Below are 55,420 nucleotides of genomic sequence, written 5' to 3' on the forward strand. Positions count from 1 at the left end.
AGTGGACAAGAGTTCATTGAAATTATCACAGGCGCAATAGCTGAATCTAAGATACTCATATTCATATCCTCCAAACATTCGAACGAATCGATGTGGACTGCAGGAGAAATATTCGAAGCCTTGGACGGAGAAAAAGCAATTATCCCTGTAAAAATTGATAATAGCCAGTATAATAAGAAGTTTAAACTTCTGATACGACCATTAGATTATATTGATTATCTGGAAAATCCCAAAAACGCATTAAAAGATCTACTCCGTGCCATTAATAAAGTCAAAGAAGATATTGCTCAAAAACAGCGGGAAGAAGAAAAGCTTAGAGAAGAGAGAGAGGCGGAAGCAAAGAAAGAAAAAATAAAAAAAGAAATCAGTGTTTTGGCAAAAGACTGCCAACGTTTGACTTTGCAACAAATAGATGTAGTCAACCAAATATTTGAAAAACAAATATATATAGGAAATACAACCAAGATATGTCCTATATGTGACAAGGAAGTATCAATATCTTCTAATTTTTGTAACAGATGTGGTTGGACTTTCCCTATATTATACTGTATTGATGAAAACAACACTTATCCTTTGGATGAAGAACAATTATCCATAGCTCGAACTAATTGGTGTAGTATAATAAAAAACAGTTTAGAGCCCGAAAAACAACCTCTGAAGAGTTCCCCCTTACAAGCTACCGAAGAACATAAAAGTATGACCGATAATAAATATGCTCTACAAAATGCTATGGATGAAATAGAGACATTACGAAAATATCTCCTTGATGAGCGAACTAAAGTTAAGGAAATACAAGAAGAATATGAAAACCTTTTGAAAGTTCAAAAGAATATAGAATTGAAGCAGGAAGTTCCTTCTGCAAGAGAAATAGGAAATATAATATTAGACAAATTCTCTACAACAAATTCAAAGAAATATCAATCATTCAAGAACAAAAATGATGTATTCAATTTTGTTCGTTCCTTTTGCAAAGCAAGGTTTTTAACACTTAATCCTAGCTGTTACGTTGCAGATATTCAATATACAGATCTAAAAGATGCATTATACGAAAAATATAACATCCATATTGGTGAGCATACTCTAAAATGCCACTCTACATTATATAAACTTGTTGATTCTATTTGGAATGAATATACCAAACACAGTAATTCTGACGCCAGTAGATAAATATTAGGTTGAACCAATGAAATATAATATAACATGAAATACAAATACGATGTTTTTATAAGCTATTCACGCAGAGATTACGTTGATGAAAGCTACAATGTAATACCTGGTAATGCCATAGCGGAAATCCAAAATGTATTCGATGAAAATGGTATTACCTACTGGTTCGATAAAGACGGAATTTACAGTGGACAAGAGTTCATTGAAATTATCACAGGCGCAATAGCTGAATCTAAGATGCTCATATTCATATCCTCCAAACATTCGAACGAATCGATGTGGACCGCAGGCGAAATATTTGAAGCTTTGGATGGAGAAAAAGCAATCATTCCTGTAAAAATAGATAATAGCCAGTACAACAAGAAATTTAAACTTCTGATACGTCCATTAGATTATATCGATTATCAAGAAAATCCCCAAAATGCATTAAAAGATTTGCTCCGTGCCATTAATAAAGTCAAAGAAGATATTGCCCAAAAACAACGGGAAGAAGAAAAGCTTAGACAAGAGAAAGAGGCTGAAGCAAAGAAGGAAAAGATAAAAGAAGAAATCAGCGTTTTGGCAAAAGACTGTCAACGTTTGACTTTACAACAAATAGATGTAGTCAAGCAAATATTTGAAAAACAAACATATATAGGAAATACAACCAAGATATGCCCTATATGTGATAAAGAAGTGTCAATATCTTCTGATTTTTGCAACAGATGTGGTTGGACTTTTCCTATATTATACTACATTGATGGAAATAACACTTATCAATTGGATGAGAAACAATTGTCTGTAGCGCGAACCAATTGGCGTAGTATAAATATGGTGAGTGAACTGCAGACCATAAAAAGTAATTTAGAAATCGAAAATCAACGATTGCAACGTTCTCTTTTGCAGGCTACTGAAGATTGCAAGAGTATGACTGAAAATTAAAAAAAGAATGAATCTGCCATACAAAAAGCTAAGATTGAAATCAAGCAGATGCAAATCCTAAATAAAGAATCAGATTCTCGAATCAAAGAATTAGAGTTTTCCATAATAGAAAGCAAAAAAGAAAATGAAAAAATAAAAAATGATTTACTCGATAAAGAGAAGCGTTTATTGTATTCTATAGAGGAAAACAAACAACTACAAAAACGTCTGTCCGATGAACAAACTAAAGCTAGAAAAGTACAGAAAGAATATGAGAATCTTTTAGCAGAGCAAAAAGTTAAAACACAATCTCAATCAAAACCTATCGTACCCAAACAAGAAGTGTCTTATGTCAACAGATCTACAAATATGGCATCAGGAAATTCGTCTGTAGTAAATTCAGTATAAAGTATTTACAACCGATTATTACTCAATATTTTGCAACTAATAAGTCAGAAATATGGTCGTAACTTTTAATGGTATATTCTAAAGGGTGAAGATTTAACGCTTTTATTGATTTTTAACTTTAATATAAGTTGCTTTTTTTGTGTAATTTGTCTTTTACATTCCACATCTATTTAGGTTCATTTTACAAGCCACTATGAAGTTACTACATTTTATTTGATATGTTCCTTGTTTTCGTAGATGACTTTTATTAGACAGATATTCATTATCTCCACAAAGGTTCTTGCTCCCAATGACAAGGAAATCCTAACAAATGGGGGCTTACTGATGGGTGATTTGCCAGAAGTCGTTTGAAACTGGCTACGAAGGTGTTATCAGGAGAGATGGAGTTGAGCCAATACACTACATAGCATAATTGCGGATAAAGAGTTTGCTCACGAAACGTGAAATCTGCAATCCATGTATTCGGCATACGCTCAGGCATCATTGGTTTTACAGGAAAGACACGGTTTGACAGCCTTGAATGATGGGCACAGCAATTACGAAGCACGGCAAGACACTCCAACCAGCTTCGCAAGAATTTGTGATGATTCAAGCCGAACTCTCTCGCTACGGCATGTTTAGCGGTAGCATCCGAAAAGTTAGAATAAAGTTTGGATAGTGTACCCATTGAGATAACTTCCAACGTTTTCCAAACAGGAGGTAAGTCTGGCTCACTATACTTGCGAAAATGCTTTGTAATAAAATCATCATGAGAGCGAGATACTTCCTTACGGATAACAGCCAAGTTCGCTGCGAAACGCATCCCATTGGTCGCATAATTTTCGTCCATAAACCAAAATGCACCAAATTGAAGAGCAAAGTACTTGATTATTTTTGTGCGAACGGAAACTTCTATCGTTTGAATGGCGGTAAACAATAAAACTCTGAGTTCTTTGTCAAAAGAATAAAGGTCTATAATATCAGCAAAACTACTGCCTTCTCTGAATTGATGAGTAAAACGGTCGGCTTCAAAGTGTCTCCAATAACCAGCAAGGCGAAAATAGCTGATGGTGTCAAGCACCTTAATAGTTTGCTCAACATCATCAATAAGCAAACCTCTCTCTTTGAGAATATCAATTTGCTGCTCTGTGGTTATGGCTTGATGTGTATATCTAACTCCCATAAATAAAAATGTCCCGCTGGGTACGCTAATCTTACGGGAAGCGAGCGGGATTTGTTGATGCAAAGGTAATCTTTTATTTTTTATCTGCAAAAAAACAGCACCAGATATACAATTAAATGTGTATTTAGTTGCTTTTTACAAAGTAATCTTATAATTTTGCGATTAGTCAAGTCCGATGTTTTATTTTTCTCTTCCTCTTCCTACAATAAAACATCATGGTAAGATTGGAAAACATGTCTTACTATAATGTTTGGATAAGTGGAAATGTTTTCTAATGCCAATTTACAGACGACAATGTGCGAGTGTAAAATTAAAAGTTCAACGTAAATCAACAAGCCATGGCATTGGGATTAATATTGGAAATCAATGGATATAAGTATAAGTTATTAAAGTATAATCGCCGCTTTAATCAGAAAAGGCATTGTATAGTTCTACCTTTTCTCTCTGATATGAAAGAAATATCTGAATCCATGTTTCACTAAACTTATAAATACACAATGACCGATAAAAGCTATTTTGACTATCTCATAGAGATAGCAAGTATTATGGAAATAAATCATCAGTGTATTTATGATGAGAAGACATGCCAAAAATGGCGAGTATGCAATTACATTGATAAGAGTCTGATTCATAATATAGAAATTGATATTATTGAATATCCACAAAGTAATGCGCCAGAGGTATATCCAACATACAAGTTGTTACAACAACTCAATCCCATATCGCAACATATACATCTTCATCTGGATAAAATGGGAAAGATTATTTCAGTCGTAAACAATCAAGAAATTGAGGATAGGTGGACTGAAATAAAGGATACGCTTGTTTCTGAATACGGAGATGTAAAACAGGGAAGGAAGATGATTGAGAATTTGAGTATCACTTACTACAATTTCATTGAATCCATTAAGAAATCTCTATTGCATCAGATTTTTCTTATGCGATTTAGAAAAGAGGATAAATTTAGAGTAGAACTACCATCCGTTCTGAACGAGGGGGCTATGATTGATGTTGATATGAAGCGTGTCATATCAGGTGGCGGGCAACAATGTCTGCAAGGACAAGGTTATGTCCAGCATAGAACCTCGATGATGGGAAAATATGACAAACAGATAAGACCTTTGACACAATGTCGTTTTGATTACAACTTCGATATTGAGGCTGTTTATGAATTCAATACTGATCGTATTCTTCAGAATATAGAGGTTCTGATGCAGGAACAGTCTTGCGAGAACTTTATACACAAAAAGAAAATTACATTCACTAATCTCATAATCAACTAAAAATATGGCACGTAAATTTTTGATTGATGGGAATTGGCTGATTTGTTCCGAGGGAACTTGTATGCAACGCATACAGGTAAACAGCCAAAGTACAATATATGCGCATGGTAAACTTGTAGCAACCATGAATGACCGCATGGACGGGAATTTCTATTGTTTGAAGATGGTTACAGCAGGGGCGCTCGTTGGAGCTCTTGTTGGAGCTGTTATAGCAGCCGGAGCTATTCTCACCGGAGGTGCTGCCATTGGCGGAATCGTAGCAGCTATAGGTTCAGGGGCACTTGTAGGTTCAATTAGCGGGAAATTGCTATCGTTGATGCCATGTATCTGCGCTTGTCTAACGAAACCGAATAGGTGGACAATGGTAAAAGACACTGTTCTACTACAGAATCAAAAGGCATTGATGCCTGATGCAAAATTGAATTGTCTTTTGGGTGGTATGGTATCTATCATCTTACCCCAAATTGAAATTGTTTTGGATGCTCTCGCTTTGTCAAATTGCGCTTATAATGTAGATGATGAGAACTCTCCAAGATATAAAGACAATGCAGAAATTCCTAATGGTTGGACTGAGATTAAAGATTTAGAAAAAGAATTTGGAACTAAAATAGAAACCCCTCTAACTAACTCTCTAAATGGCTTTAAGGCTAAGCTATTCAAAAATGGAGATATGTATATTTTGGCTTTTGCCGGAACAGAGCTACGAGATGATGAAGGGAACTTCAATCAGAAGGATGCTGTTACAGATGGAAGACAGGCTTTTGGATTGGATGATAAGGAGGATGGTCAATATGCGAATGCTGTATCATTGTCAAATGAAATAAGTTCAAAGATCGAAGAAGAGAATGAAAAAGGAGATAATAAAAAACTCATAATCACAGGACATTCTTTAGGTGGAGGATTAGCTACCATTGGAGGTTCGGTAACAGGTGCAAACACATACACCTTTAATGCGGCAGGTGTGCATGAACAGACTTTTAAAGACCAAGAAGTTGATATTGAAAACACACAACATATACAAGCGTATTACTCAGATAAAGATCCGCTCAACATAGTACAGAATCATCGAAGTATATTGATGGCTTTGTTAGCATCATCCAAATGTGGATTCCTATCTTTTTTAGGTAGCGGAATTTTCTTAACTAATAGCTTGCCACAGGTATCGGGACAAAAAATAGGAATTGAGACGGACTGCTCCTTGCTTTCCGGGCATTCATTAATGGAGTCCAAATTAAAAGAAACTCTTATGGCGGAACAAAAAAACACTCCTGATGTAAAAGTTTATACTGAATATGAATAAGTTTTGTTGTCTGTTATCAAGCATCGTTTTGTTAATCATTTTTAATTGCTGTAATATGAGAGTAGATAAATTTAAGCCAGAAACATATTTTAGTCGTACAGACTATTTGGAGTTTTCAATGGCGAAAGCAATATATCATGAAAACAAGAAACAAATTAAAGAGAATGTCAGTTCTGGTAAAGTAGATATAAACAAACCGGGAGTATCTGGTTTTACATATCTTTTATATGCGATTTTTTTAGAGAGATACGATATTGTAAAGGTTCTATTGGAACTTGGAGCCGACCCAAATCAATTATCAATAATAAAACACCCTGATGGAAGTATCGAGAAATTAACTCCTTTAGGATGCGTATGCAGAAATCATTGGTATCCTATAAAGTATATAAAATTATTAGTTGAAAAAGGGGCAAACGTAAATGACACTAATATAACACCTTTACATGCTTGCGTCGGTAATCCCGGAAAAGATCAGAAAAGAGTCCGTTATTTAATAGAAAATGGAGCGAATATCAATCAAGTTTTTGGAGATTATACTCCAATGCAACGAGCAGTATTAGGTCGAAGGTTAGACTTGGTGGATTTATTGTGGGATTATGGAGCAAATCCATTATATATCGGTAAAAAAGGAAATAGCTTGGCATATATGGTGCAAAATATAGTCAATAAAAACTTGGGAACTCCTAAATATGTTAACCACGCACGTGAGATAATGGAAAGGCTTAAGGAATTGGGCGTTCAATTTCCTGTTTCATTGAATCCGACAAAAAATGTAGAAGAGAAAACAGATTCTACAACTACTGATCCCTGTCAAAATCAAACTGATACGAACAAAGTAGAATGGAATTGGATGTAAATGTGTGTCAGTAGATTTCGGTTGATTGATATAAATTCAACCGAAATCTACTGGATTATCTTTTATCTTCCCATCGAACGCCCCATCTTTTGCTGTTGGTCATAATGTCCCTCCAGTATGTTATCGACTTCCCGTCTGGCTTTGATTTGCTGCTGGCTGTCAAAATCACCTTTCCGCTTTGCCGTGAAATACAGAAAATCACCGGCGGCTCTGTGTGACTGTTTGTCTTCACCGAACAGGTTAAGTGCACCCTTGATGTCCGCTACCTGCTCCGTATCAAAACGTGGCTTGTAATAATCCCTTGCCAAACGGATGATACTGTGTACCGCCTTGCGAAAAATCTCGCTTATCTTGAGCAAAAGGAAGCCGAGACTCTCAATAATCAGATTCTGCCATGCAATCCGGTTTTTAAGTTTCATAGTTTCCTCTGAATGCACGGCATCCCTGCGGCTTAATTCAGACTGATGTTCAGTTTTCAACTTCATCAATTCACGGTGGTGGCTGTTCTGCATGGTCCGGATTGTGCCTTGTAACTGCCCGATGGTTTCCTCATGTGTGGAAATCTCATGACGCAAATCCTCTATTTCGCCTTTTAGAGCCTTTGACCTGCCTGTAGCCCAGCCGACAGCGGCATTGAGCAGTTCACTGCCTTTCTCCTTATTCAGCCTGGAACGTTTCTCGCTGATAGCTCTGTCAAGCTCTTCATTCTGCCGTTCCTTTTGAATAGCTATTTCATTTAGAGTGTTGGTGATTATTTCAGCCTCGTGCATCTTTTGGTTGGCTTTTTCCAGTTGATGCTCCCGATACTGCCTCGTAGCGTCAAGACGCTTCATCTCCTCTTTCTGCTTCTCAATGATGAAGTCATTACGCTCCAGATGTTTCTTTCCCGTAACGGCTTTTGATTGTCCCCGCTCCATTGAGAGAATATCGGATGCTAGGTTTTGCATCGTTGTCATATCGTCATCATTGAGTTTTATGCTCTTGCCTGTATCGTGGTTCATCCAGTCGAATACAATGTGCGCATGGTAATTCGGCTTGAACCATCTGTCACCCACCTTGAAACTCTCCCTGTCCTCCGGCGATGGTTGTCCGGACAGCCAATGTCCCTCGTCCTTGTGCAGATAAATCTGGAGCGGTGTGATACCCCAGCGTCTTTGGCACTCATTACCAAATTCACGCACGTCCGCCAGTGTCGTGTCCGGTCGGATGAGCATCACTCCTTCACGTATGGGAGAGCATCCTGCCACCTTGATGATTTTGCCGTTCTTGCCTTTACGCTCACGTTCTTTCTCCTGCATGGCACGGCCGGTCTTCTCCTTTACCATCCGCTTTATGTTGTCGTAGTGCTTTTGCAGATCGGGGCTGCCGAAGTTCCGGTTTACCCACTGCTCGTTACCGGCGGAGAGTTCGGGAACGATATAGATTCTGGACTTGGCAATATTGCGCATGTACTCGCGTGTCCTCCGGTTATGAGGCATGCTGGAAGCAACATTGCAAGGCTTGATATGTATGCTTGATTTTGTAGCCATTTTCTTGAAAATTGATTGGGGTTGTTGGATAATGTTGATTGCTTCTGTCCGCTTATAACCGCATGGGGTTCTTAGGGGTGTTACCCATAAGCGGAGTTTCCAAAGAGAGGGTCACTCTTTGGTCAGGTTGCATAGGGCTGACAGCCCTTGCCGGGTTCTCAGGGCAGCGTCCTGAGTGGGACGGGGCAACGCCCAGCCCCTCGGGAGAGCCCACAACTACGAAAGCGGAGCGTGTAGTTATAGTGGGCTATAAGAGTGCAAGCACTTCTTCCCGCATCCCGTGTCACCGGCTTCCGTTCTCCTCCGTCATGGAGGGTCTTCGCTACCGTTGCATATTGGGGCTGTACCGACCAATACAAGGTCAAGTTCATTGATTAGTTTTTGCAGAACGGGGTTCTTATCAATCATCCGCCCGAGGATTCTTTCCGCCTCTACAAGATGGCTGGCTGTACACATTATTTTACTTTCCCGTATCTGAAAAACAATCCAGTCGGCTATGTCAATATGGGCTGCTTTCTGCTCCGGTGTGGCGTTCTTTTCTATAAGGTCAGACACTATCACTTTACAGAAACTTATGCACTCGGCACGCTGCTTCCATTCGGCATAAGCATCGGCATCGGGAAAGAGGAGTACGGTTCGTCCGGCCAGCACACGGAGTTTTTCCTCTCTCATCTGACTCTTGCCTCCTGCCGCCAGCCATACATAACCGGGAAATATGGCAGAGCCGATAACTGCACTTTTCTCGGATTCCACCAAGACAGCTACCTTATCGGGATAGACATTCAGCAGGTGTTCCCCGAAGAGGCACTGGGATAGCTGCCACTCTTCCGGCAATACCCGTTGCCTTTTCAGTTTGCTGTGTATCCAGTCCACTGCCAATGCTTCTCCTCCCTTGATACGGTGTCCGTTCTCTGGATTGTACTGCATCACCTTGCCTGTATGTACCTTGTTTTCCCGGTCAATCTGCCAGAAAATGACAGCACCGTCCCGAGTAGCTCCAAGGCGGTACTCTTCCAGCAACCGCCTCAATACTTCCTTTGCCTTGCTGCCATAATAAGAGCCAAGGAGAGAGGAAATGAAGCGGAAGAAGTTACTATGCACGCTTTGCGACCTTTCCACATACTGTGGCGATATGTAACCTGTAACCGTCTGCCGGGATGCCTGTCCGGTTTTCCTTTCTGTTTTATTCTTGTCAAAAGAAAAACTCTTGGCGGTACGACATTCAGGGCGGTCGTGGAAATACTCTTTGGGAGTATAATGATAACCGCAACTGCTTTCATGGTTGCACCTGCCTACGGACGGATGCAACGGTACACCGCTATCGTCCACATAGTAGGCGAAAGAATGTCTGTCACCGCAATTCGGGCAGGTATGCCGTGTTGCAGTCCCTTTGTATTTCTGTAACGAATAGTTTACCATACCTAATGTCAATTCTGTTGGTTGATTTTTATTGCTGCCACGTCTTGTCCCGCTGTCCCACGTCCCGTCCTTCCAAGGATTGGGACGATGGGACACTTCGGGACACTTGGGACAATCTCTGCTCTCACAGTCCTTTTGTTTTGGAATTGTCAAGTGAAAGGCAGGTAACTTGCTATTTTCATCTGTAGCCACTCTGCTGACTGTCATTACTTTATATAAAATCCTTTTGGAGTTCTTTACAAAATCACCTTTGATGGTTTTCCGAAACCTGCTTGGTCGGGTACCGTCCGTCCCATGCTGTCCCACTGTCCCGTGTATGAAGACCGGGACAGCGGGACACTTTGAAACAGAACAGTAAAACCGGCTTCTGCTTGTACGATCATTTATCCGGCAAGCGGAATCATTTCTCTTTAAACAGGTATGTGCAGGCCACTTGTTCATGCCTTGTCCTCCCCGTTTCCTTGTCCGGCAAACAGTTCCGTCTGTCTTGCTTCGTTGGCTGTCCCATTGTCCCTTTTCCCTATGGGACGGGACGGTGGAACACTCGGTCCATCCGTATGGCTACCATTTTTGCTGCGCTGGATTATCCGGCTGACGGTTGATTTGCCACAGTTCACTTGCGAGGCTATCTCCCGTACAGATTTTCCGGATTGGGCAAGGTGCAGAATCTGGAAGTCCCTTTGGCTTGATTCGTTGTCGCCAAGCCGTTTCAAATGTTCCTTTTCTGTAGAAAAGCCCCTGGGAACAAATTGCAGGAAAGCATCCACCTTTTCAATCTCATAGATAATCACATTGTCCGCATCATGGGAGAAGGTGCCATAACGCACCTTGAGCTGCTTCACATAGCGAAGTCCCCCGTCAAGGGCACTCTTTCCGATGGCGAATACGCTGTCAAAGAAATTGTAGAGCCGCTTGCTTCCTGCAAGGTCGTTGGATGTGATGGGGCACTCCATGGAACGTTTGGGAGTGTGTGCCAGTACAAGGATTGACAGCCCGTACCTCTTTTTGAGATTATTTAGGTGTATCATCAGCCGTCCCGCCGCATCACCTTTCTCAATGGCACAGCACAGGTAGGTAAGATTATCTACAATGAAAATCCTACATTCGGTTTGCAATGCCATCTGTTCGATGCTGCCAATAATGGCTTCCTCAAAGTTGACATCCAACAGGGAGTTGCAGTCTATTGATACCCGGTACAGTTTGTCGGGAAAGGTATGCAGCCTGCCATGTCCGTCGGTATAGCGAAGCTGGAACTGTTTTTCGGACAGTTCAAAATCCAGATACAGGACAATGTCTGTCCGGGCGATACGGTCGGCTATCTGCACGGCAAGTATGGACTTACCCACATTGGAGTCCGCAAAGAGGCAGGACAATTCGCCCTCATACCAGAAACTCTTCCACAGTGCACGGGGTGCAGGTTGCTGTGACGCTTCAAGAATAGTTAGGTTGGCTGTCTTGATGGTCATCATGCCTACACTTTCCGGCATGCCGGTCTGCACCTGGGAAGCCCTTGCAAGGTCGCCCTGTATCAGACTGATATAATTCTTGTCCTCTTCCATAACGCTTACCAGTTACGTTGGGTGGGTTTACGGCGGTGTGAAGAGGAAATGGATTCATTCAGTTCCTCGTCGGACAATGGTACCGGATTCTTCCGAGAGGATTCCAGCCACTTGTCAAGTTCGTCCCGGTAAAGACAATAGCGCTTGCCGGGTTTAGTGGCAGGAATACTTCCATCCGAAAGCTTCATGTAGAGCGTTCCTTTGGGTATTCCCAAGTACTCTGCCGCTTCATCTACCGACATGGGGACATGGGTGTCCACCGCCTTGGCATGGTTCACACTGTGCTGCTCGGTAAGCAGGCTTTTCAGGCTCATGACTTCGTCCAGAAGCCGAGCCACAACCTCTGGAAGGTCGTTGAAAGTCAGATTGGTTCTTTCCATATTGCGATTCGTCTCTTTTGTAAGACTTGCCGCAAAGGACTGCAATGATAGGGTCGTGAATACCTCCACGAAAAAATAATTCCCGAATAACGATGCCCAACCGTGAACGATGGGTAATGTTATTCGGGAAATGCTATTAAACAGGCTGTTAAGTAGTGTCGGCTACTTGTCGTTATTGCTCAAAGACGGGATGATTCTTACTCTTTTCGCAAGTAACCATTCGGATAATGGAAATCCGGTTTACCGTCTTCGGGTTCGTCAATGGGAATCGGGGACTTTAACGGGTCAACCTTGAAGTTCTTGATGGTCGCTATATCCGTTTCGGCAAACTCGCGTGGGAAAAGTTCTTTGACGAAACGGGCACGGTTATCCCCATTATAATATCTCTTGTACATGCAACGCTCCGCTATGTTCCATATGAAATGACGGAGCGGAATATTGGAGATGTCCTGTGTCAGCCGCCTTTTTATCGGCTTCGGCTTGTAGTTGTTCTTGTTCATCCAGTTGCTCACCTCATTGCAGACATGGTTCACTGTCTCCTCGTCTGCGATACGAGGCATGTAGAAATGTATATACTCCACTACCATGCGGATGCGTCTTTCATTTTCCTTGTCCTGCTCATCTTTATAACTTGAACGGATTTCTTCGTGACGCTTCGGGTCGATATTCAGCTCTATGGGGTGTGCATCGGGGCTTGCCTCTTCCGCTATCTGCGCTACTGGTTCTATTGTATTCTGCGGTTCTTCTTCCTGCAAGGCTACGGTTTCCGTAGTAATCTCTTTCATCTCCTTTTTGCCGAACTTGATTCTGTAGATTTCGTATGTATCGAAGATAACTGTCTGAAAAGAGAGATACAGCAGCCATCCGAGAAGGTTACTGCACACGAAGACTATCAGCCTTACAAAATTGTCCTGGTTGAAACTTGCTGCGATGATTATCGTGATAAAAAAAGAAATCATACAGATGGCTACGAAGATGAAGCCTAAAATGATATATTTGTCTTTGATGGACGGTTCCATATTCATGTCTTTGTTTCTGGTTATTACTCGATTCTGTTCTCCTTCCTTGCAAAAATAATAGTATTCTTCCGAATATTTTCCATTCCTTGCGGCTGGAGGGCTTTTTTTCATCGTTTTTCACCAAAAATCCTAAATCATATCCGGTTTTCATATTCCAGAGTTAGTATTAGCGGAATACTGGAAAAATGGAGGGTACGGTTGTCGTCTTTACGCTTGACCGTACCCTCCATCAATGAACCGGAGACTATTTAATATGCCTTAAACCTCCTTGCGTTTCAAGGTTATCTTGTCAACAACTTCACACATCTGCTGCGCAGCCATCTTGGAATAAATCTGTGTGGTAGTTATGTTCTTATGTCCCAGACAGGCTTGGATAACAGTCATGTCCGTACCCATTTCCACATGCAGACTTCCAAATGAATGTCGGGTGCAGTGGAAGGTTATCTTCTTGGTTATGCCTGCCGCAAGGAGCCACCGTTTCAACGGTCCTTGCAGCATTTTGTCCTTGAATCCGTCAAAGATAAGTCCGTCATGCCGCTCTCCAAGCAGCCTGTAGGCTTCGTCGCTGATGGGGTTGTGTACAATCTGCTTTGTTTTCTGCATACGGGTGGTAACGAACATCTTGCCGTTGGTGTACGGCTGTATCTGCTGCCAGGTAAGTTGTTTGATGTCGCTTTTCCTCAGTCCGGTCAGGCAGCCGAAAAGGAACGCCCTTTTCAAAACTTCCTCTTCACAGGGAGTTTCGGCAAGCCGTATCAGTTCCTCCTGACTCAAATGCTCCCTCATGGTTGGGATGCTCTCTATGCGGTCTAAGAATCCGTTTGGGTTCTCCTTGATCTTCCTGTCACGGTAAGCGGTATGGAGAACGGCACGAAAAGCAGACCAGTAACCCGCAGCAGAATTGACATGCAACTTCTGTCCGGTATGAACGGATTGTGGGGCATCAAGCAGATACTCCATGAACTTGCGACACAAGTCCACATCCACTTCTTCGAAGGTGCATTTGCCGTTAACGAAACGTTCGAAATGTTTATATACATGCTGCCACTTGGTGTTTTTCCTGTCTGCCAGTTCTTTGAAGTAGGCGAGGAAATTGCCTTTCATTTTAGCTTTGTCAAAGAAGCCGTTGTTCTCGTTGAAGATAGCTTCATAACGTCGGTTGCGCAGTATTTCCGCCTTTTTCATCATGCGTGTATTGAAATCACGCTCCTGCTGGTTGGCGGGTCTGGCGAAGATGTAAATCCCGAGGGCTTCACGGGTAATCACCTTCATGGTGGTATTGTCACGGTAGCCGGGATAATAGTCCAGACATAGTGAATACTGTGTTCCGTTCTTAATCTTGCGCTTGCGCAAGGTAACTGTCTTGCATTTGCTCATATGGGTGATGGTTTTAATTGGTTGTACATTTTCGGGAATGTCCCGTGTTTTCAGTGCAAAGGAATAACGTGAAACAATCGTGAGTATTCTCACGACAATCATTTTTAAATAATTTTCCGATAATACGGAGTGTTCACGGTTGGTTGTTCCTCTCTGCCATGACACGTTCTACATCAGAACGCAGGAGCAGGTTCTTCACACCCACCTTTATCTTTTCAATGTGCTTTGTTTTGACTATGTGGCAGATGTTGGCGGATGAAAGCCCGTAAATTTGCTGAACCTGCTCTACCGTACAATAGCGTTCATCGTTCACAAGGTCGGTTCTACGGAGTTCGTCCAAATGAGATTTGGAATAATAGGTATGTCCGTATTCTCTTTTAGTGGGTATCTTGTGGCGGTAAACGTATGCCCGGAGTGCAGAGGGCTTCATTCCAAACAGGTTTTCCGCTTCCTCCGTCAGGAGCCAGTCTGTTATCCTGCTTATATCGACAGACACACCAAAGAAGTCGTCAATATGCTTCTTGCTGTAATAGTTCTTCCCAGCTATGCGACAAATGGGGATATGATTACGCTTTGCGGAAGTGTACAGCCATGACCGCTTTACCTTAAAAAGGGACATCACTTCCTCGCCCGAATAGAAGTCAAGCACTTCATCAGCCTTATGTTCCCTCTTTTCTTTTTTGGCAAGCAAGAAAGATGAAGTGGATTGCTTCGGTCTGGAAGTGCTGCCCGGGAGAATACGGTGATAGGGATTGCCTTCCAACATCCGCTCAATGTCAGCCTTACGGATGAATGACATGCGATTGCTGATGCGTGAGGCTTTCAACTTGCCGGTGGCTACCAGTTTGTAAATGTATTGCCGGGAACAGCCCATGAGGATGGCTGCTTTGGAAAAGGTGAGATACTCCTGATGCTGTATCTCCATAATAGGACTGGCAATTTTGAAGAGGTTGTTCTTCTGCGCTGTTCTGGCTCGCTTGGCTTCCGTCTGGCAGGCCTCGCTGCAATACCTTTGCATCCCGCTCCGGGTTGCAAACGGCTTGCCACAAAAAATGCATTTCTTCGTTGTTTTCATACTGCTCTATCGTTTACTTGTTAGCTTCATTATTAATATATTCATGAAGTGATAAACGGATGTAAACGGAAGTCAACCGTTGTCGCATTTCTACACGATATGACTGTTGCTACATATCGGGAAGGAAATTGTCACTCATTGTAAATGGTTGTAAACCCTTGACAACTCACTGCACGGTATGACAAAAAATAAACTCCGCAAATTCTCCACGTCAGAAATATGGCTCAAAAATAAGTGGAAATTTGGGAAGCATCAAAAAGCAGTCGAAAACTGTTAATTTTTAGAACATATTGAATATTAAAGATTTATGCTTAGATATATCTGGTTATTTTTGGTTATTATGAGGTTCTAAATACAAATAAAAACAAAACATTCAAGAACAAGAATGATGTATTTGGATTGGTTCGAAGTTTATGTACAGGATCTTTAATAACTCTTGACACCAATATTATCACTGCAGGTTTACGTATATATCCTTTAATTCAAATCTTAGCTAAAGATTATGAATTAACATATAGTGAGAAAGCAATCAGTAATCTATTTACCATAGGAAATCTTGTTAATGCAATATGGGAAAGAAAGACTTCTACAATTCCCAATACACTTCCACCAGCTCAAAAGAAGAGAAAATTCAGTTCTAAAAATGATGTATTCAATTTCGTTCGCCCTTTCTGCAAGGGAAAACTAATAACACTTAATACAGGTTTCTATGTTGCAGAAATTCAGTATGCTGATTTAAGAAAAGCATTGCTTGAAAAGTACAATATAAACATCAGTGAATATAGTTTGAGGTGTCATGCCACAGTTGGAAAACTGATTGATTCAATCTGGAGTGAACATATAAAATATGCATTATAATCTTGGCTTTACACGCATAGTCGTATTATAATCGAAAGTTTACCCTGGAATTTACCTGACTGTTTTTCTAGGCTGTACCAAAAAAAAGCTGTACTTTTGCAGCCGTATACAAAATAATTCTATAACTCATGAGTAATCAACGATACATGATGCGTGGAGTAAGCGCATCAAAAGAAGATGTGCACAACGCCATCAAGAACATCGACAAAGGAATCTTTCCAAAAGCGTTTTGCAAAATTATCCCGGACATATTGGGAGGTGACCCGGAATATTGCAATATTATGCATGCCGATGGTGCCGGAACCAAATCATCTCTCGCTTATATGTACTGGAAAGAAACGGGTGATTTGTCCGTTTGGAAAGGTATTGCGCAGGATGCATTGATTATGAATATCGACGACCTGCTTTGTGTAGGTGCCGTAGACAATATTCTTGTCTCTTCTACCATTGGACGTAATAAACTGTTGATTCCCGGAGAAGTAATCTCCGCCATCATCAATGGAACAGATGAATTGCTGGCCGAACTCCGTGAAATGGGTGTAGGGGTATACGCAACCGGTGGTGAAACTGCTGATGTCGGCGACTTGGTTCGTACGATCATCGTTGACTCTACCGTAACTTGTCGCATGAAACGTTCAGACGTTATCGACAATGCCAATATTCGTCCGGGTGACGTGATCGTTGGTTTGGCTTCTTACGGACAAGCTACTTACGAAAAAGAATACAATGGCGGTATGGGCAGCAATGGTTTGACAAGTGCCCGTCACGATGTATTCGGAAAATATCTTGCTGAAAAATATCCGGAAAGCTATGATGCCGCAGTTCCTGAAGAATTAGTTTACTCCGGCAAGTTAAAATTGATAGACAGTGTAGAAGACTCTCCAATTGATGCAGGCAAGTTAGTGCTCTCCCCTACTCGTACATACGCACCAGTAGTGAAGAAATTACTCGATGCACTGCGCCCGGAAATCCACGGAATGGTGCACTGCTCCGGTGGTGCACAAACCAAAGTTTTACACTTTGTTGAAAACGTTCGTGTAGTAAAGGATAATCTTTTCCCTGTTCCTCCTTTATTCAAAACTATTCAAGAACAAAGTGGTACGGACTGGGCAGAAATGTACAAGGTATTCAATATGGGACATCGCCTCGAAGTTTATTTGTCACCGGAACATGCAGAAGAAGTAATTGCTATTTCCGAGTCATTCGGTATTCCGGCACAGATTGTAGGACGTGTTGAAGCATGTGAGCAAACAGAATTAATCATTAAGAGCGAATTCGGAGAATTTAGATACTAAAGAATGGCAGATAACAGTACCATATTAGAAAAATTAGACGGACTCGTAGCCCGTTTTGAAGAAATATCTACCCTTATCACAGACCCGGCAGTGATTGCCGATCAGAAACGTTATGTCAAGTTGACTAAAGAATATAAGGAATTAGACGACTTGATGAAAGCAAGGAAAGAATATATCCAATTACTGGGTAATATTGAAGAAGCTAAAAATATCCTTGCTAATGAATCGGATGCTGAAATGCGCGAGATGGCGAAAGAAGAAATGGACAATAGTCAAGAGCGCCTTCCGGTATTGGAAGAAGAAATCAAACTGATGCTTGTCCCTGCCGATCCGCAAGACAGCAAGAACGCAATTCTTGAAATCCGTGGCGGTGCAGGAGGTGATGAAGCAGCTATCTTTGCCGGTGACCTCTTTCGTATGTATGCCAAATTCTGTGAAACCAAAGGTTGGAAGATGGAAGTCTCCAATGCAAACGAAGGAACAGCAGGAGGATTCAAAGAAGTTGTTTGTAGTGTCACGGGCGATAATGTATATGGAACTTTAAAATATGAATCGGGAGTACACCGCGTACAGCGCGTTCCTGCTACCGAAACACAAGGACGTGTTCATACTTCTGCCGCATCAGTGGCGGTACTTCCCGAAGCTGAAGAATTCGATGTAGTCATCAACGAAGGAGAAATCAAATGGGATACTTTCCGAAGTGGTGGTGCCGGTGGACAGAATGTAAATAAGGTAGAATCCGGAGTACGTCTGCGTTATATCTGGAAGAACCCGAATACAGGCATTGCCGAAGAAATACTTATTGAATGTACCGAAACACGTGACCAACCGAAAAATAAGGAACGTGCCTTGGCCCGTCTCCGTACATTTATCTATGACAAGGAACATCAGAAATACATCGATGACATTGCCTCCAAGCGCAAAACAATGGTATCGACCGGAGACCGTTCTGCTAAAATCCGCACCTACAACTATCCTCAGGGACGAATCACCGACCATCGCATCAATTACACGATTTATAATCTTGCTGCATTCATGGACGGGGATATTCAAGACTGTATCGACCACCTGATCGTAGCAGAAAACGCGGAACGCTTGAAAGAAAGCGAACTTTAGAAAAATGAAGAGTTGATAGTTGAAAATGATTTCTTAGAAATAGTCAATAATAAATTGTATAATAGTAAATAATAAGATGGATAAGCAACAATTATTTGAAAACATAAAGCGCAAAAAATCATTCCTTTGTGTAGGACTTGATACTGACATCAAGAAAATCCCGGAGCATCTGTTGAAAGAAGAAGATCCGATCTTTGCATTCAACAAAGCCATCATTGACGCGACAGCTGATTTGTGCATCGCCTATAAGCCCAATCTGGCTTTCTATGAAAGCATGGGCGTAAAAGGATGGATCGCATTTGAAAAGACAGTAAAATACATCAAAGATAACTATCCCAATCAATTCATCATCGCTGATGCAAAGCGTGGTGACATCGGAAATACTTCTGCAATGTACGCCCGCACCTTCTTTGAAGAACTTAATATCGACTCTGTAACGGTAGCTCCTTATATGGGCGAAGACAGCGTTACTCCGTTCCTTACCTATGAAGGTAAATGGGTGATTCTGTTGGCATTGACTTCCAACAAAGGTTCACATGACTTCCAACTAACAGAAGATGTAAACGGTGAACGTCTGTTCGAGAAAGTATTACGTAAATCACAAGAATGGGCTAGTGACGACCGTATGATGTATGTGGTAGGTGCCACTCAAGGACGTGCTTTCGAAGATATTCGTAAAATTGTTCCGAACCATTTCCTTCTCGTACCAGGTGTAGGAGCACAAGGCGGCTCGCTCGAAGAAGTTTGTAAATACGGAATGAACAGCACATGCGGATTAATTGTTAATTCCTCACGTGGTATCATCTACGTAGATAAAACAGAGAAATTTGCAGAAGCTGCCCGCACCGCCGCACAAGAAGTACAGGCGCAAATGGCTGAACAACTCAAAGCAATTCTCTGAAAAGAGAAAAAGGATCTCTAAAGAAAACGAATGCCTTACGAAAGAAAGATAATTAACGACCCCGTATTCGGGTTCATCAATATTCCAAAGGGGTTACTGTACGATATAGTACGGCATCCCCTTTTGCAGCGTCTTACCCGCATCAAGCAGGTAGGATTATCATCTGTTGTATACCCCGGTGCGCAACACACCCGCTTCCAACACTCTTTAGGTGCTTTTCACCTGATGAGTGAAGCTATCACCCAACTGGCTTCTAAAGGTAATTTTATTTTTGACAGCGAAGCGGAAGCTGTACAGGCGGCCATCCTGTTACATGATATAGGACATGGTCCCTTCTCACATGTACTGGAAGATACTATAGTAAAAGGAGTCTCCCACGAAGAGATTTCCCTCATGCTGATGGAACGGATGAACAAAGAGATGAACGGTCAGCTTAGTCTTGCCATCCAAATCTTCAAGGACGAATATCCGAAACGCTTTCTGCATCAACTCGTAAGCGGTCAGTTGGATATGGACAGACTTGATTATCTTCGCCGTGACAGCTTTTATACAGGCGTGACAGAAGGAAACATCGGTTCCGCCCGAATTATCAAAATGCTTGATGTAGCGGATGACCGACTCGTTATCGAATCCAAAGGGATCTATTCTATCGAGAATTTCCTCACGGCACGTCGCTTGATGTACTGGCAAGTATACCTGCATAAGACATCCGTCGCATACGAAAAGATGCTGATTAGTACTCTATTACGTGCCAAAGAACTGGCATCACAAGGAGTGGAACTGTTTGCATCACCCGCATTGCGTTTTTTCCTTTACAATGATATCAATCCTACGGAGTTTTATAACAATCCCGACTGTCTGGAGAATTTTATCCAGCTAGACGACAATGATATATGGACAGCCTTGAAAGTGTGGAGCACCCATACAGACAAGGTACTTTCTACTTTAAGCACGGGAATGATAAACCGAAATATCTTTAAAGTGGAAATTTCATCGGAACCGATTAGTGAGGACAGAAAAAAAGAATTAACTTTGCACATCAGCCAGCAATTAGGTATAACCCTTTCCGAAGCGAACTATTTTGTCTCTACCCCCAGCATCGAAAAGAATATGTATGACCCGGCAGATGACAGTATTGACATTATCTACAAAGACGGCACTATCAAAAATATTGCCGAAGCATCGGACATGCTGAACATCTCATTATTGTCCAAAAAGGTAAAGAAATACTATCTCTGCTATCAGAGATTACACAGATAAGTATAAAATATTCATGCAATAACACGGAAATCTGAAAAAAAAATCCGTTATTTGTGAACTAATTAAATTTTAAATTAAAGACATGGAGTTCTCGGCTAAGCAAATTGCAGCATTTATCCAAGGGGAAATCATTGGAGACGAAAACGCTACGGTACACACATTCGCTAAAATTGAAGAGGGAATGCCCGGAGCAATTTCTTTCCTGTCAAATCCCAAATATACACCTTACATCTACGAGACACAATCAAGCATTGTCCTGGTTAATAAGGACTTCACTCCCGAGCACGAAATTAAAACTACTCTGATAAAAGTAGACAATGCATATGAAAGTCTGGCTAAATTACTCAATCTTTATGAGATGAGCAAGCCTAAGAAACAAGGTATAGATTCATTAGCTTTCGTTGCACCCAGCGCCAAAATTGGTGAGAACGTATACATCGGTGCATTTGCCTATATTGGTGAAAATACCGTGATTGGAGATAATACCCAAATTTATCCACACACTTTTGTTGGAGACGGCGTGAAGATAGGCAACAGTTGCTTGCTGTACTCCAATGTAAATGTTTATCATGATTGCCGCATAGGTAACGAATGTATCCTGCACTCGGGTGCAGTGATTGGAGCTGACGGATTTGGTTTTGCTCCCACTCCGAATGGATACGATAAGATTCCGCAAATCGGAATTGTTATTCTGGAAGATAAAGTAGATATAGGTGCTAATACTTGTGTAGACCGTGCTACAATGGGAGCTACGGTAGTGCATAGTGGTGTCAAATTAGACAATCTGATACAAATAGCACATAATGATGAAATAGGTTCACATACCGTAATGGCTGCACAAGCCGGAATTGCCGGTTCTACCAAAATTGGTGAATGGTGTATGATCGGAGGTCAGGTAGGTATTGCAGGACATTCCAAAATAGGAGACAAAGTTGGTTTAGGTGCACAGTCAGGTGTACCCGGAGACATTAAATCCGGTAGCCAGCTTATCGGAACTCCTCCTATGGAACTGAAGCAATACTTCAAAGCATCCGTCGCACAAAGAAGCTTACCGGATATGCAGAAAGAATTGCGTAATTTGCGCAAAGAAATAGAAGAATTAAAACAACTATTAAATAAGTAAATAAGTAACCAATGCTGAAACAAAAAACGCTGAAAGATAGCTTTTCACTGAGCGGGAAAGGTCTTCACACTGGACTTGATCTCACTGTAACATTTAATCCTGCTCCGGACAATCATGGATATAAAATCCAGCGCATTGACGTAGAAGGACAACCAACTATCGATGCAGTAGCCGACAATGTGACAGAAACCACTCGTGGTACTGTATTGTCGAAGAATGGAGTCAAAGTAAGCACCGTTGAACATGGTATGGCAGCCCTCTACGCATTGGGCATTGATAACTGCCTTATTCAGGTTAACGGACCGGAATTTCCTATTTTAGATGGTAGTGCACAATATTATGTACAAGAAATAGAACGTGTAGGAACAGTAGAACAAAATGCCGTCAAAGACTTTTATATTATCAAGTCTAAAATTGAGTTCCGGGATGAAACGACTGGTTCTTCTATCATCGTACTTCCTGACGAGAATTTCAGTCTGAATGTACTGGTTTCTTACGATTCAACCATTATCCCGAATCAGTTTGCTACACTTGAGGATATGCATAATTTCAAAGACGAAGTGGCCGCCAGCCGTACTTTCGTCTTTGTTCGCGAAATAGAACCGCTGCTCTCCGCTGGATTGATTAAAGGGGGTGACCTGGACAATGCAATCGTAATCTACGAGCGTAAGATGTCACAGGAAAGTTTCGACAAGTTGGCAGATGTGATGAGAGTACCTCACATGGACGCTGAACAATTAGGCTATATCAATCACAAACCGTTGGTTTGGGCAAACGAATGTGCCCGCCACAAATTGTTGGATGTGATCGGTGACCTTGCTTTAATCGGTAAACCGATAAAAGGCCGGATCATTGCTACCCGTCCCGGACATACTATCAATAATAAGTTTGCACGCCAAATGCGGAAAGAAATCCGTTTGCACGAAATACAGGCGCCAAGTTACGACTGTAACCGTGAGCCGGTAATGGATGTAAACCGTATCCGCGAATTATTGCCACACCGCTATCCTTTCCAACTGGTTGACAAAGTGATTGAGATTGGTGCTAACTACATTGTAGGTATCAAAAATATCACAGCTAACGAACCTTTCTTTCAGGGACATTTCCCACAAGAACCTGTTATGCCGGGAGTACTTCAAGTAGAAGCAATGGCACAAGTCGGTGGTTTACTCGTTTTGAATTCAGTAGACGAACCAGAACGTTATTCTACCTATTTCATGAAAATAGATGGAGTAAAATTTCGCCAGAAAGTAGTGCCGGGAGATACTATTATCTTCCGTGTAGAAATGCTGGCACCTATCCGCCGTGGCATCTCTACTATGAAAGGATATGCATTTGTTGGCGAGAAAGTTGTTTGCGAAGCAGAGTTCATGGCACAAATAGTGAAAAATAAGTAATAATTGATATATTAAAAGCATGATAAGTCCTTTAGCGTATATTCATCCCGAAGCTAAAATTGGGGAAAATGTAGAAATTGCGCCTTTCGTATTTATAGATAAGAACGTAGTTATCGGCGACAACAATAAAATTATGGCTAACGCCAATATTTTATATGGTTCACGTATTGGTAACAGAAACACTATTTTTCCGGGTGCCGTAATCGGAGCCATCCCGCAGGACCTTAAGTTTCGCGGTGAGGAATCGACAGCCGAAATCGGGGATAATAATCTGATTCGTGAAAATGTAACAATCAACCGTGGTACAGCAGCTAAAGGGCGCACGATTGTAGGAAATAACAATTTACTGATGGAGGGTGTACACGTAGCACACGACGCATTGGTTGGTAACGGATGTATCATCGGTAACTCTACCAAAATGGCAGGTGAAATCATCATTGATGATAATGCGATTGTCAGCGCTAATGTATTAATGCACCAATTCTGTCATGTAGGGAGTCATGTTATGATTCAGGGCGGATGCCGCTTCAGTAAAGATATTCCTCCTTACATCATCGCAGGACGCGAACCGATTGCTTTTAGTGGAATCAACATCATCGGCCTGCGCCGTCGTGGTTTTGCCAATGAAGTGATCGAAAGTATTCACAATGCATATCGTATCATTTATCAAAGTGGTTTAAACACGACAGAAGCATTGAAGAAAATAGAAGATGAATTTGAAAAAAGTCCGGAAATTGACTATATTATCGATTTCATCCGTAATTCAGAACGTGGTATCATTAAATAAACAGTTCAAAATAGTCATATTATGATATACAGATTTACTATCATATCTGATGAAGTTGACGATTTTGTCAGAGAAATACAAATTGATCCGGAAGCTACTTTTTATGACTTCCATGAAGCAATACTGAAATCAGTAGGGTACACAAACGACCAGATGACTTCTTTCTTTATCTGCGATGACGATTGGGAAAAAGGAAAAGAAGTAACCTTGGAAGAAATGGACGACAATCCGGAAATGGATAGCTGGGTAATGAAAGACACTACTATCAGTGAACTGGTAGAAGATGAAAAACAGAAACTGCTATATGTATTCGATTACATAACAGAACGTTGTTTCTTCATCGAACTATCCGAAATCATCACCGGAAAAGATATGAATGGCGCCAAATGTACCAAGAAATCAGGAGATGCTCCTAAACAAACGGTAGATTTTGAAGAAATGGCCGCTGCCAGCGGTTCTCTTGATTTGGATGAAAACTTCTATGGAGACCAAGATTTCGACATGGAAGACTTCGATCAGGAAGGATTCGACATAGGTGGCGACGCAAGTACTCCATACGAAGAAGAAAAATTCTAAGTATTAAGTACCAGGTATTAGGTATTAATTGCCATGCAGCGCCAGGCAGTTAATACCTAATATTTTTTAGTTCCGCACACATCTTAATACTCAATACTTAATACTTAAAAGCCCAATGCCTACTCTCATCGTTCTTATAGGTCCTACAGGTGTAGGGAAAACGGAATTGAGCCTGCGCTTAGCAGAAACTTTTCAGACAAGTATTGTATCTGCCGATTCGAGACAGCTTTATGCCGAATTAAAAATAGGCACGGCAGCTCCTACTCCCGATCAACTTAAACGTGTCCCTCATCAATTGGTTGGTACACTCCACCTTACAGACTATTACAGCGCCGCCCAATATGAAATAGAAGCGTTGGAAATTCTCGAGAAATTATTTACGCAACACGAGGTCGTGATTCTCACAGGTGGCTCAATGATGTATGTAGATGCTATCTGTAAAGGTATCGACGATATTCCTACCGTTGATGCGGAAACCCGTCAACTCATGCTACAGAAATATGAGGAGGAAGGACTTGAACAACTCTGTGCAGAACTTCGCCTGCTAGATCCGGAATATTATCGGATAGTGGATCTAAAGAATCCCAAACGGGTAATTCATGCATTGGAAATTTGCTATATGACCGGACGCACTTATACCTCTTTCCGCACCCAACAAAAAAAGCAACGTCCTTTCCGCATTCTAAAAATCGGTCTGACTCGCGACCGGGAAGAGTTGTATGACCGTATCAACCGTCGGGTAGATCAAATGATGGAGGAAGGATTACTGGAAGAAGTACGCTCGGTACTTCCCTATCGCCACCTCAATTCGCTCAATACAGTAGGTTATAAAGAACTGTTCAAGTATCTGGATGGAGAATGGGAACTCCCCTTTGCCATAGATAAAATCAAGCAAAACTCCCGCATTTATTCGCGTAAACAGATGACTTGGTTCAAAAGAGATGAAGAAATACAATGGTTCCATCCGGAACAAGAAACGGAGATACTAGCGTACCTCCGTCAACAAATCAATGCATGATTTCTTCTATTTCTTGTTCTGACGGGTCTGATATTCATCATCCGTCAACATTTCTACAATAATCACCCCATTCTTTCCTTTGTCTCCGTAGACAACCTGTGCTGATTTATTTTTCAGCACAGAAATACTTTTTATATGGTCCGGCGCAAGCTTAGACAACGCATCTTTCTCCATAGCTTCTTTCCCGTCTATAATGACTAAAGGCTCTTCGCCTTTTATCCCATGCACAGTTACACCATTATTCACCTTAAACCCTGTATTTCCATTTTTCACACTGCCTGAAAGTTCAGGAAACAGGTCAACCACTTCCTGCTCCATTCGTATATTCATCGTAGAAGATACAGAAGCTTTTACTGGCTTATATCCAATAAATGAGAACCACAGATTGCCGTCTTTCATTGCTTTCAGACTAAAATGACCATTTATATCCGTTATCGTACCATGATTTGTATTAGGCACAATAATGCTGACTCCAGCCTTCGGACGCCCCTGCTCGTCAACAACAGTTCCACTAACCGGAAAATCGGGAACAGCATCTGTACTGGTTGTTTTTTGTGAAAAACTGATTTCCTTATTCTGTATTTTAGTCTTACTGCCTCGTTGAGTATTCACAAGTATCACCCCGTTCGCACCACGTTTACCATACACTTTTATCGAAGTAGAATCTTTCAACACAGATATACTTTCTATTGTTGACGGGTCCAGCTTTTCCATAGCATCCATACTAATCTCCTTGCCATCAGCAAAAATCAAAGGCTGCTTATTCTCTGCAAATCTGATATTCCCAAATCTTATAGGGACAGTATATTTCACTGGTACAGGTCTGCCTCGTTGCTTTCCGGGAATCCAATCCGGCATTTCACTGACAATTCTTTCGGCTTCCTGATTTAATGACGCTTCATCCGACTGAAGTACACGTACATCTTTTATCTTCCCGGTTTCAGCCACAGTGAAACCTACCATCACTCTACCGCCCACTTTACCTTTTATTGGAGAACCAGCTATTTTCTCCGACAGATATTTTTGCAGTGCACTCATACCACCAGGATATTCCGGCATCTGCTCTACAACCTCAAAAATAACAATTTCTTCCTCCTCTTTCGATTTCACGCCAGTCACTACCAAAGCATCTTTCTTCTCGTCTTTAGATACTTTTACTGTATCTTGCAGCACCTTTTCTTGCACAATTTCCGCCAAATCATTAACTTTGACAGCAGAAATTTCTTCCATTTTTTCAGAGATTTCAGGACGGGCAAAAGCAGTTACTGCAATAGCTGCCAACGGAAGTACATACAAATACTTCAACCGTGCCCACGGATTCGATTTTTCTTTTAACATCATAGTGATACGTTTTTTAAGTTTACTGTGATTAAAGCTGTTGGCCATAGAGTAGAGCCTTGTGCCAACGGCTTTTTTTATTAATAATAGTTGATATTCTTTCGCGTTTACACCCTCATTAATGACGGTCTCGTCCGCTTCATATTCGTGAATGTTCTGCAACTCCTGTTTCAACAACCATGCACCAGGATTGAACCATTGGAAAAAGATGCAAATATCCGCCACCAATAAATCTACTGAATGACGATGGTGGATATGAGCCATTTCATGAATAAGGATTTCCCTCCCGTTTTCCTCCAGGTCTTTCCGGCTGATGACAATATACTTCATCCAACTGAACGGAGCTATCTCCTGATTGTGCACCACAAGTGTAACCCCTTTCTCCAACTTCTCATGTTTGCCGGAATGTACCAACCGGAAGAGACAAATCAAAGAATAGATATTGCGACAGACAAGAAACAGAATACCCGCCAGATAGACCAGCAGAACAATCTGTACCCAAGATATAGTCGGCGTCTCCTGCACTGCACCGACATTGGCAGGAGTAGCCTCCAACTCTGCCATCAATAGCAATTGCTCAATGGAGAGCACAGCCTGATGCACTTCAACCTGATGCCGGGTAGTTACTTCGATACAAGGAATGAGTAATGAAAAGAACAACACTCCCAATAAAGCCATACGATTGAAACGATGAAAGGTTTCCTTGCTAAGTAATAACCGGAAAAACAGGTAAAACAGAATAAGACAAACAGATGATTTTAATATATAAATGAAGAAAACTCCCATAGCATAGATTTTCGTTTAATAGATTAGTGTTTTTTGTCAGCCTGTTCCACTTCCTCGATGAGCTGTTTCAATTCATCCAAGGAAATATCTTCCTCTTTAACTAAAGAAGAAACGGCATTCAGGTAAGAATTATTAAAATACTTACTAATCACATTCCGCAGCGTTCCTTTACGAAAATCTTCTTCACTGACTACGGGATAATATTGATAGGTATTTCCGAAAGTATAATGAGCTAGAAAACCTTTTTCTTCCAACCCACGCACAATCGTAGATAATGTATTGAAATGTGGCTTGGGATCTTCATAGAAAGCCAACATTTCCTTCACGAACAAGGGACCTTTTTCCCAAAAAAAGCCCATGATTTCTTCTTCTTTTGCTGTTAATCCTTTCATATCTGCAAATTTGTTTGCTGCAAATAACGAAAAGTTTTAGTTCATAAACTAATTTATCTAGTTAAAGTAAACTAAAAGCTATAGTTAAGAAGAAAATCTTACTATTAAATACCTGTGAAGCAGAATTTCTACTAATCCTTTAGCCCCACAGTTTATTCACAATAAAGTTGCCAATATAAAATAAGTCGCCCATAAAAACAATACTGAATACCAGAAAAGTGAAACAAGTACTCCACCGGGCTCCTCCATCCTCTTCGCCGCGTTTGATACGGAGCAGGGAACTATGCAAACAATCACCTGCTATGAACAGCACAAACAAACTCGGTATCAAGTCACCCCACGATACCAACCACAGATTATCCCCCTTCCCCAACAGGAATGTCAATGCTACGGCCAATAAGAAGACAGAAGCATATTGCAAGTCTTTTCTTTTTGAATTCATAGTGGTAATGTTTAAAGTCCTTTTCACAAAGATATTGAATCTCACCCAATAATCCTTATCAAATCTATATAAAAATCGGTCAGGCTTTGTTGAATCTAAGTTTATTGTTACTTTTGCAAGTACGAATTAAAACCAAAACCGATTATAAAAGCAGATGAAAAAGATCAGCATCACTTTATTACTCTGCCTTCTCTGTCTGACCGGAATGGCACAAGGACAAAAGGCACTCGATTTAAAAGATATCACCTCCGGACGTTTCCGCCCGGAAAATATCCAGGGAGTAATCCCCATGCCTGATGGCGAACACTACACGCAGATGAACGCCGACGGCACGCAGATCATTAAATACTCTTTCAAAACAGGCGAGAAAGTAGAAGTGATTTTCGATGTAAGCACTACACGCGAATGTGACTTCAAGAACTTCGACAGTTACCAGTTCTCGCCCGACGGTCAGAAATTGCTGATTGCTACTAAAACGACACCTATATATAGGCATTCATACACAGCTGTACATTACATTTACCCTTTGAAACGAAATGATAAGGGCGTTACGACAAACAACATTATTGAACGGCTGTCTGACGGTGGACCTCAACAGGTCCCCGTCTTTTCTCCAGACGGTACAATGATTGCTTTTGTCCGCAACAATAACATATTTCTTGTTAAGCTGCTTTATGGCAACAGTGAAAGCCAGATTACGGAGGATGGCAAACAGAACTCTGTACTCAACGGCATCCCCGACTGGGTGTATGAAGAAGAGTTCGGTTTCGACCGTGCTTTGGAATTCAGCGCTGATAATACACTGATCGCTTTCATCCGCTTCGATGAGTCAGAAGTTCCCTCCTACTCTTTTCCGGTATTTGCCGGACAGGCACCCCGTATTGATGCCTTAAAAGATTATCCGGGTGAATATACCTACAAGTATCCGAAAGCCGGATACCCGAATTCGAAAGTAGAAGTACGCACGTATGACATCAAGTCACACGTCACCCGTACGATGAAACTCCCGCTGGATGCAGATGGATACATTCCACGCATCCGTTTCACAAAGGATGCCAACAAATTGGCTATCATGACATTAAACCGTCATCAAGACCGTTTCGACCTTTACTTTGCCGATCCTCGCTCAACACTTTGCAAACTAATGCTCCGTGATGAATCTCCTTATTACATAAAGGAGAATATTTTCGATAACATCCAGTTCTATCCCGAATATTTCAGCATGCTTAGCGAACGTGACGGTTACAGTCATCTCTATTGGTATAGCATGGGAGGTAACTTGATTAAAAAGGTTACTAACGGCAAGTTCGAAGTGAAAGATTTTCTGGGATATGATGAAGAAGATGGTTATTTCTATTATACCAGCAACGAAGAGAGTCCTCTGCGCAAGGCTGTCTATAAAATAGATAAGAAAGGCAAAAAGACCAAATTGTCTCAACAGGCAGGAACCAATACGCCTCTCTTCAGCAAATCGATGAAGTATTATATGAACAAGTTCTCCAACTTGGATACTCCTATGTTGGTTACCTTGAACGATAATTCAGGCAAAACGCTCAAAACGCTTATTACAAATGATGCGTTGAAGCAAACATTGTCCGGATATGCAGTACCACAAAAAGAGTTCTTTACTTTCCAGACTACAGATGGCGTGAAGTTGAATGGCTGGATGATGAAACCGGTTAATTTCTCCGCATCCAAAAAATATCCGGTACTGATGTATCAATATAGTGGCCCGGGTTCCCAACAGGTATTGGATACTTGGGGAATCAGCTGGGAGACATACATGGCAAGCCTCGGTTATATCGTGGTATGTGTAGATGGTCGTGGCACTGGAGGCCGTGGAGAAGCTTTTGAGAAATGTACCTATTTAAAAATTGGCGTCAAAGAAGCCAAAGACCAGGTGGAAACAGCGCTTTACCTAGGCAAACAAGCGTATGTGGACAAAGACCGCATCGGTATCTGGGGTTGGAGTTATGGCGGATACATGACTCTTATGAGCATGAGCGAAGGAACTCCCGTATTCAAAGCCGGAGTAGCAGTAGCCGCACCAACCGACTGGCGTTTCTATGATACGATTTACACCGAACGTTTCATGCGCACTCCCAAAGAAAATGCGGAAGGATATAAGGAATCATCAGCCTTCACCCGTGCCGACAAACTTCATGGCAACTTGTTGCTGGTACATGGTATGGCAGATGACAATGTTCACTTCCAGAACTGTGCAGAATATGCCGAACAGTTAGTTCAGCTTGGAAAACAATTTGATATGCAAGTGTACACGAACCGTAATCATGGAATATATGGTGGCAACACCCGCCAACACTTGTACACACGGTTGACCAACTTCTTCTTGAACAACTTATAATGACGGATAGAGTACGTAAGCCCGAATGGCTGAAAATTAATATCGGTGCCAACGAACGATACACCGAAACAAAGCGAATTGTCGACTCCCACTGCTTGCACACGATATGCAGCAGTGGGCGTTGCCCTAATATGGGGGAATGTTGGGGAAAAGGAACAGCCACCTTCATGATTGGCGGTGACATCTGCACGCGTAGCTGTAAATTTTGCAACACACAGACAGGACGTCCCCATCCGTTAGATGCAAACGAGCCTACCCATGTAGCAGAATCCATCGCACTGATGAAATTGGATCATGCCGTCATCACCTCTGTAGACCGGGATGATTTACCTGATTTGGGTGCAGAGCATTGGGCACGTACCATCCGGGAAATAAAACGGTTGAATCCACAGACAACCATTGAAGTACTGATTCCGGATTTTCAAGGCAGAATGGAGTTAGTAGATTTAGTAATTGACGCCGGCCCCGACATCATATCACACAATATGGAAACTGTGCGCCGCATTAGTCCACTAGTCCGCAGTGCAGCAAATTATAATACAAGCTTACAGGTTATCAGACATATTTCCGAAAAGGGAGTCAAATCTAAAAGCGGCATAATGGTCGGACTGGGTGAAACTCCGGAGGAAGTCGAAACATTGATGGACGATCTGTTAGCAACCGGTTGCCAGATTCTTACCATAGGGCAATACCTGCAACCGAGTCATCGGCATTATCCCGTTGTGGCATACATCACTCCGCTGCAATTCACAAAATATAAAACAGTTGGTTTAGAGAAAGGATTCAACATCGTAGAGAGTGCTCCCCTTGTTCGTTCCTCCTACCATGCAGAGAAACATATTCGTTAGCAAACAAAACACATACACTATTTGTTTTATAGATAGAACCGACAAATAAACATAAATATAGAGATGGATCATAAAGGAATACTTTCTTCCGCATTTAACATGTCGCTGGGTTTTATCCCCGTTATTATTTCCATTTTATTGTGTGAACTTATAACGCAAGACACGGCTATTTACATCGGTACAGGTATAGGTATTATAGGAATATACCTTTCTTATCGACGTAAAGGATTGTTAATTCCTAATTTTATCCTCTATATAGCGACCGGAGTGCTGGCACTATTATCCGTAGCAGCTCTCATTCCTGGTGATTATGTTCCCCCCGGTGCGCTCCCGCTTACTCTGGAAGTCAGTATTCTCATTCCAATGCTAAGTCTTTATATGCATAAGAAAAGGTTTATCAACCACTTCTTAAAACAGATAGGTTCTTGCAACAAACGTTTATATGCTCAGGGAGCAGAAGCCGCCGTTGTATCTGCTCGCATTGCCTTGATTTTCGGAATACTGCATTTTATTATAATCAGCATCACCGTCATTTTCCAAAACCCACTAAGTAAGACAAGTCTGTTTGTACTCTATAAAGTGTTACCTCCTACTGTCTTTCTTATGAGCATCCTGTTCAACCAGATCGCTATCCGTTTCTTCAATCACCTAATGTCTCACACAGAATATGTTCCTATTGTGAATACCAAAGGAGACGTGATCGGGAAAACCCCTGCGATAGAAGCTGTTAATTATAAGAACGCATACATCAATCCGGTGATAAGAATTGCCATATCCACTCATGGAATGCTGTTCCTTTGCGACAGACCGTCAACAGCCATTTTGGACAAAGGAAAAGTGGACATTCCCATGGAATGTTATCTCCGATATGGAGAATCTTTAGAGGCGGGTGCCACCCGTTTGATTAACAATGCTTTCCCGCACGAAAAAGATATCAAGCCAGAGTTCAATATCGTTTATCACTTTGAGAATGAAGTAACCAATCGTCTTATCTACTTATTCATCGTTGATATCAAGGATGATTCCATCCTTTGTACCCCTCGCTTTAAGAACAGTAAGCTATGGAGCTTCAAACAGATAGAGGAAAACTTGGGAAAAGGCTTCTTCAGTAGCTGTTTCGAAGATGAATATGAACACCTGAAAGGCGTTATTTATATAAGAGAAAAATACAGGGAATCTTAGACAATTCAGGCACATGTCCCTTCCAGTCCTTCACAGTACGCGTCTGTATATACTCTCCTTCACATGTAATATCGGCAGCAATACAAAGCTTTGTTTGAGGACGACAGTTTAACAAAATATCTTCTATCATCTTATGATTCCGGTAAGGCGTCTCAATGAAAAGTTGTGTCTGATTTTCAGCATACACACGCTGCTCCAATGTTTTCAGTTTCTTGGCACGTTCCCCCGGTTCAATCGGCAGATAACCATGAAACGCAAAGCTCTGCCCGTTAAAGCCCGAAGCCATCACGGAAAGAATAATTGAAGAGGGTCCAACCAAAGGAACTACCTTCAGTTTTTTACGTTGTGCGATGGCAACCACATCCGCTCCCGGATCAGCTACCGCCGGACAACCGGCTTCGGAGATAACTCCCATTGAAGCTCCGCCTACCAAAGGTTGCAGATAACCGGAAATATCTTCAGGTGAAGTATGTTTGTTCAACGGATAAAATGTCAACGCATCAATATCAATCTCCCGGTCCACCTTTTTCAGGAAACGACGGGCAGAACGAACATCTTCGACTATAAAATACCGGATACCGGAAATAATTTCCTTATTATAAGAAGGCAACACCTTTTCAATAGGTGTATCGCCTAAAGTCACGGGCAACAAATAAAGGGCAGTTTCCACTTATTAAATTGAGAATTGAAAATTAAAAATTGAGAAATAAGAAAGAGAAACGATTCAGGAAGCCAGGTAGTTGGATTCACTTAACATTTCGTGGTAATCAGTAAATTCCAGAAGATCTTTCAGCTTCATATCCTTATGCTTTTTCATGTAAGAAGCAATGATTCTTGCTCCCATCCATGTACCTATCAATGCCGGAGCTTGAGCACCCAACATATCAACAGCAGGAGCAGGCTTCATATAATAGCGGATCACCATCGGGTCACGAGCATGCAGATGATCGTTGGTACAGATATAATTCCATATCTCCTTTTCATTATCCTTGCACCAGTCGCTTTCCTCCTTAGAATACCCCATTGCTTCACCAATATCACTATATCCCAATAAGTTTTGCACTACGTAATTGATCTTCCCCGTATGCATCATCAAGTCAATCAAACAAGTACCCTCATGATAGTTCATTCCATAACGGCTCAAAAGATAAAAAGCAAAACAATCCGGCACAATCCGTTCCGGACGCATCGAGCGACATTGATAATCGTAATAGAAACGCTTATAAAGAGGATAATCTTCCCCCATATATTTATCAAGACTGATTCCCAATAAAGAATCCACTAAAATAATAGATTCGTTGAAAGCGGATACTTGCGAATAGATAAACGGCACTTTCGTATCAGGCACTTCCTTTTTCAGTTTCCGAAATCCTTTGCTAAGTCCTTTTTCCACTTCATCCAGATTAGGATATTTTGCTTCTACATCGCTAAGCAAACGAACCAAAGTCGTATCCGAATAGAATTTTTGCAGACGTTGCGAGATGGTATCATCTTTCACTGTACCGATAGACAATACATCCTCAATCAGGATTTTCGTCGGCATACGGTAGTCCATCGTCAACTTCTGCATAGCAGAAAAACTGTTGGAGCGAACATATTCGCTCAACAGCTTATCATATCTCAGAACAGAAATCTCTTCTTCCTTCTGCTCCGTACCCTTTCCTGTGCTTATCCCGCAGGAGGCGAAAAGCATACTCATTAAAATAATAAGAAGAGAGATCCGTAGTTTCATATTTTTTTATCCGTAAATGATGTTACCATTTTCGTCCATATACTCATCGAGTCCTTTCTCGTAAGTAGCCATGGCACGAAGACTCATACCTACACTGGAGAATCCACCGTCATGGAATAAGTTCTGCATAGTCACCTTACGGGTAAGATCGGAGAACATCACGATGCAATAATCGGCACATTCGTCAGCCGTTGCATTTCCGAGCGGAGACATACGGTTGGAGAAGTCGAACAGTTTGTCCATACCCTTCACGCCCGAACCGGCAGTAGTAAATGTAGGCGACTGTGAAATCGTGTTCACCCGTACGCTATGTTCGCGTCCATAAATGTAACCGAAGCTGCGAGCAATAGACTCCAACAAAGCCTTTGCATCTGCCATATCATTATAGCCATAGAAAGTACGCTGTGCGGCTACGTAGCTCAAAGCAACGATAGAACCATAATCAGCAATAGCATTCAGTTTCTTGGCCGACTGAATCATTTTGTGGAATGAAACAGCTGAAATATCCAATGTCTTATCCAACATTCCATAGTCAAGGTCATCGTAAGTACGTTTCTTGCGCACGTTGGGAGACATACCGATAGAGTGGAGTACAAAATCAATTTGTCCACCCAGTATATCCATGGAGGTCTTGAATACATTCTCCAAATCTTCTACGCTAGTGGCGTCTGCCGGAACAACTTGGCAATTTAATTTTTGGGCCAAAGCATCGACTTCTCCCATACGGATAGCCATCGGAGTATTTGATAATGTAATGGTTGCACCTTCTTCTACGGCACGCTCTGCCACTTTCCAGGCAATAGACTGATCGTTCAAAGCACCGAAGATAATACCTCTTTTTCCTTTCAACAAGTTGTAACTCATATCTTTTAATAGTTAAATTTTGTGCAAAGATAGGAACTTTCTGCATAAAAACACGAGAAGTGTGCAAATAATAGACAGAAATGACAAAAAATACACGTAATCTATCAATTAGTCCACATCGCCTTAGGCTTTCCCACCTATCTTTGCAATCGATAATTAAGAGGTTTTTTCATAATATTTATTTAAGGTTAGAATTAGGTTAACATGAATTCGTCTTATTCCTCTCCTGCAGGCTGCCTGCGACAGATCGCCTGCGGAAGGACATAAGAATTATGAAATCATCCTTATTAATCATCAACCAACTACCAAGAAAAACAATAGATGTATAACCCTATAGAAATTAAGTTACTAAATGAACACATTGACAAAAAGACTCTTCTGGATGGCCGTATGCTGTTTACCGTTTATCTCATCGGGATGTAAACAAAGCGAGACTGCTGTAAAAGAAAGCTCAATCAGTGACGCTCTTTACCAGAATTTACCTTTTGAAATGCCGAAAGTACAGCAACCGGTTTTCCCTGCTTACGAAGTAAACATTGAGAAATTCGGAGCCAAAGGAGACGGTCTGTTCCTGAATACCAAAGCTATCAACGATGCTATTAAAGACGTGAATCAACGCGGAGGGGGTAAAGTGATTATCCCGGAAGGTGTCTGGTTGACTGGTCCGATCGAGCTGTTGAGCAATGTAAATCTATATACGGAACAAAATGCGCTCGTACTTTTTACTGGTGATTTTGAAGCATATCCTATCATTGCCACTTCTTTCGAAGGACTCGAGACTCGTCGTTGCCAATCGCCGATTTCAGCACGCAATGCAGAAAATATAGCTATCACCGGACATGGTACATTTGACGGAAACGGTGACTGCTGGCGTCCGGTAAAAAAAGGAAAGCTGACTGCTTCACAATGGAAAAAGCTGGTAAACTCGGGAGGTGTTCTCGACGAGAAACAAGAGATATGGTATCCCACTGCCGGCTCACTGAAAGGTGCAATGGCTTGCAAAGACTTCAATGTCCCCGAAGGTATCAACACAGATGAAGAATGGGCAGAAATCCGTCCGTGGTTACGTCCGGTACTGTTGAGTATCGTCAAAAGTAAAAAGGTACTGTTGGAAGGCGTTACTTTCAAAAACTCACCAAGCTGGTGTCTGCACCCCTTGTCTTGCGAAGATTTCACAGTAAATAATATCATGGTCATCAACCCCTGGTATTCTCAAAACGGTGATGCTATCGACTTGGAATCTTGTAAAAACGCTCTGATTATCAATAGTGTGTTTGATGCGGGAGATGATGCCATCTGTATCAAATCCGGTAAAGACGAAGATGGACGCCGTCGTGGAGAACCTTGCCAGAACGTTATCGTGAAAAACAATACAGTATTGCACGGACATGGCGGATTCGTGGTAGGTAGTGAAATGTCCGGCGGTGTGAAGAATATCTATGTAGAGGACTGCATATTTATGGGTACAGATGTAGGTTTACGTTTCAAGAGTACCCGCGGACGTGGCGGTGTGGTAGAAAACATCTACATTAACAATATCAATATGATTAATATTCCGAATGAACCCTTATTGTTCGACTTGTTCTACGGTGGAAAAGGTGCCGGTGAAGAATCGGAAGAAGATCTGTTGAGCCGTATGAAAACTGCCATTCCTCCGGTGACAGAAGAAACACCTGCTTTCCGCAATATTCATATTTCCAATATTGTTTGCAGAGGTTCGGGACGTGCCATGTTCTTCAACGGACTGCCGGAAATGCCCATCAGCAATATTACCGTTAAAAACGTTGTGATGACGGAAGCTGCGGATGGAGTTGTTATCAGTCAGGTAGACGGAGTTACTTTGGAAAATATTTATGTAGAATCTTCTAAAGGCAACAATATATTAAACGTTAAGAATGCCAAGAATCTGACTATAGACGGAAAGGTATATGAGGAATTAGGTGCAAAAGAGGAGATTTTAAGTCTCAAATAAAAACTCATTGCCATTCTGTGATGCAAAATAGAAACCACAATATCATTATATAGAGTAAAAAGCTCAAATAGCAGACTATAATCTCCTCAAAAGAGACACAGTCTGCTATTTTTTCTGCTATTTTTGCAAGGAGAAATACGACGTATAATTTCAGCCTTAGAAACATGAAGAAAAATCTTTTTATTATTACTTTCTTTTTAGGAGCTTTCAGTCTTTCTGCCCAAACGCAGAAACAGGAGAAAACCATCACAGTTGAAGTACAAAACAACTGGAATCAGCCCAAAGCGGATGCTCCGGTTGTTATCAATCTACATGAGTTGCACGCTGGTTTCAAAGTAAAATCAGCCGTTGTCATGGAAGGAATGAAGGAAATTCCTTCGCAGTTGGACGATTTGAACCGGGACCGCAAGATGGACGAACTGGTCTTTGTTGCCGATCTTCCTGCCCATGGTAGAAAAACATTTCAGGTTACACTTTCTTCGGAAAAGAGTACAAAGACTTATCCTGAACGAGTTTATGCCGATATGTTTATTGTAGACAACAAGAAAGGTAAACATCAACGGGTACAGGCTATCACCGTTCCCGGCACTAGCAATATATACAGCATGGTACGTCCTCACGGTCCGGTTTTGGAATCGGAACTGGTAGGATACCGTCTTTATTTCAATGAAAAACAGACACCGGATATTTACGGCAAGTTCAACAAAGGACTGGAAATCAAAGAATCGCAGTTCTATCCGACGGATGAGCAGTTAGCTAAAGGATTCGGAGATGACGTACTTCGCGTGTTCGACAGTTGCGGACCGGGTGCATTGAAAGGTTGGGACGGACAAAAGGCAACCCATATTACTCCAGTGGACACTCGTACAGAACGTATCGTCTCTTATGGACCGGTACGTGTAATTGCAGAAATAGAAGTAACCGGATGGAAATATCAGGATCAGGAACTGAATATGATGACACGCTACACGCTTTATGCCGGACATCGCGATCTTCATATCGAAGCATTCTTTGACGAACCGCTTGATAAAGAAATTTTCTGCACAGGTGTGCAAGACATCGTAGGTACTTCCAAATCTTTCTCCGATCATAAAGGACTCGTAGGAAGCTGGGGAACAGACTGGCCGGTAAACGACACCGTGAAATATGCTAAAGAAACTGTAGGGCTGGGCACTTGTATTCCTCAACGTTATGTAAAATCGGAAGAAAAGGATAAAGCCAACTTCCTTTATACAATTACCGCCCCGGGAAATAAATATTTCCTGTATCACACGACTTTCACCTCAATGAAAGAGACATTCGGATATAAAACGCCGGAAGCATGGTTTGCTCATCTCCGCGAATGGAAAGAAGAGCTGGCTCATCCGGTGACAGTGAGAATAAAAGATAACCGCACCAATAAATAGGGTAGAAACAAATACAACTAAACAAAAATTACGAGGTATCTACCAATTTTTCTATGACTCTGCACAAATATTCCTCCTTGTGCAGAGTCTTTTTATTTACCTTTGCCATCAGATAAAACCAACGAATCATTTATATAAATAATCTATCTATAACATGAAACGATTGACACAGACTTTAGCCTTTTGCTTATTAACGGTTTTCACCGCAGTAGCACAGAAGAACTATGTATCTGAAGTATGGGTTTCCGACCTCGGAAACGGTAAATACAAAAATCCGGTGCTTTATGCCGACTATTCCGATCCGGATGCTTGCCGTGTAGGAGATGATTTCTATATGACTTCATCCAGTTTCAACTGTTTGCCGGGATTGCAAATCCTTCATTCTAAAGATTTAGTCAACTGGACAATCATCGGTGCCGCAGTTCCCAATGCCCTCTCCCCTATCGAAACTCCGGAACGGCCGGAACACGGCAATCGTGTATGGGCTCCGGCTATTCGTCATCACAACGGTGAGTTTTACATCTTTTGGGGAGATCCCGATCAGGGAGCTTTTATGGTGAAAGCCAAAGATCCGAAAGGTCCGTGGAGCGAACCGGTCTTGGTGAAAGCGGGAAAAGGTATCATTGACACTTGCCCGTTCTGGGATGAAGACGGAAAAGTATATATGGTACACGCATACGCAGGAAGTCGTGCCGGACTGAAAAGTGTAATCACTATCTGCGAACTGAATGCAGAAGCAACAAAAGCGATCACTCCTTCCCGTATAATTTTCGACGGTCACGAAGCACATCAGACTTGCGAAGGTCCTAAAATGTACAAGAGAAACGACTATTATTATATCTTCCATCCGGCCGGCGGTGTGCCGACAGGCTGGCAGGTCGTATTACGTTCTAAAAACATCTACGGTCCTTACGAATGGAAAACAGTACTTGCGCAAGGTAACTCTCCTGTCAACGGTCCTCACCAAGGTGCATGGGTAGATACTCCTACCGGAGAAGACTGGTTCCTCCACTTTCAAGATGTCGGTGCTTACGGACGCATTATGCATCTCCAACCGATGAAATGGGTGAACGACTGGCCTATTATCGGTATTGATAAAGACGGTGACGGCTGCGGAGAACCTGTTTTGACTTACAAGAAGCCAAATGTCGGTAAAACATATCCTATCTGCACTCCACAAGAAAGTGACGAATTTGATGGGTATACACTTTCTCCGCAGTGGCAATGGCATGCTAACATTAATGAAAAATGGGCGTATTATGCAGGTGACAAAAGCTATGTCAGATTATACTCTTATCCGGTAGTAGAAGATTATAAGAACCTGTGGGATGTAGCCAACCTCTTATTACAAAAAACTCCTTCTGATAATTTTACCGCAACAATGAAACTGACGTTCAGCCCTAACCAAAAGAATAAAGGCGAACGCACTGGACTTGTCGTTATGGGCAGGGATTATGCCGGACTTGTTCTAGAAAATACAGACAAAGGTTTGGTTCTGTCGCAAGTTGAATGTGACAGAGCAGATAAAGGCAAACCAGAAGAAGTGAAAGCCGCTGTTGATCTTTCGCAAAACACGGTTTATCTGAAAGTGCGTTTCAGTTGTGACGGAAAGAAAATCAAGGGTAGTGAAGGCGGACATGACCTCATTGTGATGTGTAATTTCAGCTATAGCCTCGACGGAAAGAAATATGAATCATTAGGTGTTCCTTTCCAGGCAAGAGAAGGACAATGGATTGGTGCCAAAGTCGGTATGTTCTGTACGCGTTCGGCTATTAAAACGAATGACGGCGGTTGGGCAGACGTTGACTGGTTCCGTATTACGAAGAAGTAATCAAAGTATATATAAGGATGAAAAAAGATTGTCCCGCAACTTTCAAGCAGTAGCGGGACAATCTTTTTTATCTTCTTTAAACTTACATACAAGCCCAGCCAAATTTACGAACAAGCTCTGCAAGCAGACTACGGTCTTTTATTGGCAAATTAATGACCACATTCTCGCGCTTCTCTCCAGATAAAACATATCCCTCACCCGGCAATTTATCTTCCAACAATACACTTTCCTTTAATAACGTTTTCTGGTATTCACCCGATTGAAACACAACATCGTAATACTCATGTTCATTTTCAGGCTGTAGATAGAGTAAACGCAAATCGGCTTTACCTGCTAAGAAGGATTCAAGTCTACGTGTAGAGATACGTATTCCCGTATAGCGATAAACCGTCTCATCATCATACAAAAGACAAAGATACAGTGTATCAAAAGCATCTCTTGCCACAAAAAGCTGAGGCACATCACAGAAATCCAGAATTTTGTCTATCCTTAACACATCTTCCATTCCCATAATCAGACTATTTTAGCTTGTAAAACATTAAAATCCTTTGTTCTCCACCAAGAATAATGTGCTATACCAATTTCTTTAACACTCCATCTTTTGGTTCCAATATGACTAAAGCAATATTTGCCTTCTTGAACTTAGGAAGCTTTAATCTTTTCTCCGCTTCTTCCCTCTCTGAAAATAGAGAGACTGCCCTTGTCACACATTCATCTATTCCTAATCCTTTAAAGACCTTATCCGGCTGCATTTTTCTTTGCGAAAAGAAATCTTCTGTTGTAACAGGATTACCATTTGCAATTCTATAATAACAGCCTTCGCACCGCTTCGCATCCGTTGGGGGACATTGTTCAGGCAATGCCTCAAACCATTCTGCATTCATTATTCTTTAGTTTTTCGCAAAGTTAAGCCAATCTGGTAGAATAACAAATATATTTCCGGCTTTGTTGTTCATTCGATATTCTCTAAACTATTGCCTCATTCTTCCCAATCTCATTTTTTTAGTATACCTTTGCAGAATAAAAGATTTAAATATAGAATTAACTATAAACATAAGCCTTAATGAAAAAACTAATAATATTCGATTTGGACGGTACATTATTAAATACTATCGCAGACCTCGCCCATAGCACTAATTATGCTTTGAATAAATTAGGATACCCCACACACGATGTAGAAAAGTATAACTTCATGGTAGGAAATGGTATCAACAAACTCTTTGAACGTGCATTACCCGAAGGAGAAAAGACAGAAGAGAATGTGCTCCGGGTAAGAAAAGAGTTTATTCCTTATTATGATATTCACAATGCAGACGATAGTCGTCCTTACCCGGGTATTTCAGCGTTATTGTCTTATCTGCAATCCGCAGGCATTCAGATTGCCGTAGCCTCCAACAAATATCAGGCCGCTACCGAGAAACTGGTTGCCCACTACTTTCCGGAAATTCATTTCACTGCCGTTTTCGGCCAACGGGAAGGAGTAAATGTCAAACCTGATCCAACAATCGTTTTTGATATATTAAAACTTGCCGATGTACGAAAAGAAGATGTTCTTTATGTAGGTGATTCCGGTGTAGATATGCAAACAGCAGCCAATGCCGGTGTAACCGCTTGCGGAGTGACATGGGGATTCCGACCACGTACGGAACTAGAAGAATTTAATCCGGCATATATGACAGATGTGGCCGAAAAAATAAAAAAAATGGTCTTTTAACGATGATATCCTTACAAGAATAATTATGATTCGGCAAGTAAAACTTCAATAGTCTCAATAAGTTCTCTTGCCGGAGCTTTTATCGTACTGATTTCATCCTCCGATATTGAATAAATGCAATTATAATCCCCTTTTTGCCGTAATTGTTCCATACGCGCCAAAAAACTTCCCAAACGTGCACTAATTTTGCCTGTTTTTATAAAATTCAAGCCAAAGCAAGCTATCAACCCATCATGGGTTTTACATGATAATCCATTTTGTATTAATAAAGCCTGAACAGCATGAAAACAGGCATAATAATATCTATTGGAAGCAATATCCCAATACTTCAGATCAAACATCTCATCTGCTTGTTTCAAAAATACTTTAGCTTTCTCCAACTGTAATATCACCAAAGAATTACGTTCTTCATCTGTCAATTTCATACTAATTCAATTCCTTCCTGCTCTACATTTTTATAAAATGGTGTAATACAACTTGCAGCCCATTCTTTCATCGTATACATAATCGGATTAATTCGCGCTCCCAAGTCCCATCCCAACATAGTTAAGGGAAAGCTTACCTTATCATAATCTTCAGGCTCCAATTTTTCTTTATCTAAGATAATCAAAATATCCCAATCAGAATCAATCCGTGCATCCCCACGAGCTTGAGAACCAAACAACAAAGCCTTGCCACCTTTTGGTAAATGCTCTGTCAATGCCTGCTTAATAGACTCTAATATTTTATTTGTATGACTTTTCATATTCGTCTCCCCTTACTCTTCTACAAATATACAATAAATATCAATACAACAATATGACTTACAAAAAAATCGCTCTTGCTAATTATTCATACTTGGTTCTTATCCATGACTAATATGAATAAAGAATAAAGTCTAATATTACATATTTTCCGTACAAATTTCAATATCACTTTCCTTACAATGCATTTTCTTTGCAACAGGTAAAGAAAGGCTCACCTTTGTGTGCCTAAATCTAAGAACAATAGTAATCTAATTTATTATAAAATGAAAAAGCATCTTATACTATTTTTTGCAGGAGTAATATTGAGTTACGGGAACATAAAAGCACAGACAGTTCCCGATAAAAAAGAAATTCTGAAAGTAACTCTTCATGTGAACGACTATTTCATGAAGAAATATGCCGACTATCGCACTCCTTCCTTTGTGAAAAAAGTAGTTCGCCCCAGTAATATCTGGACACGAAGCGTATATTACGAAGGCTTAATGGCACTCTACTCCATCTATCCCGCAGACGAATATTATCTCTATGCCAAAGAATGGGCGGATTACCACCAATGGGGCTTCCACCGTGGGACAACCACCCGTAATGCAGATAATTACTGCGCCAGCCAAATCTATCTTGATTTATACAACATTTGCCCTGATCCTGAAAAAATACGGAAAACGAAAGCCAATATGGATATGCTGGTCAATACTCCACAAATAAACGACTGGTGGTGGATAGATGCTATCCAGATGGGGATGCCTATATTTGCCAAAATGGGGAAACTTACAGGCGAACAGAAGTACTTCGACAAGATGTGGGATATGTACGAATATACCCGTAATAAACACGGAGAGAACGGAATGTTCAATGTCAAAGAAGGTTTGTGGTGGAGAGACCATAATTTCGACCCTCCATACAAAGAGCCTAATGGTAAAAACTGTTATTGGAGCCGCGGTAACGGATGGGTATATGCTGCTTTAGTACGGGTAATGAATGAAATTCCATCCGATGAAAAACATCGCCAAGATTACATCAATGATTTTCTAACCATGAGCAAAGCACTGAAACAATGCCAGCGTGAAGATGGCTTTTGGAATGTCAGCCTCCACGATCCGTCAAACTTCGGAGGCAAAGAGACTTCCGGCACAGCTCTTTTCGTATATGGTATAGCTTGGGGCGTACGCAACGGTCTATTGGATAAAAAGACCTATCTGCCTGTAATCATAAAAGCATGGAATGCTATGGTGAAGGATGCAGTTCACCCGAATGGTTTTCTTGGTTATGTACAGGGAACCGGCAAAGAACCGAAAGACAGTCAACCTGTCACATATGACAAAGTTCCTGATTTTGAGGATTTCGGAACAGGATGTTTCCTTCTTGCCGGAAGTGAAATCTATAAATTAGACCTCAATATGTAACTGATAAACATACTTATCTTGAATCCGGTCTATCCTGCACAAACCGGATTTAAGATAAGCAATCATATCATTTCGACTAACGAACTACCAGATAGACATTTCCGATAATCCCTGATGGCACCAAAGTATCTTTTGAAGTCGCAATCGTAGGATAAGCATAGGTAAACCGTTCATTTTGTGGTAATGATGCATCACCAATCATTCTGTTCATTAATGAATTTACCACATGTATCTCTAAAGAATTCTCCCCTTCAACTGCCCAACGAGTCAAATCCGTTTCCCAAGGTGAACACCACAAGGTTGAAACTTCATGTCCATTCAGATAAATCCTAGCCAGCGAACCTAATTGATCAAAACTCAACAGGATCTGTTTATCCTTTTCTTTTTTGTCTATATGGATGTTCTTTTTATAAACAGCTGTTCCCGAATAATAAACGATGCCCGGCTCTTTTTTCTTACTCCAATCAGTCAATTGTGTAAAAACCATCTCGCCCGGTCCGCCCCATCTTGGATCAAAGTAAACTTTCCAATCTCCGTTAACAATATACTTCCTTGCTTTATCTGTTGTAAATCCTCTCGCAGGCAAAGCATCATTTTTTCTATCCGAAACTATAATAAACCCGGATTCTCGAGCAGCAAGTGACAATCTTAATGACAAGCTATTTTCTCCAAGTATAGCAGGAAGCGAATAACACTCTCCCGAAACCGGGTCCCAATATTCTGCATATCTCCTGTCTGTCCGTAAATGAATAGAATCACTGAACACATTCTTACTATGATTATTTACAAAATAAATATCAACATCTGGCAAATGACGATGAGTGAAATACATCCTGTCTTCCGGTTCATTTCCACTCTTTAAAATAATGTCCGGACGGATTTCTTCCTTCCGTAAAGCCTCTTCCAAAGTCATCCCCCAATACACATGCCCTTTTCCTAAAGAATGAACTCCACTTTCCTTTTTCCCGGTTCCCCACAAGGCAGTTACCATCTTATCATATTCATTATCATGCATCCGTTCGGCCAAAGATACAGGATATGCAGGACGATCACCATATAACGGAACTCCCTGCTTCACCAAAGCAGCAATATGCCGAAGGGCAGCCAATGTCATTTCACAATCTTTCTGCAGGACCAACATACGATATTTCATACCATCCGGCAATACAATATCTCCATCCAAAGCTTTAGTTCTATTAATCAGGGCATCCGTAGTACACACGTCAAAGTTATATCCCTCCGACATCTCCGGCAAACGATAAGAAAGTAATTTCACAGGCGGATTATCGCCCAGATAAACACATAAATCAACAACGGGAATACCCTTTCGTAAAAGTCCCGCACATCTCGCCTGATAATCCCAAAACGGGCAGCTATAATTCCAATAAGTGTTATTTCTATTCAGGCAATAGTGCCTGCCACCCCCTGTATTGCCAGGAATTTTATCAGTCCAGGGCTGATAAGCAGATGCACATACAACAAATTCATTACTTCCGAAAGCTAATACATAATCAGCCAAATTCTTTAAATCAGCTAACGAATGAGAAAATTTAGCGTCCGTAAACGCCTCGGCAGAAGCCACTCTTTTACCGTAAAGATGAGCAGCGGAAGACGCCTCTTTTATATCATAACTTCCTTCAGTTTGATAAGCCCAAAACTCTCCCTGTGGTTTCTGCACCCTACCTTTCGCCTGAATATTATCGCCTACAATATTCAAAGCATTCCCGATAGCCTGTGCTGTAAAATCAAGGCCAGCATCGAGGCATAGGCTATCTAACGTACCATAATAACGATCAGATATTAAATCGGCAATAGTGCGTCGCATATCATATAGAAAACGGTCTGAAACTTCAGCAGAACCGACAACATATCCCATCAAAGCAGGAAGATAAGGATGGATATCATACCCCTTGCGTTTCATGAATTCCTGCTCGAATCCTGGAGTCCAGTTCTGCGCCCCCGCTTCATGGCTATCCATTATCATTCCGGATGGCGGACAACCTCTGACCGACAATGAATCATAAATGACTTTAAAATAATTTTTCCACTGAACAATAGCCGCTTCCGCAGACATCTTATCACATTCCAAACCTTTTAACCCGGTACGTCCATGCTTGGTATATCCTCCCTGTGATTCGTGGGCAAATCTCATTATCATCCATTCCCCTTGTGGAACATTCCAGTTCAAAACTCCATTTCCATCGACCAGTTTTGTCAAATCAATAACATCAGCCGGATTTATCGCATCTGTCGAAGGTAAAGATGGTCTTTCTTCATTTTCTATAAAGTCCGAATTAAAACCGGCTTTATCTTCCCAATTATTCACTTTTTCTTGTGAAGAAAGCAGTAATCCTCCAATCAATAATTTCGAATATCGATTCTTACTATCTGCCCAATCATGCAGATGAATCCTGAAAAAGCGGCTTTTGACCTCCGGAAAAGTTACCGTATGTTGCCTGCACTTTGTCGACACCCCTTGGTAAACAGGTTTCAACTTACAAACTTTTTTATAATGCAAACCGTCATCCGAAGCCTCCAATTCCCCCATATCGGGCAATGCTTCATACATAGCTCCATAAAACTGATCGGATGAATGACCGGGAATATTCATGGCACATGTACGCGCTTTTCCTCTGGGGTTAGCACTATAAGTAAAACTCCGGGCTGAAAAAGGACTCCTAAAATCCATTTTTATATATACAGATTCTCCCGGAAGTAGTCTGGGCATTTCAACCAACTTCCCATTCTCAACAAATAGAGATTCAAGGGATAATCCTTCCATATTAGAAGACAATTCCGGTTTCCTGCTTATACTCGTTTCCACAGTTCCAGTAACAGGAAAAGCGATGACTGCAAAATCCCAAAATTCAGATTGTGATGTAGGTAAAGGAAGACGACCGGAAAACCGGCAATTTCCACTGACAACTGTATCGCTGGCAACTACCTTTTGCATACTAAGTTTCTTCGTTATCCAAGGGCCTCCGGCTACATAACCGTTAGAGACATTCACCTCAAATGTCAATCCCAACCTTTTAGCCTCGGATGCCGAAAAAATCAGTTTCTCCCACCAGTCTTTCGAGAACACGGGAGAAGCATCAGTTCCTTTCCCGTGCACCTGATCGTAATACACCACTCCTCCGATTCCGGCCTGCTTAAACGCTTCCAAATCAGCAGTTATTCCTTCCTTTGTGGTCTCCGTTTCACCATGAAACCACCATAATTTAGTGCGGGCTGAATCATTTGGGAATCTAAATTCCTGCCGTAGCAAATCTATATTTCCCTTCTCTTGCTTAACTGAAGAATGCCCGCACAAAACTAAAAGTCCCCCTAACAACAGGGTCCTGTAGAACATCTTCATATTGTATAATAAATTACTTTTTAGAATCGCTTCTCTCCCCTTTCTGGTAAGCAGAAGGAGATACTCCAAACTGTGCCTTAAAACATTTACTGAAATAAAGAGGATCATTAATACCCACTTTATAAGAAACTTCCGCAACAGTCAGATCCCTTTCGGTCAAAAACAATTCAGCAGCCTTCTTCATTCGTACGACACGCAAATACTCATTCGGTGAGTATCCGGTCACGCCCCGTAATTTCTTATAAAATACAGTTCGTCCCATCCCCATCATCTGCGCAAATTCATCAATAGAAATGTTGTATTGAGAATAAATCTTTTCCACCACAGCCACCAACTGATCTGCAAACTCCTTATCCCGGTCCGTGTTACATAAAGCAGGGCGTACCACCCCCGGTTCACTGGAAAATTTCTTCCGCAACTTTTCGCATTGCTCTATCAGTCGGAACACCTGCGCAAGCAAAAGCTTAAAACTAAATGGCTTTGCAACATAAACATCCGCTCCCGCTTCAAGTCCTTCCAGGTGCTTATCCGGTGAAGTCAAGGCAGTCAGCAGAATAATAGGAATATGACTTGTCGCAAATTCAGTTTTCAGTTTCTTTGTCACTTCGAAACCGGTCATCCCGGGCATCAATACATCGCAGATAATCAAGTCTGCGTCATAGTTGCATGCCTTCTCAAATCCGGATATTCCATCCGCAGCCACTTCTACTTCAAAATAAGCACTAAGCTCCTCCTGCAGGAACCCACGAATATCATTATCGTCTTCGATGACTAATATTTTATGTTTTCTTGACGTTGTGATTGTCTTTTCATGTTCCTGACATTCCTCTGAAAATTCCTGCAAATGGTGAGTCTGCATATTCGCTTCTTCCAACAGGAGATTGCCGGGAACCAAGAAGTCTTTTTCCGAATAAACAGTTTTATCAGTCGGAATACATACCGTAAATACGGAACCTCCCCCTTCATTATCTTTATATTCAATCGTTCCCTTATGCACCTGCACCAATTCATGGCTCAAATGCAACCCTACTCCAATGCTATCTCCGGAGAAACTACTTTGCATAAAACGTTTAAACAATTCTCCCTGCTTTTCTTTAGGAATACCTACTCCGGTATCCGCTACCTGAATGTATAAACACTTCTTCACCTCATCCACATTCACAGAAAACAGAATTGTCCCACCCGAAGGAGTATACTTAAAAGCATTTGAAAGTAAGTTATACACCACCTTATCCAAATTACCTTTATCAATAAACATTTTATAGGATGGTACAGACGGCAAAAAGCGGAAATCCATATTCTTCTGTTCTGCTACGTCACTGAAACTTAAATATATTTCGTACAGGAAAGCAACTACATCAGTTTCCTGCAGAGAAAGAGCCAACTTGTTGTTCTGCATTTTTCTGAACTCCAGCAACTGATTAATCAGCCTCAACATACGTTGTGTACTTTTATCCATAACTTTCAACGGATGCAATAAGGCTTGTGGAATATCATCCGTCCGGTACATTTTCTCCAATGCTCCTTGGATCAATGTAAGCGGAGTACGGAATTCATGAGAGATATTTGTGAAAAATACCAGTTTATACTCTGTCAGTTGTTTTTCAACATTGATGCGGTTGCGCAACCTATTGAAATTAAAAATGATACGATATGTAAAGTACAAAGCTATTAATATCAGGATGAAATATCCGAGCATAGCCCAATTCGTTTTCCAAAACGGAGGCACGATAACAATCTTCAAGGTTGTTTCGGTATCATTCCAAATACCGGCACCATCACAATATTTCACATGGAAAATGTAACTGCCCGGCTCCAGATATTTATAAGTGGCAAAACTTAACGAAGACGGAACATTCCATCCCTTGTCATAGTTTTCCAGCCAATACATATACTTGATTTGACCATTATCCGAATAATCGAGAGTAGAAAAATCAAGCATAAAAGAATTCTGGAAATATTTCAATGTAATCTTATCCGAATAGGCTAAAGATTCTTGCAAAGGAGAACCCGGCATATTAGGCTTCACCTGAATTCCATTAACGGACAATCCTGTGATAACAATAGGAGAAAGCAATCTCTCTGTTGGAATCTTCTTCGGGTCAATAATCGTCAATCCGTAGTTTGTTCCAAAAATCAGTTTACCGTCTGCACCCATACACGCACTGTTCTCGCTATACACATTTCCTAATGTATAAGATGAGAAAAAATAATTCTCGAAAGAATGGCTGTTGGGATTGAACCTTGAAATTCCATATTCCGTAGCAATCCATAATTGTCCCGAATAATCTTCTAAAATAGATTGCACCATATTATTAACCAGTCCTTCCGCTATTCCATAATGTGTATATTTCAAAGACTGACAGTCGTCTGACAGTTCGCATAGATTCAGCCCGGCACCCGAAGTACCTACCCACATGCGCCCTTTGCTATCACGAAACAGGCAACGAATCTCATTGCTGCAAAAATTGCCATCAGTGTAGCTGAACAAATGATAGTTATCTTCATTAGCAATCAATGAGTCAGGGTGGAATATGCAGATACCTTCACTTGTGCCCATCCATATCATCCCTTTCTCATCTTCTGCCATTACTCTGACTATCCGTAAGCCATACTTCTTTCCTTGAAAGAAACGACGGAACTTATATTGTCCTTTTTCCGTTGATTCTGCCAGATCCAGTCCTCCTCCAAATGTTCCCACCCACATACGATCTTTCTTATCGCGAAGAATGGAATAAATATTAGAATGAGATAAGGCAAAAGGATTAGACGGATCCGTTTTATACCACGTATCTCCTATTTTTAGTCCGTCTCCCCGGGTTCCTATCCATATATTCTCCCGACTATCTTCTGAAATCGCATAAATATTATAGGGCAAATAATGATTATCTATCTTAGTTTTCAGATGAGAATCATAATTATACAATCCACCTCTACGGGTTCCTACCCATATATCCCCATTCGACATTTTAGTCAGTAACCGGATTGTATTCGAACGGTCAAAAACATCCGGTGATTCTGGATAGACATGTGTAATGCCTTTATTTGAAATGGAAATATGAGACAAACCGGAATATTCGGAGCTTACCCATATTCCTCCTGTTCTGTCTTTCATCAAACATAACAAAAAATCTGACCCTATAGGTCCTGCATTCTTCCCTTCGGAAACAAAGTGTTCCAACCGATCTTCCTGAATATCGTAGGTGAAAAGTCCGTTTCCATAAGTTGAAATCCACACAATCCCCCGGTCATCACGCACCACATGATAGCGTTCATAATCTATATATTTCATCTTCTCTTCAGGAATCAGTTGAAAATTCTTTATTTCTCCGCTCTTCGAGTTTATATAATAAATTCGTCCAGTGTTATTGTAAGCCCAACAATCTCCATAATTGTCATGAATCACTTTTCCATTATTTATTTTCAATTCCCGGCAAGGAGTTATTTGAAAATTCTGAAAATCAAATTCATATACCCCTTCGCTGGAAGTAAATATAACCCATTTATCTTTTATCAATGAATGTGTACTGACAGATGTATTACCGGCAATAGCAGACAGCGACGCTAAACAGTCTATTTTTTTCGATCCATTTACACAGCGATACACATCTCCACTCTTTGTCAGAAAATACATATCCTCTCCATGAGGGAAAGAAGAAGAAAAATTCAATTTCCTATCGATAAATTCAACTTTCCCTTTATAAACAGACGCAAGTCCCTGCATGGTACCAATCCAGATCCTGCCACTAGAATCTTCATTTATAAATTTAATCCGGTCATCGGGCAGGTTTCCAAATTTCGTTCTAAACTTCACAGAGGTCATAGTCCGATCGTCCTCACAAACAATTTGACGCACACCATTCCTTCTATGCCAAAGCCACACATCTCCATTAGAGGACATAAATATTTCTGAATAGTTCTCTCCATCACTTCCGGTACCGGTAAAATCTACAAAACAAGCTTTCTGTAGATCATAACAGCTGAATAATTCCGGCACAGTCTTTATCCACAAAAAACCATTCTTATCCTCTGCCACATGTTTTATTCTGTTATCTGCTAAAGAAATCCGATCGTGTTTCCCGCTTTCCAACTGATAAGTAAGAAAAGTATTTCCATCATAACGGGTCAATCCGTCTAAAGTACCCAACCATAAGAACCCTTTACTGTCCTGAAACATGCATCGTACAGAATTACTAGGTAGCCCATCACTGGTTCTCATTTGTTTGGAACTAAGTTCAATATCAGCATACAAATCCGATAAAGAAAAACTAAACAAAACGAAAAGGCATAATAATTTATATTTCATATAGTGCTTTGGGTTATTTTGATTGCTGGTTACAAAGATACATCTTTTGCACTGCAACATAGAATGTAACACTATGAAAAAGTAAAATCTCCATATAAATTTATTCTTTAATAATACACTTCCCACGATTTATCCCCTCTGCATTGATCGTCATTTGTCGACAAGTAGCATTATTATAAAAACTAACGTTCACTTTTCCATTATTATCAGTCCTCACATCAGGATTCCAATACAAAGTTCGACGAAAATCTATATCTCCCGGAACAGTATTACTATGATTTACCTGATAGAATTCTCTTACAGGAGAAAAGGCTTTGAAAAAAGTATAACGCATTCCCTTCTTATACTTGTCATGCAACACATCGTTATATAAACGGACGATGAATAATACCAGCCTTTGGTTAGCCTGAAAAACAGCATCATGTAAATGTCTCATACTATAAAAATCTGATGTCGGATCACTCGGAGGATAATAGCCATAATTACTATCTATGTTTCTCACTATCCAAGCCCGAAGATTTCCATCATACACTTCTATTGTTTTTATATTCTCTATCGGATGATCGGAAGCACCGATGCCCTTTCGCGGATTAACAGAACCTCCACCATCTAAAATATAACAAATAGCACTATTAGCATACGTATACGCAGTATCTACCATGTTTACCGCAGAAATATTTCTTTCCATATATTCCCCCAATGTTCCTGGATAATCCTTCCCTTGATCCATCAGCCTACTAATATCCTTTTCCACATCACAAACCAGATCCGGAAATATCTCATTCTTTATCTGTTTTTTCTTTATCACCACTTGGGGAAGATTCTGTATCATACCTAAAACATTACTATTGGCCAGACTATCTGAAGTGTCTGCAAAAACAATAACCGTATCCTTCACCTGAAAGTCCGAAATAGAATAACTGCGGGCTTCCGGACTAAAAAGGCGGTCGAGCATAATCCTGCAATGTTTCGGTTTGCCTTTCGAAGTCACAGAAAGAGCCAGCTGCCATTCACCGTCTACTGCCGCATGATCCGGCAACAGGAAATGGAAACGCCCTTTTTTGTCAGTTTTGCAATGACCATGGAAAGAAGCACTATCCTTAACAATCCAAAATACAACATCCACATTCGCTTCCACCTTATTCTTGAGTAAAGATTTCACTACACCACTCACTGGTAAACCCTCTTCAGCATAATGTGCCACATGAAAAGGAGATACCCCCGCCATCACCTGCCAATTGTAACGGCGCCACCCCTGTACCATCATCAACAAGTCCAACTTCATACGATTACTACGGTCGTCCGTCCCGAAATATTGCATCGGATGAGCGATGTAACCTCGTATTTCAGAAGAGAGCAACAAGTCTGTCAGGATATTCTCATGATAACCAGTATGAATTTCTGTGCCGGCATCACGCACAGACAATGAAAAACTGCCTGACACAGGATTACCGGACAAATCTTTCACAGCAAGTGATAATCTCACCTTTTCTAAAGGTTTATAGAAAGGTTTATCCGCCTCCACCGTAACACAGCAATATTCTAACGGAGCACGATTAAAAGCCAAACGGTCTGCCAAAATTTTGCCATCCTGATTATAAAGAGTAAATTGAAGGCAACCGGCAGGAAGTTTTCCTTTATCCAATTGATAAATATAAGGTTTATCACCCAAAATTAAAGCTTCTGCTGAATAAACTGTACCACGACATGATACAGAAACGGCTAAAGTATCAGCCGGCAAGTCCGGAGATTTTTGCAGATGTACCTGATAAGTCTCTGCATCCAAATCTGTCACACGCATCACATATCCTGAAGAAATAATGTTTGAAAAAGAAAAGTCATATTTCTTTCCATCATAATCGGCTACAATTTTATATGTAGTCTTATCAGGAATCATTTCAAAAAATCCCATACCTTGGTGATAAGTGGAGAAATATGAAACCAGTTCACCGGAAGAATCATATACCGCACCTGTTATATTCAAATCTTCTCCATTCTCTCCTGTAGCTTTGAAACCGATTCTCGAACGTAACCCAACCACAGCATTTCCTCCTTCAGGATAAAAGGAAAGGTTGACTTTCTTAGCTTTTGTGGTCTTTTTACGTTCGTCTTTCAAGCCAAAACCACTATCCATCTTCCGATCAGTATAATACCCTTCTATTTCCGGAGAATCATAAACAGGAAATACACGAGAAAAAATACAATCGTCACCAAAATTCAACATACTTCGAGTGTAAGCACGAACTTCATAGAACCCACTATGATAACGGGAACTCAAGGCAAATTCACCATGACATTCGCCATTTTCAAGCTTTAATTGGCGGTCATCCACTACCATTCCTTGTGGAGTCAACAGCTCTACATGTAACACTTTGCTTAAAGTTGTGGGACGAAGTTGCTCTGCAAATACCGCATAAGCCTTAAACCAGATAGTATCACCCAAATAATATCCGGTATTGTCAAAATGAAGATACACCTTTTCTTGAGGGTTCAGTTGGTTGAATTGATTTATCGCTTTTACATAGCCAGGTAATGAACGGACACTTATAGATTGGGCGTATAATGGTGGAACTATTATAATATATAATAGTAAAATAGCGAAAATTGCTTTTATTTTAGTTATGTGTTTCATGACTTTTTAAGATTTACACAAGCAAAACTAGCCAAAAGGAATAATGAATACAAAAAACTTAGCAGGCTATTTCGAAACAAGGATTATTATCCATATTTATGTCATTTTTTCCATATACAGACCAATGATTTGCATTGGTTTATAATCGGTACGGTTTTGAACAATTCAATGCTTTTCTCTATAACATAATTCTTCCATCTCCTTCACTTTTCTCTGTTTCTTCGATAAATAAGGAGTTTGCAGGTGAATAGTCGGTCTTTCACCTTCTCTTCATCGTGAATCAAATCGTAAGCGTCTCCGCGATTCTATATAGTGTATTAAAATAAAAAGGCTAATGA

Annotated in this window: 45 protein-coding genes; 24 read left to right on the forward strand and 21 right to left on the reverse strand. The window is 41.1% G+C overall.

Features of this window, described 5'->3' with window-relative positions:
* The 3 genes from DWZ47_RS17285 to DWZ47_RS31045 all read left to right on the forward strand — a co-directional run.
* Window positions 1-1,167, forward strand: a 1,167-nt coding sequence (locus DWZ47_RS17285) for a toll/interleukin-1 receptor domain-containing protein (RefSeq protein ID WP_217725701.1), incomplete at its 5' end; no start/stop codon positions are given.
* A 33-nt stretch (window positions 1,168-1,200) separates the two neighbouring features.
* Window positions 1,201-2,088 carry a TIR domain-containing protein gene (locus tag DWZ47_RS17290; RefSeq protein ID WP_233525068.1) on the forward strand — a complete coding sequence of 296 codons (888 nt, stop codon included), beginning with the start codon at window positions 1,201-1,203 and terminating at the stop codon, window positions 2,086-2,088.
* A gap of 48 nt (window positions 2,089-2,136) precedes the next feature.
* A complete protein-coding gene (locus DWZ47_RS31045) occupies window positions 2,137-2,475 on the forward strand; it encodes a hypothetical protein (protein WP_233525069.1) in 339 nt (112 codons plus the stop codon).
* Window positions 2,476-2,737: 262 nt separating this feature from the next.
* Here DWZ47_RS31045 and DWZ47_RS17295 read toward each other — a convergent pair whose 3' ends face one another.
* Window positions 2,738-3,637, reverse strand: a complete 900-nt coding sequence (locus DWZ47_RS17295; RefSeq protein ID WP_087395216.1) for an Abi family protein — start codon at window positions 3,635-3,637, stop codon at window positions 2,738-2,740.
* Window positions 3,638-4,182: 545 nt separating this feature from the next.
* On the opposite strand from DWZ47_RS17295, the gene DWZ47_RS17300 reads away from it, so the two are divergent.
* From DWZ47_RS17300 to DWZ47_RS17310, 3 genes are read left to right on the forward strand one after another with little or no spacing between them, the layout of a single operon-like run.
* On the forward strand, window positions 4,183-4,920 hold the full coding sequence (locus DWZ47_RS17300; protein ID WP_147330787.1) for a hypothetical protein: 738 nt from the start codon (window positions 4,183-4,185) through the stop codon (window positions 4,918-4,920).
* Window positions 4,921-4,924: 4 nt separating this feature from the next.
* Window positions 4,925-6,220, forward strand: coding sequence for a PAAR-like protein (locus DWZ47_RS17305; protein WP_087395188.1), 1,296 nt, complete (start codon window positions 4,925-4,927; stop codon window positions 6,218-6,220).
* A 55-nt stretch (window positions 6,221-6,275) separates the two neighbouring features.
* A complete protein-coding gene (locus tag DWZ47_RS17310; protein ID WP_158570387.1) occupies window positions 6,276-7,076 on the forward strand; it encodes an ankyrin repeat domain-containing protein in 801 nt (266 codons plus the stop codon).
* A 62-nt stretch (window positions 7,077-7,138) separates the two neighbouring features.
* Here DWZ47_RS17310 and DWZ47_RS17315 read toward each other — a convergent pair whose 3' ends face one another.
* The 7 genes from DWZ47_RS17315 to DWZ47_RS17345 all read right to left on the reverse strand — a co-directional run bounded on the left by DWZ47_RS17315 (window position 7,139) and on the right by DWZ47_RS17345 (window position 15,434).
* Window positions 7,139-8,605: a mobilization protein gene (locus DWZ47_RS17315; RefSeq protein WP_087395192.1), complete on the reverse strand. Its 1,467-nt coding sequence runs from the start codon at window positions 8,603-8,605 to the stop codon at window positions 7,139-7,141.
* Window positions 8,606-8,911: 306 nt separating this feature from the next.
* Window positions 8,912-10,024 carry a DUF6371 domain-containing protein gene (locus DWZ47_RS17320; RefSeq protein ID WP_087395195.1) on the reverse strand — a complete coding sequence of 371 codons (1,113 nt, stop codon included), beginning with the start codon at window positions 10,022-10,024 and terminating at the stop codon, window positions 8,912-8,914.
* A gap of 437 nt (window positions 10,025-10,461) precedes the next feature.
* On the reverse strand, window positions 10,462-11,583 hold the full coding sequence (locus DWZ47_RS17325; RefSeq protein WP_087395199.1) for an AAA family ATPase: 1,122 nt from the start codon (window positions 11,581-11,583) through the stop codon (window positions 10,462-10,464).
* A 5-nt stretch (window positions 11,584-11,588) separates the two neighbouring features.
* The gene (locus tag DWZ47_RS17330; RefSeq protein WP_087395202.1) at window positions 11,589-11,963 is read right to left on the reverse strand and encodes a helix-turn-helix domain-containing protein; all 375 of its coding nucleotides are present in this window, start codon (window positions 11,961-11,963) and stop codon (window positions 11,589-11,591) included.
* 197 nt (window positions 11,964-12,160) lie between these two features.
* Window positions 12,161-12,982, reverse strand: coding sequence for a transposase (locus DWZ47_RS17335; RefSeq protein WP_087395218.1), 822 nt, complete (start codon window positions 12,980-12,982; stop codon window positions 12,161-12,163).
* A gap of 258 nt (window positions 12,983-13,240) precedes the next feature.
* Window positions 13,241-14,359 (reverse strand): tyrosine-type recombinase/integrase, encoded by a 1,119-nt coding sequence (locus tag DWZ47_RS17340; RefSeq protein WP_087395221.1) that lies wholly within the window; start codon window positions 14,357-14,359, stop codon window positions 13,241-13,243.
* Between the two features lie 133 nt (window positions 14,360-14,492).
* Window positions 14,493-15,434, reverse strand: a complete 942-nt coding sequence (locus tag DWZ47_RS17345; RefSeq protein ID WP_087395206.1) for a helix-turn-helix domain-containing protein — start codon at window positions 15,432-15,434, stop codon at window positions 14,493-14,495.
* Between the two features lie 399 nt (window positions 15,435-15,833).
* On the opposite strand from DWZ47_RS17345, the gene DWZ47_RS17350 reads away from it, so the two are divergent.
* From DWZ47_RS17350 to miaA, 10 genes are all read left to right on the forward strand, one after another.
* A complete protein-coding gene (locus DWZ47_RS17350) occupies window positions 15,834-16,292 on the forward strand; it encodes a hypothetical protein (RefSeq protein ID WP_233525070.1) in 459 nt (152 codons plus the stop codon).
* 128 nt (window positions 16,293-16,420) lie between these two features.
* On the forward strand, window positions 16,421-17,587 hold the full coding sequence (locus DWZ47_RS17355; RefSeq protein ID WP_004304535.1) for an AIR synthase-related protein: 1,167 nt from the start codon (window positions 16,421-16,423) through the stop codon (window positions 17,585-17,587).
* Window positions 17,588-17,590: 3 nt separating this feature from the next.
* On the forward strand, window positions 17,591-18,703 hold the full coding sequence (gene prfA / locus DWZ47_RS17360; protein WP_117513957.1) for a peptide chain release factor 1: 1,113 nt from the start codon (window positions 17,591-17,593) through the stop codon (window positions 18,701-18,703).
* A 76-nt stretch (window positions 18,704-18,779) separates the two neighbouring features.
* A complete protein-coding gene (gene pyrF, locus DWZ47_RS17365) occupies window positions 18,780-19,604 on the forward strand; it encodes an orotidine-5'-phosphate decarboxylase (RefSeq protein ID WP_117513959.1) in 825 nt (274 codons plus the stop codon).
* A 30-nt stretch (window positions 19,605-19,634) separates the two neighbouring features.
* Window positions 19,635-20,864 carry an HD domain-containing protein gene (locus DWZ47_RS17370; protein ID WP_004304531.1) on the forward strand — a complete coding sequence of 410 codons (1,230 nt, stop codon included), beginning with the start codon at window positions 19,635-19,637 and terminating at the stop codon, window positions 20,862-20,864.
* Window positions 20,865-20,946: 82 nt separating this feature from the next.
* Window positions 20,947-21,987 (forward strand): UDP-3-O-(3-hydroxymyristoyl)glucosamine N-acyltransferase, encoded by a 1,041-nt coding sequence (gene lpxD / locus DWZ47_RS17375; RefSeq protein ID WP_004304530.1) that lies wholly within the window; start codon window positions 20,947-20,949, stop codon window positions 21,985-21,987.
* A gap of 11 nt (window positions 21,988-21,998) precedes the next feature.
* A complete protein-coding gene (locus DWZ47_RS17380) occupies window positions 21,999-23,384 on the forward strand; it encodes a bifunctional UDP-3-O-[3-hydroxymyristoyl] N-acetylglucosamine deacetylase/3-hydroxyacyl-ACP dehydratase (RefSeq protein WP_004304529.1) in 1,386 nt (461 codons plus the stop codon).
* A 19-nt stretch (window positions 23,385-23,403) separates the two neighbouring features.
* Window positions 23,404-24,171, forward strand: coding sequence for an acyl-ACP--UDP-N-acetylglucosamine O-acyltransferase (lpxA, locus tag DWZ47_RS17385; RefSeq protein WP_004304528.1), 768 nt, complete (start codon window positions 23,404-23,406; stop codon window positions 24,169-24,171).
* A 21-nt stretch (window positions 24,172-24,192) separates the two neighbouring features.
* The gene (locus DWZ47_RS17390) at window positions 24,193-24,747 is read left to right on the forward strand and encodes an IS1096 element passenger TnpR family protein (protein ID WP_115485228.1); all 555 of its coding nucleotides are present in this window, start codon (window positions 24,193-24,195) and stop codon (window positions 24,745-24,747) included.
* Window positions 24,748-24,862: 115 nt separating this feature from the next.
* On the forward strand, window positions 24,863-25,765 hold the full coding sequence (miaA, locus tag DWZ47_RS17395; RefSeq protein WP_004304526.1) for a tRNA (adenosine(37)-N6)-dimethylallyltransferase MiaA: 903 nt from the start codon (window positions 24,863-24,865) through the stop codon (window positions 25,763-25,765).
* Window positions 25,766-25,771: 6 nt separating this feature from the next.
* On the opposite strand, the gene DWZ47_RS17400 is transcribed toward miaA, so the two are convergent.
* The 3 genes from DWZ47_RS17400 to DWZ47_RS17410 form a co-directional block, all read right to left on the reverse strand.
* Entirely contained in the window at window positions 25,772-27,889 is a 2,118-nt protein-coding gene (locus DWZ47_RS17400) for a M56 family metallopeptidase (RefSeq protein ID WP_117513961.1), read from the reverse strand.
* Between the two features lie 23 nt (window positions 27,890-27,912).
* The gene (locus tag DWZ47_RS17405) at window positions 27,913-28,281 is read right to left on the reverse strand and encodes a BlaI/MecI/CopY family transcriptional regulator (RefSeq protein ID WP_004301694.1); all 369 of its coding nucleotides are present in this window, start codon (window positions 28,279-28,281) and stop codon (window positions 27,913-27,915) included.
* A 139-nt stretch (window positions 28,282-28,420) separates the two neighbouring features.
* Window positions 28,421-28,723 carry a hypothetical protein gene (locus tag DWZ47_RS17410; protein ID WP_004304524.1) on the reverse strand — a complete coding sequence of 101 codons (303 nt, stop codon included), beginning with the start codon at window positions 28,721-28,723 and terminating at the stop codon, window positions 28,421-28,423.
* A 154-nt stretch (window positions 28,724-28,877) separates the two neighbouring features.
* Between DWZ47_RS17410 and DWZ47_RS17415 the strand changes: the two genes are divergently transcribed.
* The 3 genes from DWZ47_RS17415 to DWZ47_RS17425 all read left to right on the forward strand — a co-directional run bounded on the left by DWZ47_RS17415 (window position 28,878) and on the right by DWZ47_RS17425 (window position 33,118).
* Window positions 28,878-31,088, forward strand: coding sequence for a S9 family peptidase (locus DWZ47_RS17415; protein WP_117513963.1), 2,211 nt, complete (start codon window positions 28,878-28,880; stop codon window positions 31,086-31,088).
* Entirely contained in the window at window positions 31,088-31,936 is an 849-nt protein-coding gene (gene lipA, locus DWZ47_RS17420; RefSeq protein ID WP_117513965.1) for a lipoyl synthase, read from the forward strand. The genes DWZ47_RS17415 and lipA overlap by 1 nt, the downstream gene beginning before the upstream one ends.
* A 63-nt stretch (window positions 31,937-31,999) precedes the next feature.
* Window positions 32,000-33,118 carry a hypothetical protein gene (locus DWZ47_RS17425; protein WP_004304521.1) on the forward strand — a complete coding sequence of 373 codons (1,119 nt, stop codon included), beginning with the start codon at window positions 32,000-32,002 and terminating at the stop codon, window positions 33,116-33,118.
* Here DWZ47_RS17425 and DWZ47_RS17430 read toward each other — a convergent pair.
* Genes DWZ47_RS17430 through DWZ47_RS17440 form a run of 3 tightly spaced genes read right to left on the reverse strand, consistent with a single transcriptional unit; the run spans window position 33,084 to window position 35,714 of the window.
* Window positions 33,084-33,788: an SAM-dependent methyltransferase gene (locus DWZ47_RS17430; RefSeq protein ID WP_004304520.1), complete on the reverse strand. Its 705-nt coding sequence runs from the start codon at window positions 33,786-33,788 to the stop codon at window positions 33,084-33,086. The genes DWZ47_RS17425 and DWZ47_RS17430 overlap by 35 nt on opposite strands.
* A 54-nt stretch (window positions 33,789-33,842) precedes the next feature.
* Window positions 33,843-34,850: a hypothetical protein gene (locus tag DWZ47_RS17435; RefSeq protein WP_008650833.1), complete on the reverse strand. Its 1,008-nt coding sequence runs from the start codon at window positions 34,848-34,850 to the stop codon at window positions 33,843-33,845.
* Window positions 34,851-34,856: 6 nt separating this feature from the next.
* On the reverse strand, window positions 34,857-35,714 hold the full coding sequence (locus DWZ47_RS17440) for an enoyl-ACP reductase (protein ID WP_004324962.1): 858 nt from the start codon (window positions 35,712-35,714) through the stop codon (window positions 34,857-34,859).
* Window positions 35,715-36,066: 352 nt separating this feature from the next.
* On the opposite strand from DWZ47_RS17440, the gene DWZ47_RS17445 reads away from it, so the two are divergent.
* The 3 genes from DWZ47_RS17445 (at window position 36,067) to DWZ47_RS17455 (ending at window position 40,923) form a co-directional block, all read left to right on the forward strand.
* Complete coding sequence (locus DWZ47_RS17445; RefSeq protein WP_117513966.1) at window positions 36,067-37,686, forward strand: glycoside hydrolase family 28 protein; 1,620 nt, start codon at window positions 36,067-36,069, stop codon at window positions 37,684-37,686.
* A gap of 164 nt (window positions 37,687-37,850) precedes the next feature.
* Window positions 37,851-39,092 (forward strand): DUF4861 domain-containing protein, encoded by a 1,242-nt coding sequence (locus tag DWZ47_RS17450; protein WP_117513968.1) that lies wholly within the window; start codon window positions 37,851-37,853, stop codon window positions 39,090-39,092.
* Between the two features lie 154 nt (window positions 39,093-39,246).
* The gene (locus tag DWZ47_RS17455) at window positions 39,247-40,923 is read left to right on the forward strand and encodes a glycoside hydrolase 43 family protein (protein WP_117513970.1); all 1,677 of its coding nucleotides are present in this window, start codon (window positions 39,247-39,249) and stop codon (window positions 40,921-40,923) included.
* A gap of 82 nt (window positions 40,924-41,005) precedes the next feature.
* On the opposite strand, the gene DWZ47_RS17460 is transcribed toward DWZ47_RS17455, so the two are convergent.
* Together DWZ47_RS17460 and DWZ47_RS17465 are read right to left on the reverse strand one after the other, a co-directional pair.
* A complete protein-coding gene (locus DWZ47_RS17460; protein WP_117513972.1) occupies window positions 41,006-41,434 on the reverse strand; it encodes a DUF6575 domain-containing protein in 429 nt (142 codons plus the stop codon).
* A 61-nt stretch (window positions 41,435-41,495) separates the two neighbouring features.
* On the reverse strand, window positions 41,496-41,807 hold the full coding sequence (locus DWZ47_RS17465) for a hypothetical protein (RefSeq protein WP_229090480.1): 312 nt from the start codon (window positions 41,805-41,807) through the stop codon (window positions 41,496-41,498).
* A gap of 179 nt (window positions 41,808-41,986) precedes the next feature.
* On the opposite strand from DWZ47_RS17465, the gene DWZ47_RS17470 reads away from it, so the two are divergent.
* On the forward strand, window positions 41,987-42,637 hold the full coding sequence (locus DWZ47_RS17470; RefSeq protein WP_004301675.1) for an HAD family hydrolase: 651 nt from the start codon (window positions 41,987-41,989) through the stop codon (window positions 42,635-42,637).
* Window positions 42,638-42,660: 23 nt separating this feature from the next.
* Here the strand turns inward: DWZ47_RS17470 and DWZ47_RS17475 are convergent, their stop codons facing one another.
* Together DWZ47_RS17475 and DWZ47_RS17480 are read right to left on the reverse strand one after the other, a co-directional pair.
* Entirely contained in the window at window positions 42,661-43,062 is a 402-nt protein-coding gene (locus DWZ47_RS17475; RefSeq protein WP_004301673.1) for a HEPN domain-containing protein, read from the reverse strand.
* Entirely contained in the window at window positions 43,059-43,382 is a 324-nt protein-coding gene (locus DWZ47_RS17480) for a nucleotidyltransferase domain-containing protein (protein WP_004301671.1), read from the reverse strand. The genes DWZ47_RS17475 and DWZ47_RS17480 overlap by 4 nt, the downstream gene beginning before the upstream one ends.
* 264 nt (window positions 43,383-43,646) lie before the next feature.
* Between DWZ47_RS17480 and DWZ47_RS17485 the strand changes: the two genes are divergently transcribed.
* On the forward strand, window positions 43,647-44,786 hold the full coding sequence (locus DWZ47_RS17485; protein WP_117513974.1) for a glycoside hydrolase family 88 protein: 1,140 nt from the start codon (window positions 43,647-43,649) through the stop codon (window positions 44,784-44,786).
* 76 nt (window positions 44,787-44,862) lie between these two features.
* Here DWZ47_RS17485 and DWZ47_RS17490 read toward each other — a convergent pair whose 3' ends face one another.
* The 3 genes from DWZ47_RS17490 to DWZ47_RS17500 all read right to left on the reverse strand — a co-directional run bounded on the left by DWZ47_RS17490 (window position 44,863) and on the right by DWZ47_RS17500 (window position 55,082).
* Entirely contained in the window at window positions 44,863-48,144 is a 3,282-nt protein-coding gene (locus DWZ47_RS17490) for a glycosyl hydrolase (RefSeq protein WP_117513976.1), read from the reverse strand.
* Between the two features lie 13 nt (window positions 48,145-48,157).
* The gene (locus DWZ47_RS17495; RefSeq protein WP_117513978.1) at window positions 48,158-52,450 is read right to left on the reverse strand and encodes a two-component regulator propeller domain-containing protein; all 4,293 of its coding nucleotides are present in this window, start codon (window positions 52,448-52,450) and stop codon (window positions 48,158-48,160) included.
* A 100-nt stretch (window positions 52,451-52,550) separates the two neighbouring features.
* Complete coding sequence (locus tag DWZ47_RS17500) at window positions 52,551-55,082, reverse strand: hypothetical protein (protein ID WP_117513980.1); 2,532 nt, start codon at window positions 55,080-55,082, stop codon at window positions 52,551-52,553.
* Window positions 55,083-55,420 lie beyond the last annotated feature (338 nt).

This window comes from Bacteroides sp. AF32-8BH, from assembly GCF_003435205.1.
Taxonomy (GTDB): domain Bacteria; phylum Bacteroidota; class Bacteroidia; order Bacteroidales; family Bacteroidaceae; genus Bacteroides; species Bacteroides ovatus.

What these genes read in the sequence shown, in the direction of transcription:
- miaA (WP_004304526.1), top strand. Translation starts at nt 24,863, where the DNA reads ATGCCTACTCTCATCGTTCTTATAGGTCCTACAGGTGTAGGGAAAACG.
- DWZ47_RS17400 (WP_117513961.1), bottom strand. Translation starts at nt 27,889, where the DNA reads ATGGGAGTTTTCTTCATTTATATATTAAAATCATCTGTTTGTCTTATT.
- lpxA (WP_004304528.1), top strand. Translation starts at nt 23,404, where the DNA reads ATGATAAGTCCTTTAGCGTATATTCATCCCGAAGCTAAAATTGGGGAA.
- DWZ47_RS17410 (WP_004304524.1), bottom strand. Translation starts at nt 28,723, where the DNA reads ATGAATTCAAAAAGAAAAGACTTGCAATATGCTTCTGTCTTCTTATTG.
- DWZ47_RS17340 (WP_087395221.1), bottom strand. Translation starts at nt 14,359, where the DNA reads ATGAGCAAATGCAAGACAGTTACCTTGCGCAAGCGCAAGATTAAGAAC.
- DWZ47_RS17485 (WP_117513974.1), top strand. Translation starts at nt 43,647, where the DNA reads ATGAAAAAGCATCTTATACTATTTTTTGCAGGAGTAATATTGAGTTAC.
- DWZ47_RS17450 (WP_117513968.1), top strand. Translation starts at nt 37,851, where the DNA reads ATGAAGAAAAATCTTTTTATTATTACTTTCTTTTTAGGAGCTTTCAGT.
- DWZ47_RS17405 (WP_004301694.1), bottom strand. Translation starts at nt 28,281, where the DNA reads ATGAAAGGATTAACAGCAAAAGAAGAAGAAATCATGGGCTTTTTTTGG.
- DWZ47_RS17370 (WP_004304531.1), top strand. Translation starts at nt 19,635, where the DNA reads ATGCCTTACGAAAGAAAGATAATTAACGACCCCGTATTCGGGTTCATC.
- DWZ47_RS17475 (WP_004301673.1), bottom strand. Translation starts at nt 43,062, where the DNA reads ATGAAATTGACAGATGAAGAACGTAATTCTTTGGTGATATTACAGTTG.
- DWZ47_RS17355 (WP_004304535.1), top strand. Translation starts at nt 16,421, where the DNA reads ATGAGTAATCAACGATACATGATGCGTGGAGTAAGCGCATCAAAAGAA.
- DWZ47_RS17445 (WP_117513966.1), top strand. Translation starts at nt 36,067, where the DNA reads ATGAACACATTGACAAAAAGACTCTTCTGGATGGCCGTATGCTGTTTA.
- DWZ47_RS17470 (WP_004301675.1), top strand. Translation starts at nt 41,987, where the DNA reads ATGAAAAAACTAATAATATTCGATTTGGACGGTACATTATTAAATACT.
- DWZ47_RS17330 (WP_087395202.1), bottom strand. Translation starts at nt 11,963, where the DNA reads ATGGAAAGAACCAATCTGACTTTCAACGACCTTCCAGAGGTTGTGGCT.
- DWZ47_RS17305 (WP_087395188.1), top strand. Translation starts at nt 4,925, where the DNA reads ATGGCACGTAAATTTTTGATTGATGGGAATTGGCTGATTTGTTCCGAG.
- lipA (WP_117513965.1), top strand. Translation starts at nt 31,088, where the DNA reads ATGACGGATAGAGTACGTAAGCCCGAATGGCTGAAAATTAATATCGGT.
- DWZ47_RS17290 (WP_233525068.1), top strand. Translation starts at nt 1,201, where the DNA reads ATGAAATACAAATACGATGTTTTTATAAGCTATTCACGCAGAGATTAC.
- lpxD (WP_004304530.1), top strand. Translation starts at nt 20,947, where the DNA reads ATGGAGTTCTCGGCTAAGCAAATTGCAGCATTTATCCAAGGGGAAATC.
- DWZ47_RS17320 (WP_087395195.1), bottom strand. Translation starts at nt 10,024, where the DNA reads ATGGTAAACTATTCGTTACAGAAATACAAAGGGACTGCAACACGGCAT.
- DWZ47_RS17460 (WP_117513972.1), bottom strand. Translation starts at nt 41,434, where the DNA reads ATGGGAATGGAAGATGTGTTAAGGATAGACAAAATTCTGGATTTCTGT.
- DWZ47_RS17440 (WP_004324962.1), bottom strand. Translation starts at nt 35,714, where the DNA reads ATGAGTTACAACTTGTTGAAAGGAAAAAGAGGTATTATCTTCGGTGCT.
- DWZ47_RS17390 (WP_115485228.1), top strand. Translation starts at nt 24,193, where the DNA reads ATGATATACAGATTTACTATCATATCTGATGAAGTTGACGATTTTGTC.
- DWZ47_RS17500 (WP_117513980.1), bottom strand. Translation starts at nt 55,082, where the DNA reads ATGAAACACATAACTAAAATAAAAGCAATTTTCGCTATTTTACTATTA.
- DWZ47_RS17425 (WP_004304521.1), top strand. Translation starts at nt 32,000, where the DNA reads ATGGATCATAAAGGAATACTTTCTTCCGCATTTAACATGTCGCTGGGT.
- DWZ47_RS17325 (WP_087395199.1), bottom strand. Translation starts at nt 11,583, where the DNA reads ATGGAAGAGGACAAGAATTATATCAGTCTGATACAGGGCGACCTTGCA.
- DWZ47_RS17345 (WP_087395206.1), bottom strand. Translation starts at nt 15,434, where the DNA reads ATGAAAACAACGAAGAAATGCATTTTTTGTGGCAAGCCGTTTGCAACC.
- DWZ47_RS17300 (WP_147330787.1), top strand. Translation starts at nt 4,183, where the DNA reads ATGGAAATAAATCATCAGTGTATTTATGATGAGAAGACATGCCAAAAA.
- DWZ47_RS17315 (WP_087395192.1), bottom strand. Translation starts at nt 8,605, where the DNA reads ATGGCTACAAAATCAAGCATACATATCAAGCCTTGCAATGTTGCTTCC.
- DWZ47_RS17335 (WP_087395218.1), bottom strand. Translation starts at nt 12,982, where the DNA reads ATGGAACCGTCCATCAAAGACAAATATATCATTTTAGGCTTCATCTTC.
- DWZ47_RS17480 (WP_004301671.1), bottom strand. Translation starts at nt 43,382, where the DNA reads ATGAAAAGTCATACAAATAAAATATTAGAGTCTATTAAGCAGGCATTG.
- DWZ47_RS17380 (WP_004304529.1), top strand. Translation starts at nt 21,999, where the DNA reads ATGCTGAAACAAAAAACGCTGAAAGATAGCTTTTCACTGAGCGGGAAA.
- DWZ47_RS17490 (WP_117513976.1), bottom strand. Translation starts at nt 48,144, where the DNA reads ATGAAGATGTTCTACAGGACCCTGTTGTTAGGGGGACTTTTAGTTTTG.
- DWZ47_RS17465 (WP_229090480.1), bottom strand. Translation starts at nt 41,807, where the DNA reads ATGAATGCAGAATGGTTTGAGGCATTGCCTGAACAATGTCCCCCAACG.
- prfA (WP_117513957.1), top strand. Translation starts at nt 17,591, where the DNA reads ATGGCAGATAACAGTACCATATTAGAAAAATTAGACGGACTCGTAGCC.
- DWZ47_RS31045 (WP_233525069.1), top strand. Translation starts at nt 2,137, where the DNA reads ATGCAAATCCTAAATAAAGAATCAGATTCTCGAATCAAAGAATTAGAG.
- DWZ47_RS17415 (WP_117513963.1), top strand. Translation starts at nt 28,878, where the DNA reads ATGAAAAAGATCAGCATCACTTTATTACTCTGCCTTCTCTGTCTGACC.
- DWZ47_RS17310 (WP_158570387.1), top strand. Translation starts at nt 6,276, where the DNA reads ATGAGAGTAGATAAATTTAAGCCAGAAACATATTTTAGTCGTACAGAC.
- DWZ47_RS17495 (WP_117513978.1), bottom strand. Translation starts at nt 52,450, where the DNA reads ATGAAATATAAATTATTATGCCTTTTCGTTTTGTTTAGTTTTTCTTTA.
- DWZ47_RS17455 (WP_117513970.1), top strand. Translation starts at nt 39,247, where the DNA reads ATGAAACGATTGACACAGACTTTAGCCTTTTGCTTATTAACGGTTTTC.
- pyrF (WP_117513959.1), top strand. Translation starts at nt 18,780, where the DNA reads ATGGATAAGCAACAATTATTTGAAAACATAAAGCGCAAAAAATCATTC.
- DWZ47_RS17435 (WP_008650833.1), bottom strand. Translation starts at nt 34,850, where the DNA reads ATGAAACTACGGATCTCTCTTCTTATTATTTTAATGAGTATGCTTTTC.
- DWZ47_RS17295 (WP_087395216.1), bottom strand. Translation starts at nt 3,637, where the DNA reads ATGGGAGTTAGATATACACATCAAGCCATAACCACAGAGCAGCAAATT.